Source organism: Porphyromonas gulae DSM 15663 (assembly GCF_000378065.1).
Lineage (GTDB): Bacteria > Bacteroidota > Bacteroidia > Bacteroidales > Porphyromonadaceae > Porphyromonas > Porphyromonas gulae.
This window is the reverse complement of the sequence record NZ_KB899156.1, coordinates 1-57,671: the sequence shown is the minus strand read 5'-3', so window position 1 is coordinate 57,671 and position 57,671 is coordinate 1. Positions and strand designations below refer to the sequence as shown.

The following is a 57,671-nucleotide window of genomic DNA, read 5'->3' as shown; positions in this document are numbered from 1 at the left end:
AGGGATATTTATTGGCCAATGAGTTCAACTCTCCTTTTCATTATGTGGAAGAATACACTTTCGATTTGGCTCAATGGAAGGGGAAAGACATCAAGGTGGCTTTCGTGAAAAACGGTACTTATCAAATGGCTATGGATGACATCAGAATCCTGAACTACCAAGGCCTGCAAGAGATAGAGCAAGCAGGTATTCGGATTTATCCCAATCCGACAACGGATAGGCTGATGCTGGACAATGTAAGTGATGTAACGGCCATTCGTATTATAGATATGTATGGCAGGCCGGTTGTGGTGACCGCCAATTCCGGTAGTTCTAAGTTGAGTATCGATGTTTCCAATTTGGGACGAGGCAATTATGTCGTCGATATGCAGTGTAAAGGCCATAGGAAAATCAGCCGACTGATAACAAAAGAATAAATCGTTATTCTCTCCTGAAGGAGGAGGGGCCATCGATAGGAAGAGAAGGGTGTATCACAACCCCGATTTCGAGCTTGAGTCTCGTGGAATTGGAGTTGTCGATACACCCTTTTTGTCTTATCCTGTACTCAATGGATGGTAGGGCGGTGCTACCGGCTTATCTGGTAAGCTTATACGAGAGGATACTATGGTCTCACATGAGAGGATACTATGGTCTCATGTGAGAGGATACTATAGTCTCATATGAGAAGATACTATAGTCTCATATGAGAGGATACTATGGTCTATTGATAGAGGATACTATCTACTCTGTATCGGATGGCAAGTTCGGGGGGTGGAATGTTCGGTGCGAGGTGTGTTTCGTTGCGGTTGGGATGGCTTGGGACAGGGGCCGTCAGGGTGCAAGCAGATGCAAGACAGGCCGCAGGTGAACACCGTATGATGGTGTGCCTGCGGCCTGTCTTGTAATTCGTGTCGTCAGAATAATAGAGGGAGACCTCTCAGAGAGAAAGCCGTATCGGCGTTGTGATACGGCTTGCCGGAAGTGGGAGAAGGATCAATAGCGATCTTCGTGACGGAAAGTACGGCGAGGAGCACGTTCGGGACGTTCCAGTGCTTCTTTGACGATCAGCTTACGACCTTGAAATTCCTGATCGAACAGCTCTTCGATGGCACGGCGTGCATCGTTCTCGTCTTCCATTTCGACGAAGCCGAATCCGCGTGAGCGGCCGGTCTCTCTGTCTGTGATTACTCTTGCGCTCGTTACGACGCCATACTGTTGCAACAGACCTGTGAGGTCTTCTTCGCGAACCCGATAGTTCAGATTCCCTACGTAGATGTTCATACTCATCTTTGGTTTTTTAATGAAACAAGGTAAAAGAGAAATTGCCGAATTCGGTTAACGATCTGTGTGTCATATCTTCATATCCGTACCAAAGAAATAAAGAAATCTACCGGTTCCTGCTAAACCATTCACTCTGCATTACTGCTTTCACTGAACGCAAAGGAAATCAAATAAACTGATTGGACAAGCGGACAGCATGCCTGAAATGACGAAAAAACAGCTATAAGGTACCGGCAGACGGCAGGTGCAGCGAAATCAGTCGAATCGTTTGCGGCGGAGTTCGAAGTCGCGTCCTAGATACTTTTCCCTCACCACTTCGTTCGCAGCCAACTCTTCGGCCGTGCCCTGATACAGCACTTTGCCCTCGAAGAGGAGATAGGCGCGATCCGTGATGCTGAGCGTTTCGTGGACGTTGTGGTCGGTGATGAGGATGCCGATGTTTTTGTCCTTGAGTTTGGCCACGATGGCCTGAATGTCCTGCACGGCGATAGGATCGACACCGGCAAAGGGTTCGTCCAGCATGATGAACCGAGGCGATATGGCCAGACAGCGGGCTATCTCGGCACGACGCCGCTCGCCGCCGGAGAGGCGGTCGCCAAGATTCTTGCGTACTTTCTCAAGGTGAAATTCGGCTATCAGGCTCTCCAGCTTTTCGTGCTGATAGGTCTTGGGCAATCCGGCCATTTCGAGGACGGAGAGGATGTTGTCCTCCACGGACATTTTGCGGAATATGGATGCCTCCTGTGCCAGATAGCCGATGCCGGCGCGTGCTCGTTTGTAGACGGGGTATTGGGTGATGTCCTGATCATTGAGGAATATCCGTCCTTCGTTGGGGACGACCAGCCCGGTGGTCATGTAGAAAGTCGTCGTCTTGCCGGCTCCGTTTGGCCCGAGCAGCCCTACGATCTCTCCTTGCCGAACCTCTATCGACACGTGATTCACGACCGTGCGGTTTCGGTAGCGTTTGACCAGATCTTCGGTGCGCAGCACCATGGTTGTATTTTCTTCCATTATGGGAGTAGTCTATGGTAAGTGTCTGTTGGCTCGTGTCCGCTGTCCTCAGTGTCTTTATCTTACGGCTGCTCCCCACATGAGCTTGCGCCTCAGGGTCTCGGCGAAGGAGTGCGGACGCAGACGGATCATTCGCAGCGTGTGAGGAGCACGTTTGAGTAGGATGGATGTGTCACAAGGGAGCGTTCTGGTTCGTCCGTCCAGCACCAAGAGGTAATTCCGACTGCGCGAGTCTACTTCGAGGCGGATCGCCGTATCGTCCGGAACGACCAGCGGACGCATATTCAACGAGTGGGGAGCGATGGGCGTAAGGACGAAGTTCCGGCAGGCAGGCATGATGATAGGGCCATTTCCGCTCAGAGAATAGGCCGTGGAGCCGGAGGGCGTGGCCACCACGAGACCATCGGCATCGTAAGCCGCCAGATAGTCGTCGTTGAGGTAGGCATTTACCCGAATCATCGAGCCGGTTTCGCGTTTCAGTATGGCTGCTTCGTTCAGGGCGTAGGAGGGAGAGGAGCCGTTGCCTTCGGTCACTTCCAGCAGGGAACGGGTCTCGATGGTGAAGTCGCCATCCAGCAGGCGTGTGATCAGCTCCGAGGCTTCGTGGCAATCGACATCGGTGAGGAAGCCCAGTCGGCCGGTATTCACGCCCAAAACAGGGATCTGCGAAACGCCGATCTGATGTGCCGTGCGCAGGAATGTACCATCGCCGCCCATACAGATCACGTAGTCGATATGCTCGGGCAGGGTGTCTATCACTCCGCAAATGGCCGGATGGAAGTCCAGATCCTGCTCAAGAAAGGAGAGGAATTTGCGCTCTATGTAAAGAGGTGTACCGGCTTCTTCCAGCTTCAGGATCAAAGCCTTGATGGAAGCTCCCTGTTCGCTTTTGTGATGGCTGCCGAATATGGCTATTTTCTTCATGAGTCTCTTTCTCTTCTCGTAGGGATCAGCAAATAAACGTTACATTTGCATGGTTCGCAAAATTAGTAATAATCAGAATGACAAGGCTAAGCGTAAATGTAAATAAGATAGCTACCCTCCGCAATGCACGCGGAGGCAATGTCCCCGATGTCCTCCAAGTGGCTCTCGACTGTGAGCGGTTCGGCGCACAGGGGATTACCGTCCATCCGCGTCCCGACGAACGCCATATCCGTCGGTCGGATGTGTACGACCTGAAAAAGGCACTGACCACAGAGTTCAACATAGAGGGCAATCCCGACGAGCGTTTCATCCGGCTGATCGAGGAAATCCGTCCCGAGCAGGTGACCATGGTACCCGATGCCCCCGATGTCCTGACCTCCAATGCCGGATGGGATGTAGCCCGGAACTACGACCATCTCTGTCGTCTGGTGGAGCAGTTCCATACCTGGGGTATCAGGACTTCCATATTCATCGATACCGACTTGGACAATATCTCGTGGGCTGCCAAGACAGGCACAGACCGGATAGAGCTATACACCGAGCCGTATGCAGCCACCTATCATAAGGACATGGCTGCTGCCGTACAGCCCTATGTCAAGGCTTCGGCACACGCTCATTCGCTCGGTCTCGGTATCAATGCCGGACACGACTTGAATCTGGACAACCTCCGTTACTTTGCCGAGCGACTGCCCCATTTGGACGAAGTTTCCATCGGCCATGCACTGATTGCCGATGCTCTCTATTTGGGACTGGAGGAGACCATCAGACAATATCGAGACCAACTCGCGTTATAAATAAAAATCGAAACAGTAACAATCACATTGATAATCCAATGAATATCCCTAGCATTCCTTTTCTGCAAATCCCCGTTCAGTCGGCAGGGACTCCTATCGACTCCCTCGCTACTGTCAATACTCCCGTTGCCGCACCGGCAGAAGCTACCCTGTCCATTATGGATCTGGCTCTCAAAGGCGGTTGGATCATGGTCGTACTGGCAGTCCTTTCGCTCTTGGCCATCTACATATTCGTTCGCAAGGTGATGGAGATCAGGGCTGCCGGCAGGGAGGACAATTCGTTCATGGATCGGATCAAGGACTATATCCACGAGGGTAAGATAGAATCGGCCATGCGTCTTTGTCAGGACAGGGCTACCCCTTCTGCCCGTATGATAGCCAAGGGGATCACCCGACTGGGACGACCGATGAACGACATACTGGTAGCCGTAGAGAATACCGGAAACATCGAAATCGGTAAGCTGGAAAAAGGACTGCCCATTATTGCCACCATTGCAGCCGGAGCACCCATGATCGGGTTCTTGGGTACTGTAACGGGTATGGTGCGTGCTTTCTTCGATATGGCCAATGCCGGCAATGGCGGAGTGGATGTAGCGCTCCTCTCGGGAGGTATATACGAAGCCTTGGTAACGACTGTAGGCGGTCTTGTGGTCGGTATCGTAACGCTCTTCGCCTACAACTATCTCGTAGCTCAGGTGGATAAGGTGGTCAATAAGATGGAAACCAAGACTCTTGAGTTTATGGATCTCCTTAACGAACCCATCAAAAAATGAGTCTGAAACGTAAAACTAAGGTCACGGAGGTCTTTAGCATGGCTTCTATGACCGACGTGATTTTTCTGCTGCTCATCTTCTTCATGGTGACCAGTACGCTCATCGTACCCAATGCGTTGCGCGTATCTCTTCCCTCTGCCAATAAACAACCTGCCCCCGAAGCTCCTTTGGCGCGGATCACTATTTCAGAAGATATGCGCTATTTCGCCGCTTTCGGTCAGGACAAAGGGCATGAGGTCGCTTTCGAGGAGATACTTCCCCTCTTGCTTCAGGAGCAGAGTCGCAATCCCGAGATGTACGTAGCCATATATGCCGATGAGAATGTCCCGTATCGCGAGATCGTGAAGGTGCTGAGTATGGCCGGGGAGAATAAGATGAAGGTGGTGCTGGCCACCAAAGCCCAAAGTAAAAAGTAAGTTCATGCAACAAGAGAAAGTCAAACGCAATGCCGTTGCCATAGCCGTATCGGTGGGGGCACATGTCGCACTGATCGCCCTCTTGTTCGTGCTGCATCTTCGTGCCGCTCCGCGCGAAGAACCGGAAGAGCTGATACTCGTCAATTTCGGAATCACGGAGCTTTCGTCCGGAGCTTTCGAGCCGGCACCACAGGAAACGGCATCCAATCCCGATGTACAGACGGAACAAACTCCAACGCAGAAACAGCCCGCAGTCAAAAAGCCACAGGCACCGGCCGAGTCCGACCTCCATCAGGACGTAGAGCCGGCTCCTCACTTGGCCAAAGCCGAAAAGGCTCGTCAAGAAGCTGAAATGAAACGCAAGCGTGAAGCTGAAGAGGCTCGCAAACGGGCAGAGGCAGCTGCGGAAGCCGAGCGTAAGCGCAAGGCCGAAGCAGGCAAGGCCATCAATAATAATGTGGCCGGAGCATTCGGACGAGGTGCCGAGCAAGGCAATACACAAGGTACGGGCACGCAGGCCAATGGCAATCAGGGCAATCCCGGAGGTAGCGGTTCTTCGTACTCGCTCACCGGCCGTACTATCGTGGGCAATGGTGGCTATCCGGAAAAGCCTCGCTACAGCAAACCTATTCGTGGCACGGTACGGGTAAACATCGTCGTAAACAATGCCGGACGTGTGACCGATGCTTCCATCCGTCTGCGCGGTACCAATATCACGGATGCTGCCGCTCAGCGAGCAGCTATAGAAGCAGCCAAGACTACTCGTTTCAATGCCATAGCAGGGGGCGGAGATCAGGAGGGAGTGATCACCTATCATTTCGACATCAAGTAAAAAACATAAGGAATATGAAAAAGACAGCATTAGTATTTCTGGCTCCCGGTTTCGAAGAGACCGAAGCCGTAGGCACGCTCGACATTCTTCGTCGGGGAGGCGTAGCCGCCGAATTTGTTTCCATTACGGATTCGCTCTATGTAGAGGGAGCCAATGGGATCACCGTTAAGGCCGATCGTCTGATGACCGATTTGCCGGCAGTGGATGCTTTGGTTTTGCCGGGAGGACTCCCCGGAGCCGATAATCTGAATAGCTGCGAACCTCTTCGCCGACTTCTAAGCGAACATTATGCCGCCCAAAAGCTTGTGGCAGCTATCTGTGCGGCTCCTTTGGTATTCGGTGGTTTGGGTTTTGTCCGTGGCAGAAAAGCTACTTGCTATCCGGGTTTTGAATCCAAACTCGAAGGTGCCGATTATACGGGTGAGGCTGCCACACGTGACGGACATGTTATTACGGGCAAAGGCCCTGCCTGTGTCTTTGCATTTGCCATAGAAGTGGTTCGTTACCTATGCGGTGATCAGGTAGCCGATGAGATCGCCGCCGGCACACTCTTCAGATAACTCGAATATCCTATACCTCACAAAAAGAAAGTGTCCCGTACTGCAAGGTGCGGGACACTTTCTTTTTAGTTTCCTGTGCTTCCCGAAGCTCTCGCCCCTTTTTATCTTTTAGGAGCCGGCGGTAAACCGCAGTGCAGCCCAGTTGTTACGTGAGCGCGTTTTCGAATGAGTCAGACCCAGCGTTCCGGCGCATTCAGTAAGGATCGGTATATCCTCCGTATAGAAACCGCTTAACAGCAGGGTGCCACCATTACCGAGTCGGGATCTGTATGCGGACATATCGTTCAGCAGAATATTACGATTGATGTTTGCGATAATCAGATCGAACATCGGACAATCGGCAAGAAGAGATGCGTCGCCTATACGAACATCAATATCCCGAATTCCATTGAGAGCTGCATTCTCGCCCGTGTTGCGTATGCACCAGTCGTCTATGTCGATAGCTGTGACAGAAGAGGCTCCGAGCTTGCGAGCTAAGATGGCAAGGATCCCCGTACCGCAACCCATGTCCAGAACTCTCAATCCACGCAAATCCATATCGAGAAGATAGCTCATCATCAGCGAAGTAGTCTCATGGTGCCCTGTCCCAAAGGCCATTTGAGGAGAAATAATCAGCTCGAGCGGTATATCCGGATCGGTCGGATGGAAAGGTGCTCGTACGAGGCATTTGTCTTCGATCCGAATGGGGCGGAAGAAGTTCTTTTCCCACTGTTCGTTCCAGTTGATGTCGGGCTGGATCTCGGATGAGTATTGCCACAGAAGATCCGGCAGCAGAAACCGCTCCAATAGTGCAGGAATGTCGGATGCTATATCGGTGGAGGCAGGGATATAGGCACGAAGACAAGTCTCATTTTGCTCGAAACTCTCGAATCCTATTTCGGCAAGTTCGGCACTAAGCAGGTCGTATGCCGTCTCCAAAGTCAGTTCGTCCGGTCGGCATGTGAGTTCGAATGTATATGCGATGTATTTCATTGCGAAGCGGGTAGGGGTTGGCTATGTCGTTTGATACGTCTGTTGAGATAGGGTAGTCCACACACGATGGCTACACCTTTGAGCATGGATGAGAGGCTGATCGCCCACCATACCGATTCCAGTCCGAAGCCCATACCGATAAGCAGCAGAGCCAGTGGAATCCGCAGGAGGTTCCCTCCGATACTGATAACGGCAGGGAAAACCGTCCGTGCCGTCCCGTAGAACAGGCCTTGAGTGGCTATTTCCAACATCATCAGTAGCTGGGAATAGCCGCTGATGCGCAGATAAATACCTCCCGACAGATAGGCTTCTTTTTCCGGTACCACAAGTCGGAATACTTCATTACCGAAGAAAACGAAAAGCACTGTGCCGAGAATGCCGAAAACGGAGCAGTAGAGTAGGGTATAACGATAGGCAGAAAATATACGTTTGCCCTGACGGGCAGCGTAATTATGAGCCACGAAAGTAGCTAGTGCCGTGCTGAATCCTTGCGAAGTATTCCAAGTGATGGCTTCCAGCTGTCCGCCCGTAGTCAGCGTTGCCACTCCGATATGTCCTCCTTGCTGCGAAGCCAGACGGCCAAGCATCATATTGATGATGGCGAAGAGAGAGTTGAGAGCAGCTACAGGCAGACCGATACGCAAGATGCGACCGCTATGTATATTGTCCGGTCGGACGAAGAACGGGAAGCAATCCAACAGCTTGTCCTGCCATCTGAGCCTGTAAACGAACAGAACGAATACGAATATCTGAGCGATCAGCGTGGCTATGGCCGCTCCGATCGTCCCCCATCCCAGTCCGAATATCAGCAACGGATCCAGAATCATATTGAGTACCAGCCCCGTGCTACTGACCTTGAAGGGTATAGAGCTGAGGCCGGCTCCGTTGTAGATGCCACTGAATGCGGTGGCTGCAAAGGTGAAAGGCAGGCCGCATGCCACTATGCGCAGGTAGGTAAGAGCCAAAGCGTGTACATCGTCCTCCAAATGATATATGCCGAGGAAAAAGTGTGGGAAAAGGAAAAACAGAAGAGCGATGACGGAGGAGATCAGCAGGGACATCGAAACGTTGTGCGAAGCGTATCGTCGTGCTTCCTCGATGGAACCCTTGCCGAGACTGTGGCCTATCGTCACTTCACTGCCGGTCTTATTGACAGCCGATATGGAACTGGAGAGCCACGTCAGTACCGCCACAATACCTACGGCTGCTACGGACTTGCTACCCAACCGGCCTAACCAGGCCATATCGGTAAAGCTATAAGCCATCTGCACGAAGGAAGTACCCATGATGGGCAGAGCCAGTCGGAGCAGACGTCCTTTTATTTCCCCTTCTGTGAGGTTTTGCAGTCGGATACTACCCATTCAGAGCCTTTGCTGCATTCCATCCTTGTGCCACCAAGGTAATCTCCGTTCCGTCTCGTGCCACGAGAACGTGACCGTCGGCCTCTTCCGTAATATGGCCGATCAGGCGGATGCCCTCTATTCGCTGAATATCATCGAGACGGGCGAGAGGTACGGTAAACAACAATTCGTAGTCCTCACCCCCGTTCAGAGCGGCTGTGGAGAGATTCATGTTGAACTCTTCCGCCATGGCTGCCGTCTGGTAGTCGATGGGCAATTTGTCGTCATATATACGGATGCCGACCTTTCCGGCATGCGCTATATGGAGGAGTTCGGACGATAGCCCGTCCGATATGTCCATCATGGCTGTCGGTTTGATGCCGGCCGAGCGTAGCTTCTCCACGATGTCTTTGCGTGCTTCCGGCTTCAGTTGTCTTTCGAGTATGTACTCATGACCGGCGAAATCCGGTGCAAAGTCCTTCTCTCCCCGGTAAACCGCTTTCTCACGCTCCAGTAGCTGGAGTCCCATATAGGCTGCGCCGAGGTCTCCGCTCACGCAGATCAGATCGGTCGGTTTGGCTCCGCTGCGATACACTATTTCCTCTTCTCGTGCCTCCCCGATGCAGGTCAGGCTCAGACACAATCCGGTGAGCGACGCCGAGGTATCGCCTCCTACGAGGTCTACGCCGTAGACATCGCAGGCCGTGAGGATACCCTGATAGATCTGTTCTATATCCTCTACCGAGAACCGTGCCGATACGCCGATGGAAACCGTCAGCTGCCGCGGTGTACCGTTCATGGCATATATGTCGGAGAAGTTTACTACCGCACTCTTGTATCCCAAATGTTTGAGAGGGGTATAAGTGAGGTCGAAGTGGATTCCTTCGAGGAGCATATCGGTGGTGACAAGTGCTTTCATGCCTTCATCGAATGAGATGACGGCAGCATCGTCCCCTATGCCTTTGAGGGTGCCGGGGTTTTTCAGTCGGACGCAATCGGTGAGGTGCCGGATGAGTCCGAACTCACCCAGAGAAGATATTTCGGTACGTTTCATTACGCTTATTTTTTGTGTTGGATGACTCCCAGCAGCCTATCGACAAATACTTTTTCCTGATCGAACATCAGCTTTACTTCTACCGGCAGGTAATAAAATCTTTCCTGCATCTCTTGCGGAAAAGAAGATCGCCGTAGGGCCAGTCGCATGGCATCTTTCTCGGTACATACCACTATGGCATCGGCATCTTTCCGGCACAGTTCCTGCCAATCTTCGACGAGCAGACCGATCTCTCTGTCGGTGAACTCATGATGATCCGGATAGATGCGATCCGTTCCGGAGGGGAATCGGGTGCGGATCTCTCGGAAGAACAGTTTCGGACTTGCTATTCCGGCGATAGCCAGCACAGAGTGTACTTCTGCCGAAGGAGGCTGATCGGAAAACAAAGGCTTCAGTCCCTGCCCGTACAGGAATTTGGAGAAAAACAGCTTCTGATGCGGATATAAGGCCAAGTCGCGTTTGGCTGCTCGAAGATCTATGGGAGCAAGATCGTCGGGGCATTTGGTCAGGATTACCATGTCGGCTCGCTGTATAGAGCCGGCAGGCTCTCTCAGACGACCGGCCGGAAGCAGATAGTCCTTGGTCAGAATACGGTTGTAGTCTGTGAGTACTATGTTCAGGTCTGCTTTCACCTTACGGTGTTGGAAACCATCGTCCAGAATGATGAGCTGCGGCCTTTGTTCTTCTGCCAGATCGCATAGATAGCCGATGGCTCTGCTCCGGTCAGCATCTACGATGACGGTCAGGTCCGGATATTTTCGTTTGATCTGACGGGGTTCGTCTCCTATATCCCATGCAGTCGATCCTTCGGTTGCAACGATCATCCCTTTGGTTTTCCGCTTATAGCCGCGGCTAACCACCGCTATACGATAGCGTGGATGCAGGAGCCGAATCAGGTATTCTACGTGGGGAGTCTTACCGGTGCCGCCGATGGTGATATTGCCTACACAGACGATAGGGATGTCGAAAGAGTTCGAAATCAGGACGTTCTTGTCGAAGAGATAGTTGCGCAACCTCACGCCCACCCCGTAGAGGGCGGAAAGCGGTTTGAGCCACTTGTTGATACGAGGCGCATCCATCTCTTCGGCAATTACGGTTGTCTCATTTATCAGTACGGCATGAAGTAATAGGGGAGACGTGCCTGTATGCCCGAAGGACGGGTCGGCATGGAGCGGAGTTCGCGCAGAACTTCTATTTCCGGATCGGAGAGAATGGTACTCAGGATGGCAGACTTCATATCCGCCGCTGATGAGGAGAGCAACTCTTCGAAGAAGTTGCGCTTGGTCTTGCCGTACTCTATGCTGTAGTTGCTACCGAGCTGAGCCAGTGTCGCAGCCCGTTTGATAGCTGTGTCCAAACCTCCAAGCTCATCCACCAAACCGAGTGCAAGAGCTTTGTCGCCGAGCCATACGCGGCCTTGAGCGATGCTGTCGATCTGCGCCTTGGTGCGGTTGCGGCCTTCCGATACGCGAGTGAGGAAGAGGTCGTAGCCCTGCTCTATGTAGCGTTGGATGAGGGCACGATCTTCGACCGTCATCGGTGCGAGAGTGTTGCCCAAGTCTGCATACTTGGATGTCTGTACGACGTCCATATTCACTCCTATCTTCTTGGCTACGCCTGCAAAGTTCGGGAACATGCCGAATATGCCGATGGAGCCGGTCAGAGTCGTATGCTCTGCCACGATGCTGTTGGCTGCGCAGGCTATGTAGTATCCGCCCGAGGCTGCCACGTCGCCCATGGAGACCACGATAGGCTTTTTGGCCTTGAGATCCACTACCTGCTTCCATATCTGTTCGGAAGTGAAAGCACTACCTCCCGGAGAATTGACACGAAGTACTACGGCTTTGATGTCATCGTCATCGGCTGCTGCCTTGATTTCTTCGGCGAGTTCTTGTGTGATGGAGCTACCATCGGTGTCGAACGGCTTCTTTATTATTTCTTCCGTTATTTCACCTTCGGCAAAGAGAACGGCGATCCGGCTGCCTTTCGTTTTGTTCATCGGGCCATTGGCCAGAACCTGAGAAAGCGATACGAACCGAAGCTCATCTTTCTCTCCGCGCTGGGACATCTTTTTGAGTTCTTTCTCCACATCGGTACGGTAAGCCAGCTCGTCTACGAGCTTCATTTCCACCGCTTTCTCCGCAAGGCCGAACATTTCGCCTTTGTCGGCAAACATTTTCACGGAGTCCATTGCCGTCTTGCGCGACTCTGCAATATCGGATGTGATCTTGTCCCAAAGCCCGTTTATGTATGTGGTGATTTGTTCGCGGTTGGCATCGCTCATCCCGTTGAGCATGAATGGCTCTACGGCTGCCTTGTAGGTACCAACCTTGAAGATCTCCATTTTCACGCCGAATTTGTCGAGGGCATCTTTGTAGAACATCGTTTGGGTAGCAATCCCGATAAGCCCCAGCATTCCTTTCGGATTGAGGTAGAGTTTGTCTGCAATACTGGAGAGGTAGTAACCCTTTTGGGAGTATCTGTCGGCATAGGATACGACGAACTTGCCGGACATCTTGAAATCCTGCAACGCGCGACGCAATTCCTCTGCCGATGCCATGCCGACGGAAAGGTCGTCCAGATCGAGGAAAATACCGGTTATGTTAGGATTATTTTTGGCTTGGCCGATGGCTTCGACTGCCTGTGAGAGCGATACGGCTTCGTCCTTGCCTGTGAGTATGCTCCAAGGATTGGCCGATACGATCTCAGGGAAAGAGGAATTGTCTATATGTAGGATGGAGTTTGCTTCGATTTTCGGAATAGCTCCTCCCGTTGCCTTGGAGGCAATACCGGCTACGATGCCGAAAAAGATAAATAGAGAGATACAAAACAGGATGATTCCTGCCGTTATAACCCCGAGGACCGAGGCGAAAAACATTTTGAAAAATTCTTTCATTTCAGATTTGTTATTTGATTTTGTCTTTTTGTCGTTTTAATGTCACTATTGCAAAGGTAAGTATTTAATTTACAGTGTCGCACGGGTTTTCCCTGCCAATTTCTGTCATTTTCGACGTGAAAGAGTAACGCAAAAGATAGTGATCAAAATATTCAGACTCCCCATAAAGCAGCTTTTTCCGAATGATTTATCACTCATCGTTATAGCAAGGAGAAGATGAATAATTTAGCATAGACAGCGGCCAAATTTTGATCTTTCCTTTTCGATAGAGAAGACCGTTAAGACCTGATTCCTACAAGGCCTTAAATGTATATTTCGCCGGGCTTTTTGTTTGATGGAGAGAGGAGGAAAATGATTTTAGGAACCAAAATCCGCTGATTTTACGAACGTGTTTCTTGAAAAAAGCGCGCGACTTTTTTTTCGTTTTGGTTCGGGAATTTTTTGCTTCTCGCGCCAAAATCGAATTTTTCTCGCGCCACGTTTTTCAGTGTGTGAAACAGCGATTTTCACAGGCGTAAAGGGCCATGTCGAGAGAGGTTCGGAAGGAGGTATAAATCAGAAAGCGGATACCCACTCTCGGTATGAGAGGAATATCCGCTTTGCTCTGTGAGGATTGTACAGGGAGACTGGCTCCCTTTTATATCTGCATCTCAGGAAGAGAATTAGAAGTTGACCATAACCTTACCCATGATGTTACGTCCCGGCATGTGGTAGCCGTCTTTCTCCGTATAGAGTTCGTCCAGGATGTTGTTCAGATTCACACCGAAGGTGAGGTATTTGTTCATGTGGTAGTAAGCGGAGGCATTGAACACCATTGCTTGCGGATGGCGGAGCAGTCCCTGAGCAGCCAGTTCAGGCTCTTCTGCTGCGAGTAGTTGCTGAAGTTTGGGACGAACCTGAGGATAGTAAGCGTACCAGTTTTGCTCGATCCGGCGTCCCATGAAACGACCGTTGACCATCAGTTCAAGTCCTTCTTTACCACGGTATTCGATACCGAATGTGATGTTCTGTTTGCGAACGTAGTACATTTCGCTCCAGGGGCCATCGGTCTCGCTTTTCTTCATCTCGGAATTGAGCATGAATGTGGCGTTTGCAAATGCACGCAGAGAGAACTTATTGGCAAAGAGACTTCCGAAGTCATAAGACAAAAGGGCCTCGATACCGCTCATACGACCTTTGTCCGCGTTCATGAATGTGGTTATATTGGTGGTGTAGTCGGTGTTGGTCAGGATTATGTCTTTGTGGTCCGTGTGGAAGTAGGTTACATCGGCTTGAATACCACAGCGAGCATTACTGTATCCGATACCGAAGTCCCAAGTCATGGACTTTTCTGGTTTCAAATCTGGATTGCCGAAGGTTGTACCTAACGGCCCTACGTACTGGCCTGCTTTTTGGAAAGCATCGGGAGCCGTGAATGCACTACCGAATGTGCCATGAGCTGTAAGGCCTTTCACGAATTCATATTTGATTCCTACATTCGGATTGATCACATTGTGAGTTTCCTGTTTGGCTTCATTGTTGAGATACTTGTTCTCTTTCAGATTGAAGAACATAAAGTCGGCACGTGCACCGGCAGAGATCGATAGAGCATCGTTCAGCAGATAGAAATTGGCTTGTCCGAACAAACCGATATTGTTAGTGGCGTATCCGGGGTTGTATGGCATTGTATTTACATCCGGCTGATCGAATCTTTCCGACTCCATCGTCATATTTCGGCTGTCTACTCCGAGTACGATATTTTGTCCACCAAATGAGATCTTGTCCTGAAGCAGGGCACCATAGGTGTAGTAGTCGCTCTTGTAGTTGATGAAGCCGGTAGGATCCGCATTGTTATAGTTCTCCGATTTCTCTATGTTGAAGTAGGGGGAGAACTGAAGCGTGTGGCAGCCTTGTTTGCCGACCAGCTCGAAAGATGTCGAAGAGCGATTCAGATTTTTCTTGGATTCTCCGTAAACACCCCATATAGATCCTCCTGTAGGAATAGCATCTCCGAGGAATACGTTCTGATACAGATTCAGCGACCATTCGGGTGTGAAGTCGATGCCGAAACGCAGACGTCCCGTTGCTACAGTATAGTCACTGGCCTTCATTTTCCAACTTTTGATGCTATCTCCATCCAAGATCGTTTCTTCCAGTTTGCTTAGTGAGAGTAAGCTGTTTGATCCGGTCTTATAGTCCTTGTTCTGCTTGTCCAAGCCCAGACTAAGATCGAATGAGAAAATATCCTCAAAGCGGCCACCCAAGTTGAATGATCCGGCCATGGTTTGGTAGCTACCGCCGAATAGAGAAACGTTGCCATGGATCTTGTCCTTGGATTTGTGGGTGATGATGTTCACCACACCGCCCATGGCATTGGTGCCGTAGATGGAAGAGAACGGGCCTTTGAGGATCTCGATTTGCTCGATGTTGCTTGTGTTGAGCGTAGAGATATTGTCCGTTCCCGCAGGGATGCCGTTTACCAATACAGTTACATACTTGCCGGAAGGCTTGAAACCGCGCATACCGATGTTCGAACTAAAGCCCGGGTATTGTATGACATCGAGCGAACTTTGCGTTTTGAGGATGTCGGTCATGTTGTTGAAGCCGGACTGCTTGATGTTGCGCGATGGGATGAGTTCCATCTTGGCCGGAATCTTTTTTAGAGGTACAGCCGTGCGTGTAGAATAGACCGTGACGGTCTGAAGATTGTGTACTTGTAGCGAATCTGTCGGGACATTGTCCGTCTTGGCAAAAGCCTGCGCTGAAATACCAATCGATAATAGCGCGAAGAAAAACTTTTTCATAATTATTGATATGTTAAAGTGATGAATGAATAATTCTGTTGTGGAGTACTCTTGCAAGGGTATGGAGGCAGAGAGACAACACTTGACGATATGCCGGCGCACTCTGTTCGGATACAATGTCCGTGCTGTTTGTTCCCTCGGATATGCCTTCTTCCGAGAGTATCGTATGCAATATGTTTTCGGCTGTGCCTGTCATGCTCTTGTCCGAGATGATTTGCCAGCGGTTTTGGTCGCATAAATGAGCTATGGCAGCCACTGCGGCTAACAGACGATTGTCTCTGTCTATAGTGCCGATTTCTGTTTCTACAAGCTCTTTTTTCAGCTGTGGATACAGCCGGAGACATTCGGAGACGATCGCATTTTTCGTTATTCCGTAGCGTTTGGTTTGCCATTCTATCGAAGCTTGGCGTGTGGGGGTCATCTTCGTCTGTCGGGATAAGGCTTCGGTAATAGCCTCTTTCACGCTTTGGCCTATCATTTCGCCCAGAAGTACGTGTTTGCCACTATTTTGAAGCACTATCTCCGACTCCTTATTGCAGATGGCTATCAGCGAATCCGTTCCGGAGCCGGTGGCTAAATCTTCTGAATACATGCTGTTTGCCATCAGTTCCTGTAGGGCTGCCGTTTTGGCTTCGGTAGCGGTGACGAGAGCGCGTGTCAGTGTCCCTGCATCCAATGAGGCGTCGATGAACAGGAATACGTTGATGGTGCCCGGCTTGATCAGGTCGGTTTGGGTAAATTCGTTGTATGCTGCGGGTTCTCCTGCCCGTCCACCGTTTACGTCTATGCCTGCCGTGGCAACCGCCATGACCGTTACTCCGTGGTATTGGCGGGAGGAGGTTGCCGTATTTTCGATCAGGGCAGCAGTACCCATGCCCGTGGTTCTGTCAAGGGGGAGTCCCAATTCTTCCGCTAAGGTGGCGTAGTGTTCGGTCATAGTCTTTCCTCGCATCCCGACAGAGCGTTTGGCTATTACGTCGGGATCCCTCCCGCAACTGTTGTTGAAGGCATATCGGAGGTCTTCTCGGTAGCCGCCATTGAGATTGCAGGTGCTCACGACTCCTCTGCGTCCTGCGAAGCCAACGATCATACTTTCCTTCAGGTGGTAAAGAGGATCGCCCATAGGACTGTAAAACAGAGGCGTTTCTTTGTCGAAATCTATTGTAGGGTTTTGCATAGGATGGTTTGTTTCACAAGCATTCATTCGTGGTGAGCGTGCAGCGTTTGCAGCAAGGAACCGATGGAGTCGAAGCTTTTCGAAGAATCGCCCTCCTGTAGAATCCAGCAGCCCTCTCCCACGGTGATTTTGCGGCCGGAGGCATTTGCGGATTCCACATAACCATTCCGGTGCAAAGCACTCAGTGTCCATTTGTAGGCTGCACCCTGTCCTTTTACAGAAACAGGTGTAGCCGTTTTATGTTTGACCGAGAAGGCTCCGCTGTCTATATTGAAAGAAAGAGTGTCGTTGCCGAATACTTTCTCAAAACAGTGGTTCAGTACCAAATCCTCCGGTGCCCCACGACAAATCTCCCCTTGGCTGTTCATCAGCCATACCGTGTCCGCCCATTGCAGGGCCAGATCCATTTCGTGGGTAGAAACGAGGATACTCTTGTTCGTCTTGCGTGCCAATTCGCGCAGCATGATGATCACCTCCAGACGGCTTGGCAGGTCGAGGTGTGCCGTAGGTTCGTCGAGAAGCATCACGGGGGTCTGTTGGGCTAAAGCGCGGGCTATCATCACACGTTGTTTTTCTCCATCGCTTAGCTCTCCGTATTGGCGCGACTCGAATCCCGTCAGTCGGCATGCTACGAGCGATTCGTTCACAATCTCCTTGTCCTTTGCAGTCAGGCTGCCGCGATAATTGACGTAGGGATAGCGTCCGATGACGACAATATCCCGAACAGTCAGGTTTGTGGCCGCTATCTTGTCGGTCAGTACCAGACTAAGCATCTTGGCTTTTTTTCTCATACGGAGGCCGTGTATATCACGTCCGGCAATGGTGATCTTGCCTGCAATAGGCGGCAGTAATCCTGCGATGGTGTGCATAAGCGTGGATTTGCCACAGCCGTTCGGACCCATCAGCATCACCAGTTCGCCACTGAGCATGGAGAGATCGATTTGCTTCGATACGATGCGCTCCGTTTTCTTGCTTCGGTATCCGGTAGATAGTCCCGTCAGGGTCACGTTGTCGGTATGGATCATTGCCTGTTCAGTTGAAGATTAAACGCTTTTTACGGTTGCGAGCGATCGTCATGATTACTACAGGAGCACCGATCATCGAGGTGATGGCGTTGATCGGCAGTACAAAGCCTTTGCCCGGTACCTGCGTGATCATGTCGCACACGAGCATCAGCAGAGCACCGCACAGCATCGTGCCCGGGAGCAGTATGCGGTAGTCCGAGCTTTTGAACAGGATGCGCGTGAAGTGGGGGACGGCTATTCCTAAAAAGGCAATGGGACCGGTGAAAGCCGTAATTGTGCCGGTAATAATACTCGTGATGCCGATCAGGACGATTCGCTGCCGCTCCACATGGATACCTACGCTGCGAGCATAGTTCTCTCCTATGTTGAGCGCATTCATATACTTAGGCATCAGCATAGAGAGCAAAAGGCCCCCCGAAACGATGGGGATCATCAGCGATAACTGTCGCCATGTAGTGCCGGCCACGCTCCCGAAAGACCAGATCAGATAACCTTTGAGCATTTCGTTGTCGGAGAAGAACTGGAGAATGGAAATGAACGAACTGGCCAAAAAGCCGACCATTACTCCGACAATCAGCACCGAGACCATATCTCTGAGCCACGCTGCTACAGCCGAGATGAGCAGAAGTACCAGCATGGAACCTATGCAGGCTGCCGTGGCTACGCCCCATGTGTCAGCCGAGCCGGAGTACAGACTGAGGCCCGGAATGATAGCGAACGACATGATATACAGAGCCACGCCAAGGCCTGCTCCGCTGTTGATCCCCAGAATGGAGGTGTCGGCCAGGGGATTGCGGAAGAGACTCTGCATTTGCAGACCTGCGATGGATATGCCGGCACCGGCAAAGAGAGCGGTCAGAGCCTTCGGCAGACGGAAATTGCGAATGACATAGTCATTGGTCGTTTGCATATCCGATCCGTTGGTCAGAGCTTGCAGCACGTCGGCCGGCGATATATCCAGACTGCCCCATATGAGGTCGGCCACGAAAGCCACGGCAGTCAGTAGAAAGAGTGTGCCGAATATCAATGAGGACCGCGTCATGGCCTTTTCAGTTCTATCCAGTATGAAGTCTCGTACTCGGGCAGAAGCTCCGGCCGAGTGATTTTGATGATGTCTTTGAGCAAAAGATCGGGACGATACAGTCCACTCTCCCAGTAGTCATTGCCCCCATTCTCGTTCACGCGCTTGCGGTCGATGTAGACCTTGCCGGTTTGGGTGGCATCGAAATGTCGGTAGCGTTCGTTCAGAGCGAGAAATTCATCTATTGTCTTGATGTTTCCCATCATCGTACATATCCAGATTCCGGCGTGACGATGGCGACTGAAAATATACTCGAAACTGCACGGCTGGCTACTGACTTTGCCGGCTGCATAGTCGAAAGATACTCGTGCATCTCTGAACATGGCTGTACTGTAGCTGTACTCTCCGGGCAGATACCAAGTCCCACTATAATCCTGCCCGTACATGATGGCAATGGTGTCGGTCTTATCTGCTACCAATTTGCGAGCATCCGCATACTCCGATTCTATCTGTTCGAAAACCTCATGAGCACGACGGTTGCAGCCGAGGAGCATCGCCGTCAGCTTCATCCATTCGGCACGGCCGAGCAGATCCCGCTCTTTCCATTCGTTGTATAATACGGTGTTGATGCCCGATGCGATCAGCTCTTCGTCCTTGTCTGAGATGTGGAATAAATCCTGCAGGAGGATCTCCGGGCGGAGTCCGGCTATCTGCTCTATATTTTTGGTCATACCGGTGCCGATCTCCTGTACATAGCCTTTCTTTACGCGGCTGCGGATGTCGGCGTTGCAAATGTTTTTCAGGTTGATGCAACCCACCAGTTTGTCTATCTGATCGAGTAGGGGAAGCGAGCCTATTTGTGTCGTGGACAGACACGCTATACTGCGTGCCGGTATGGGGATGTACTGCGTTTTCGGGTGTGTCGTCTCAGGACGCTTGCCATCGCGGGGATAAAGGACATAGACGGCCATCGTATCCGGCTTGTCCGGATGGAATATATAGATGGTCTTGTAGCCGGTATGATTGACGGCCTGTATGCCTTTGGCATATTCGAATCTGACAGGGAAATTAAAATCGGCCGTATCTATCGACACCGTTTCCACTCGGGTATCTCTCCCGCGTGAAGAGCCATTACAGGAGTATAAGGCAAAGGCGATAAACGTATAGATAAGCCATCCGAACCTCTTGGGCATAGCTGAATCGTTAGTATGATCCGAGACGAACAAAACGGATTCGCAGACTATGCCATACCCTCGCGGAGGCAGGTGCCCGATGTGAATCAATCCTCTTCGACCCGAAAGAATTAATACTGTATGATACCGGCCCCAAAAAATGGCAGCATCCTTTCGCCATGTACGGCAGGTCTTCCGACTCGGCCTAAATCGCTACGCCTTCCCGCGCCGGCGCGCAGTGGCATCGTTCTGTAGCGACAGGTACGACCATACGGCTACGGGGATAGTTTTGGCTTTGCACCAAATTCCCTTTTAATCATTCGGCAGACTTCCCGACAGACGGGAAAGTCCGCTTTGTGAACCGTACATATGCGGATCGGCTTTCAATGATAAGTCATGCCGGGAGGCATCGGCTTACCGTCTTCTATGAATCCAATCTGACACAAAGATACTGACAGACTGTGACATTACCAATAGTGTCGCCCGGGACGCTCCGGGGGCATGCGCAGGCTGCTATGATCGCCGGCCAACTCTCTTTTGAAAAAACTCCCACGTTCGGCGAGGCATAGCCGCGGAGATTGCTCAACCTTTTTGCACACCAAAATTTTCTTTTCCCACGTTCCGAAAAACGTGGTTCGTAAACTTTTTCACTTTGGTTCGGGAAGTGAAAATTTTACGCGTGGGATCGAAATTTTTTTGGCGCGACTTTTCCGGAATTTGCGCACCACGATTTGCGCTTTTCTCGTTCGGCAATTTTGTCGGCATCCCCATGCGGACGAATCCTCTCGAACGACTCTAAAGGGGATATGCAGCTGACAACTCTGCATACAAACATAATTGCGACAGATGATATACCTTTGGCCGATCGAAGAATAGAAGCCCGTACAGCAATGAACAAGACTATCGGTGTGGTAGTAGCCATGGAGAAAGAGTTTCGCCTGCTACCGGACATCCTCGAAAATAAGGAAGAAATACGGGATCCGGTTTTCCGTGCCGTCGTCGGAATTGTCGGAGGACACCGCGTTATATACGCCCTGAGCGGAATAGGGAAGGTGGCTGCTGCTGTCTGTGCCGGAGAACTGATCCACCGCTATCGTCCCGACTACCTCATCAATATAGGCGTGAGCGGAGGATTGGGGCAGAATGTGGCTGTCCATGATACGGTAGTGTCCACGGCTGTGTGCTATCACGATGTTTCGTGCGGAGCCGATGTCGCTTGGGGGCAGGTGCAGGGTTTTCCCCTGTATTATCCCGTTTCGGAGGACCTTCTCACCCTTTTTCGTTCGCTTCCGGTACCTGTCCGAGAGGGCGTGGTCTGCTGTGGCGATCGTTTCCTTTCGTCAGCCGAGGAGCAGGACTTTGTGTGCCGTACTTTTCCCGATGCCGTTGCCGTGGATATGGAGTCCGCTGCGGTGGCCCAGACGGCGTATATATATGGAGTCCCCTTCATCGCTGTGCGTATTATCAGCGATATTGCCGGCGAAGGTCGGGATAACTTCGCGGAGTATATGGACTTCTGGAGCAAGGCCTCTTCGGCTACCTTTTCTATTCTCGAAAGAGTATTCAGTGCAATGTAGAAATCAGACAATCCCGATATGGAGATGGAAAAAATACCCAGTTTTCAGTTAGATCATATTCGTCTCAAACGAGGCATATATGTCTCTCGCAAGGACTATGTGGGAGGAGAGGTGGTTACGACTTTCGATATTCGAATGAAAGAGCCCAATCGCGAACCGGTGCTTGGAGCACCCGAACTGCATACGATCGAGCATTTGGCCGCAACTTATCTGCGCAATCATCCGCTCTATAAGGACCGGATCGTTTTCTGGGGGCCGATGGGTTGCCTTACGGGCAATTACTTTCTGATGCGAGGCGATTATGTGTCGAAGGATATACTGCCCCTTATGCAAGAGACTTTCCGCTTCATCAGAGACTTCGAGGGAGAAGTGCCGGGTACGGAGCCACGCGACTGTGGCAACTGCCTGCTGCACAACCTGCCAATGGCCAAATATGAGGCCGAGAAATACCTGCGTGAGGTGCTCGATGTGGCAACGGAGGAGAACCTGAACTATCCCGACTGACGATTGCCGGACTGTGCATGGGGCTTACAGTCCGCTCTGCTTCCTACACCTGCTCTCCCCCGCGCTGCTCCTCTTGCTTCCTGCGATGGCATGGGCTCGGGGAAAAAGACTATTTTTGTTTTCCGTAATCAGAGGAATAGCCCATGACATTCGATCTCCAATATACATGTGCCGACTGCGAAGCGCGTGCCGGTCTGTTGACTACAGACCATGGCGCTATAGAGACTCCCATCTTCATGCCGGTAGGCACGGTCGGGAGCGTGAAGGCCGTGCACATGCACGAGTTGGAAGAGGATATTCGGGCTCAGATCATACTCGGCAATACTTATCACCTCTATCTCCGTCCCGGACTGGATGTGCTCAGGCGTGCCGGAGGCTTGCATAAGTTCAATAGCTGGGAGCGGCCTTTGCTCACGGATAGCGGAGGTTTTCAGGTATTCTCTTTGGCGGAGAATCGGAAGATCACAGAGGAGGGTGCTACTTTTCGTTCCCATATAGACGGCTCCAAGCACCTTTTTTCACCCGAAAGGGTCATGGACATCCAGCGCGTTATCGGAGCGGACATCATCATGGCTTTCGATGAATGTTGCCCCGGTGATGCCGACCGCGAATATGCACGTCGCTCGATGCTCCTGACCGGACGCTGGTTGGAACGTTGCCTGCGCAGAATGCGTGAGACAGAGCCTCTCTATGGATATGAGCAGCAGCTATTCCCCATCGTACAGGGATGCGTCTATCCCGATCTGCGCCGCCAATCGGCCGAGATGGTGGCTGCCGTCGGTGCTGCCGGAAATGCCATCGGAGGATTGGCCGTGGGAGAGCCGACGGAAAAGATGTACGAGATGATCGAACTGACCAACGGGATCCTCCCCAAAGATCGTCCGCGCTACCTCATGGGGGTAGGTACTCCGATCAATATACTGGAAGCGATAGACCGCGGTGTGGACATGTTCGACTGCATCATGCCTACGCGCAACGGCCGTAACGGGCAGCTCTTCACTTGGCAGGGTACCATCAATATCCGCAATGCCAAATGGGCGGACGACTACTCGCCGCTCGATCCTGACGGTACATCGTACGTGGACAGCCGCTACAGCAAGGCTTATCTGCACCACTTGATCCATACACAGGAGATTCTCGGTCTGCAAATCGCTTCTATTCACAACCTCGCCTTCTACCTCGAGCTGGTTCGGCAAGCGCGTAAGCATATTCAGATCGGCGACTATCGCACTTGGAAAACGGCTATGGTGCGACAGCTTGACAACAGGCTGTAGCTTATCATCGTGTCTCATGAAGAGGTTGAACAGGTTAGATAAGTATTTGATCAAGCAGTTTTTGGGGACGTTCGTCTTCTCCATCATCTTGATCATATCCGTTTCGGTCGTCTTCGACATCAATGAGAAGATCGACGACTTTATGAAGCCGGAGGTCAGCCTGCACAGTATCATATTCGATTACTACTTCAACTTCGTTCCCTACTACGCCAATCTTTTCAGCCCGCTCTTCGTCTTCATATCGGTGATATTCTTTACGTCGAAGCTGGCGGAGAAATCCGAGATCATCGCGATGCTTTCGGCCGGAGTCAGTTTCAAGCGGCTGATGGTGCCCTATATGTTGTCGGCAACGGTGATTGCCGTACTGACTTTCCTGCTCAATAGTTTCGTTATTCCACCGGGCAATGCTACACGAATTGACTTTCAGAACAAATACATCAAGAACAAGAAGGTACAGTATGCCGAGAGCGTTCAGCTCGAAGTGAAGAAAGGGGTCTTTGCCTTTTTCGGATCGTACAGCGATGCCATGCGAACCGGCTATCAGTTCAGCCTGGAGGAGTTCAAGGACAAGCAGCTCGTTTCCCGTCTGACGGCAGACAGGATCCAGTACGATTCGCTTTACAACTGGCGCATCTTTAACTACAGGATCAGGCACTTCGGCAAGTACAAGGAGACGGTCGAGAGTGGGAGCGAGATGGACACGGTCATTGCTGTACGCCCTGCCGACTTCCTCGTCGCAGAGGACGATGTGGAGACTATGACGACTACCGACCTGCATACCTATATATCGCATCAGAAGCAAAGGGGCGTGGGCAACGTCAAGCTCTTTGAGATAGAGCTGCACAAACGCTATGCAGCCATCTTCTCGGCCTTTATCCTCACCATTATCGGTGCTTCCCTCTCTTCACGCAAAGTAAAAGGGGGGATGGGGATCAATATCGCTATCGGTCTGGGGCTGAGCTTTGCCTATATCCTGTTCATGACCGTTGCCGGCACATTTGCCGTCAGCGGATCTTTGCCTCCGTTTATGGCAGCTTGGCTGCCTAACTTCGTGTTTACGGTCATTGCCGTTTTCCTTTATAAAAAAGCTCCGCGATAGACAGACTTCCGGATCTAATGATACCCACAGCTATGAAAGAGAAAATACAGAAGAATATCCTCATAAAGAACAAACGTGCCACTTTCGACTACGAGATTTTGGACGTTTACACGGCAGGCATTGTATTGGTCGGTACCGAGATCAAATCGATCCGACTAGGCAAAGGTAGTCTGGTCGATACCTATTGCTACTTCCATCGGGGAGAGCTGTGGGTGAAGAATATGTACATAGCCGAATACTTCTATGGCACCTATAACAACCATGTGGCTCGCCGCGATCGCAAGCTCCTACTCAATCGCAAGGAGCTGCGCAAGCTCGAGGAGGCTTCCAAGAGTGTAGGTACGACCATAGTGCCGATCAAGCTCTTCATCAATGAGAGGGGATTGGCCAAGCTGCAGATCGGATTGGCACGAGGGAAAAAACAATATGACAAGCGTGCATCCATCAAAGAGCGCGATGATCGCCGTGAGATGGATCGTGCGATGAAACGCTAAGCAATAAACCATTTAAGAGAAGATATAATACGCTTTCTTATGAAAAGACTGGTAATAATTCTGCTACTTGGCATCGTAACCATGTGTGCCATGGCTCAGACGGGACGCAAACCCGTAGACTTGAAAGAAATAACGAGTGGAATGTTTTATGCTCGCAGTGCAGGGGGCGGGATACGCTCCATGCCGGACGGGGAACACTATACGGAGATGAATCGCGAACGAACGGCTATCGTCCGCTACAATTATGCCTCCGGCAAGGCCGTAGATACGCTTTTCAGTGTCGAACGAGCGCGCGAATGCCCGTTCAAACAAATACAGAACTACGAGGTAAGCAGCACTGGCCACCATATTCTGCTCTTTACGGATATGGAGAGTATCTACCGGTATTCGTATTGTGCTGCCGTCTACGACTATGATGTTCGCCGCAATTTGGTAAAACCTCTGAGCGAGCATGCGGGCAAAGTGATGATCCCTACATTCAGCCCCGATGGTCGGATGGTAGCATTCGTCAGAGGTAACAATATCTTCATCAAGAAATTCGATTTCGACACGGAAGTACAGGTTACTACCGATGGGCAGATCAATTCTATTCTCAACGGGGCAACGGATTGGGTGTACGAAGAAGAGTTCGGTGTGACCAATCTGATGAGCTGGAGTGCAGACAATGCTTTTCTGGCTTTTGTGCGCAGCGATGAGTCCGCCGTACCCGAATATCGAATGCCTATGTATGAGGACAAACTTTATCCCGAAGACTATGCCTATAAGTATCCCAAGGCAGGAGAGAAGAATAGTACCGTGTCCCTGCACCTCTATAATGTGGCGGATAGGAACACCAAGTTGGTAAGCCTGCCGATCGATGCGGATGGATATATTCCCCGAATCGCCTTTACAGACAATGCCGACGAGCTGGCTGTCATGACGCTCAATCGTTTGCAGAACGACTTCAAAATGTACTATGTGCATCCGAAGAGTCTCGTCGCCAAGCTGATACTACAGGATATGAACAAACGATATGTGGACAGCGATTGGATTCAGGCCTTGAAGTTTACGGCGGGAGGTGGATTTGCCTATGTGAGCGAAAAGGACGGGTTTGCCCACATCTATCTCTATGATAACAAAGGGGTGATGCGTCGCCAAATTACTTCGGGAAATTGGGATGTGACCAAACTGTATGGAGTGGATGCTTCGGGAACGGTCTTCTACCAGTCGGCGGAAGAAAGTCCCATCCGTCGGGCTGTCTATGCCTTAGATGCCAAAGGCCGGAAAACGAAGCTTAGTCCGAACGTGGGCACGAATGATGCTCTCTTCAGTAGCAACTATGCATACTATATTAATACGTATAGCAGTGCTGCTACTCCTACAGTAGTTTCTGTATTCAGAAGCAAAGGTGCCAAAGAACTGCGTACACTGGAGGATAACGTTGCTCTCCGTGAACGGCTGAAAGCCTATCGTTACAACCCGAAGGAGTTTACCACTATCAAAACCGAATCGGGACTTGAACTGAATGCCTGGATCGTGAAACCTCTTGATTTCGATCCCTCTCGCCGGTATCCCGTCCTGATGGTACAGTATAGTGGCCCCAACTCCCAGCAGGTATTGGATCGCTATTCATTCGATTGGGAGCACTACCTTGCATCGAAAGGCTATATCGTGGCTTGTGTGGACGGGCGTGGTACCGGTGCTCGCGGCGAAGAATGGCGCAAGTGTACCTACATGCAGCTTGGGGTATTCGAAAGTGATGATCAGATAGCAGCGGCCACTGCTATAGGACAACTGCCCTATGTGGATGCAACTCGCATCGGTATATGGGGATGGAGCTATGGCGGTTATATGACCCTGATGAGTATGTGTAGAGGAAATGGAACGTTCAAGGCGGGCATAGCCGTCGCTCCTGTAGCTGATTGGCGTTTCTACGATTCGGTTTATACCGAACGCTTCATGCGTACGCCCAAGGAGAATGCCTCCGGATACAAAAAGTCTTCTGCTCTTGATGTGGCAAGCCAACTGCAAGGAAACCTCTTGATCGTAAGCGGATCGGCGGACGACAATGTTCATCTTCAGAACACGATGCTTTTTACGGAGGCACTGGTTCAGGCCAATATCCCCTTCGACATGGCGATCTATATGGACAAGAATCATAGTATATACGGAGGGAATACTCGCTATCATCTCTTTACTCGCAAGGCAAAGTTTTTGTTCGACAATCTTTAATAATAGTATCTCAGTAGCTGTAATGGGATGAGTGCCGAATGTGGCGAACGGGATGACCTTGTTGGCTTGTTCCATTCGACATCCATCTCTAATAGCTCTTTGCTGAAAAAACTATGGCCCAACACGTCAAGAAACCCGAATGGTTGAAAATTCGTCTCGCAGGGAATGAGAAGTTTACCGAGACCAAAAGCATTGTCGAGGGACATTGTCTGCACACGATCTGTACGAGCGGCAAATGTCCTAATATGGGAGAGTGCTGGAGTAGGGGTACTGCTACCTTTATGATCGGTGGCGATATTTGTACGCGTGCCTGTCGATTTTGCAACACTTTGACGGGACGTCCCAAACCGCTGAATGAAGCAGAACCTACCCACGTCGCATTGAGTATCAAGCTGATGGGGCTTAACCATGCAGTGGTGACAAGCGTTGACCGCGATGATTTGCCGGATTATGGTGCCGCACACTGGGTTAAGACTATTCAGGAAATCAGGCGGATCAATCCTGGGGTAACGCTCGAAGTCTTGATCCCCGATTTCAAAGGACAAATGGATTTGGTGGATATGATTATCGAGGCCGGTCCGGATGTCATCTCACATAATCTGGAGACGGTACGCCGGCTTACGCCATCGGTACGCAGTGTGGCCACTTACGATACAAGCCTTGCCGTACTTCGTCACATAGCTCAGTCCGGAAAAATGCCTGCAAAAACAGGAATGATGCTCGGCTTGGGCGAGACTGAAGAAGAAATACTGAAATTGATGGATGATGCTCTTGCAGTGGGAGTATCAGTTATTACCATAGGACAGTATCTGCAACCGTCGAGAAAGAATCTTCCTGTGGTGGAATACATCACGCCCGAACAGTTCGAGCATCTTCGGCTCGTGGGTATCGAAAAAGGCTTCCGTACGATAGAGAGTGCCCCGCTCGTTCGCAGTTCTTACCATGCCGAACGGCACTTATAGCGGATTCTGCGAAGTCGAAAATATGCCATTTTGATAGAAAAATGATATAGAGTTTAGCAGATATGAGAGAAATCTATCGAAAAGATATTGTTTCTGACTATTTTTTCTATATTTGCTGCCGACCTTTTCTAATGTAATCTGTTGCGCTTCAATAGCCTTGAAAGCGCGTAAACACAGAGAAGTTCTGTTTCGGTCAAGTATCGGACTGTGATTGATAGCATTAAGTTGTTTCTTTTAAAATAAAACTAACTCAAGCAGATGAAAAAGAATTTTAACAGGATCGTTTCGATCGTAGCGTTCTCCTCTTTGTTGGGAGGTATGGTCTTTGCACAGCCTGCAGAGCGTGGACGGAACCCGCAAGTGCGACTGCTCTCCGCTGAGCGGTCTATGTCCAAGGTTCAATTCCGTATGGACAATCTTCAGTTGACTGACGTTCAGACAGCCCAAGGAGTAGCTCAAGTGCCTACCTTCACTGAAGGCGTCAATATTTCAGAAAAAGGGATGCCCACATTGCCTATCCTTTCTCGTTCTCTCGCTGTTTCTGAAACGCGTGCGATGAAGGTAGAGGTGGTTTCTTCCAAATTCATCGAAAAGAAGAATGTACTGATCGCTCCTTCCAAAGGTGTTATCTCTCGTGCTGAAAATCCTGATCAAATCCCCTACGTTTACGGACAGAGCTATAACGAAGACAAGTTTTTCCCAGGTGAAATCGCTACGCTTAGCGATCCTTTCATCTTGCGCGATGTGCGCGGTCAGGTAGTAAACTTTGCTCCACTCCAATATAACCCTGTGACAAAGACGCTCCGTATCTATACCGAAATCGTTGTGGCGGTGAGCGAAACTGCCGAAGCAGGCCAGAATGCGATTAGCTTGGTTAAGAACAGCACTTTCACAGGTTTCGAAGATATTTATAAGAGTGTCTTCATGAATTATGAAGCTACGCGCTATACTCCCGTTGAAGAAAAGGAGAATGGTCGTATGATCGTAATCGTACCTCAAAAATATAAAGATGACATCGAAGAGTTTGTTAAGTGGAAAGAGCAGCGTGGTTTGGAGACTGATGTAAAAGTCGCAGAAGAAATCGCTACTCCCATTACAGCAGAAGCTATTCAGAAGTTCGTTAAGGAAGAATATCAGAAGGAAGGCAATAATCTGACCTATGTTCTCTTGATTGGTGATCACAAAGATATTCCTGCAAAAATTCTCCCGGGAATCAAATCCGATCAGGTATATGGACAGATTGTAGGTAATGACCACTACAACGAGGTTTTCATCGGTCGTTTCTCTTGTGAGAGCAAAGAAGATCTGAAGACACAAATCGATCGGACTATTCACTACGAGCGCAATATAACAACTGAAGATAAATGGCTCGGTCAGGCTCTTTGTATTGCTTCGGATGAAGGTGCCGGAGGTCAAGGTGACAATGGCGAAAGTGACATACAACATCAAAATGTAATTGCCAATCTGCTTACCAAGTATGGCTATACCAAGATTATCAAATGTTACGATCCGGGGGTGAAGCCCCAAAATATTATTGATGCTTTCAACGGAGGAATCTCATTGGCCAACTATACAGGGCACGGATCTGATACATTTTGGGTAACCTCTCATTTTGGAGTACAGCACATGAAGGATTTGACCAATTACAATCAGCTTCCTTTCATCTTTGATGTAGCATGTGTAAATGGTAACTTCTTGTTTAAGACTTGTTTTGCTGAAGCCCTTATGCGTGCGCAGAAAGATGGTAAACCCAAAGGTACTGTTGCTATTATCGCTTCTACGATCAACCAGTCTTGGGCATCTCCTATGCGTGGTCAGGACGAAATGAATAGTATCTTGTGCGAACAATATCCCTCTAATATCAAGCGTACTTTCGGTGGCGTTACGATGAACGGTATGTTTGCTATGGTTGAGAAGTACAAGAAGGATGGTGAGAATATGCTTGACACTTGGACCGTATTCGGTGACCCCTCACTGCTCGTTCGTACGCTTGTTCCGACCGAAATGCAGGTTACAGCTCCGGCCAACATCTCTCCATCTGCCCAGACATTCGAAGTAGCTTGCGACTATGATGGTGCTATCGCTACGCTCTCTGACGATGGTGATATGGTTGGTACTGCTAAGGTGAAAGATGGTAAGGCTATCATCAAAATAGATGAGGACATCTCTGATGAAACGAAACTGACCCTGACCGTAGTAGGATACAATAAGGTTACTGTGATAAAGGAAGTGAAAGTACAAGGTACATCTGTTGCCAACGTAGCCAATGACAAGCCTTATACTGTAGCTGTATCGGGTAAGACGATAACCGTTGAAAGCCCTGCTGCTGAGCTGACGATCTTCGATATGAACGGTCGTCGTGTGGCTGCTGCCAAGAATGGCATGGTATTCGAAGCACAAAATGGTGTTTATGCCGTTCGCATCGCTGCTGAAGGCAAGAGATATACAGAAAAGGTTATTGTGAAGTAATTCACACAGCAATTCCCTAAAATAAATAGGGCTGTGCTGAAGAAACTATTCGGTACAGCCCTATTTGATTTATAGGTGTACACGCAAGAGGGGGGAGAAAGCAGGCGAGAAAAGAGTATGTTAAAGGAAGTAAATAGCGGCTCAAAACGATGTGGCTCCTTTATCTTATGCCAAGGTGCGTATGAGTCACGGGCCATACGCTTGAGATTATGTGCCATAGCCTCGTTTTAGGTAGAGATGTGGTTCTGTTATCAAGGAAATATATCCTGTTTATTAGAGAAAGATTTTTTCTCGGCCGAGAAGAAATTTTTTGCCGGCCGAGAAAAAATATTTTGCCGGCCGGGGAAATTTTTTTTGCCGGCCGGCAAAATTTATGCTCAAAACAGAAATTCGCAAATCGTTATAATACAGCCATTTGTGTGGAGCCTTGTAGGAAGGTTTTTTCTACTCTGATGGCGGTTCGTGGGCGAGCAGTGGAAAAGAAAAATCGGTACCCATCGGGATACCGATCATTGCCAATCTCCAAACGAAATGGACGTAGCAGCAAGCTATAGGGCAGGGAAGTTTCTATAGTAGGAATGTGTGCAGAGACTGAGCAAGGGGAGGTCGGAAGGGCTATCGCCGTAGCCGTAGGAGATCGCATCCCGCCAGTGGGGCAGGGCGCGATCCAACCTGCGGATTTTCTCCTTTCCCTTGCAGTTCCTGCCTTCGAATCGACCCGTCAGAATGCCGGATCTGATCTCCGGAAGGGTGGCAATGACGGTATGAAAGCCCATCTTTTCGGCCCACGGCTCCACGCAAGGCAGAAGCGATGCTGTCAGCAGCACCAGTCGATGTCCTTCGCTGCGATGCCATTCCAAACGGTGAAGGGCCTCGGGACGAAGAAGGCTTTCGACGACAGGTACGAATCGCTGCGCCATTGCTCGGCATTCCGCCTCCTTTTTCCCTTTCAAGACTGTGGCAAGGATGGCGGCTTTCGTTCGGTCGGCCGAGGCCAGCCGAAGTTTGTAACACATCCACATGGACAGATAGAAAGGCAGTCTGAGCCAAAAGAGAATAGCCGACTGAGCTTGCCGCAGAAAGGGAAGCAAAGAATCGTATCGGGTCAGCGTACCGTCGAAATCGAATATGGCTATGGGCCTATGCGACATAAGGGCTTATCGAATAAAGAATGATCCACACAACTACCGAAAGCTGGAGTCCGTGGTCCTGATAGAGCATATCGGTCGGATTGCAGTGACAGCCTTTCACTATCACGTGTCTCAGATAATGGAATAGTCCGGTGGCAACGGGAAAGACAGATATGTATAGATACCGGCCATTCCTTGATATGACTTCGCCGTCTGTGGCATAGAGGGTATAGAGTATAATGATCGTGGCCGAGAGAATGGCCAAAAGGACATTGAGGAATCCATCGGTATAATGTTTGACGACAGGACGCGATGAAAGAGCTGTCTCCTGCAGCAGACGCAGGTCTTCTTTTCTCTTTCCGAAGGCGAGCAGCAAGGATAGGAAGAGCGTCATCAAAGCCAACCAATGGGAAATGGGTACTCCGCTCACTGCTCCGGCCGCATACAATCTGATCAGAAAGCCGAAAGCTACGAGGAAAGCATCCACGATGGGGATGTGCTTGCCTTTCAATGAATAGAATAGATTCAGCAGAAGATAAAGGGCTATAGAGATCAGGGCATAGACGGCAAAAGGGAAAGCAAGGAACAACAATATCACTCCGCAAGCTAAAGCTACAAGCAGAGCTATCAGTATATAGGCTTTGGAGAGACTCCATGCTCCGCTGGCAATAGGGCGTCGGGATTTGACGGGATGCAGGCGGTCGATCGTTCTATCGCAAATATCATTGAAGAGATAGACTGCACTCGATGCCGAACAAAATGCTATCAGGAGTATGGTCAGCCTTAGCAAGGCCTCCGTATCACAAATCCTGTGTCCGAAAAACAGGGGTAGGAATACGATCAGATTCTTGATCCACTGCTTAGGTCTCATAGAGGGAGAAACGTGATCATGTATGTAATAGGGAAAGCTCCGATCCGATGACTTCTCGCAGTATGACAAGGGCTTCCTCTTCGGCTGCTCGCATTTGGGTCTCGTCCTTTTTGCTCTTGTCTTTCAATCCGCAAAGATGTAGTATGCCGTGGATAATGACACGATGCAGTTCTTCTTCATATCGGAGACCAAGAGCATGGGCATTCGAGCGTACGGTATCGAGGCTGATAAGCAGGTCGCCATTCACCGTATCCGCTTCGCAGGAATCGAAGGTGATGATGTCGGTGTAGTAGTCATGATCGAGAAATTCCTGATTGGCTTTCAGGATATATTCGTCATTACAGAAGAGATAGGAGATTTCTCCCACCATTTTCCCATATCGACTGCATACTTCGGCTATCCACTTGCCGACAATCCGTCTTCTGATCCGAGGAAGGCTGACGCCTTCGGCATAGAAATTGATTTTTGCCATTGTTTTATTGTCGTTTTTGCTCGGTCTCCGTACCTTCAACCAAAGAAAATATAAGTGACAGCAATGGCTGTCAGTGCTCCGGCCAAATCGGCCAAAAGGGAATAGCTCACCGTATAACGTGTATTGCGTATTTTGACGGCTCCGTAGTAGAGGGCTACGACATAGAATGTGGTATCACTGGAACCCTGTACAATGCTGCATAGACGACCGACAAAGCTATCGGCTCCGTGCGTCTGCATGGCATCGACCATAAGCCCTCTGGCTCCACTTCCGCTAAGTGGTTTCATCAGCATGGTCGGGATTCCTTCCACAAACTTCATATCCCCTCCGAAAAAGTCTATCAGCTTGCGCAATCCTTCCGTTATCAGATCCATGGCCCCGGAAGCTCTGAATATACCGATGCCGACCAGCATGGCTAGCAGATAGGGAATGATGGTCACTGCCGTACCGAAACCATCTTTTGCCCCTTCGATAAAGGCATTGTACACATTGATGCGTGCACGCAGTCCGCTGACGACGAATCCGCACATGATTCCAAACAGAAGAATGGACGCAAACGCAGTGCTGATGCTGCTGAATGTTTCCGGAGGAAGAGTACGTCCTGCATAGATTATCCCTCCGATGAAAAGAAGAGAAGAAAGAAGAAAAAGAAGAAGAGGTCTTTGGAGGAAATTGATGCGCTGCCTGATCCCTACGGCAAGGATGGCTACCAATGTGGAAGCAAACGTAGCGATCAGTATCGGGACAAAGATGTCGGCCGGATTTGCCGCTCCGGCCTGTAGGCGATAGGCCATGATGGAAGAGGGTATCAGCGTAAGCCCACTGGCATTGATGGCCAAAAACATAATCATGGCATCGCTGGCTTTATCTTTTTGCTGATTAATCGTTTGCAAACTCTCCATCGAACGGATACCGAGGGGGGTAGCAGCATTGTCGAGGCCCAACAGGTTGGCCGATATATTCATGAAAATATTGCCCAGCGCGGGATGGTTCTTAGGTACGGAAGGGAACAATCGGCTAAGGATCGGGGAGCTGACCTGTGCCAGCTTGCCAATAAGACCGCTTCTTTCTGCTATTTTCATCAGACCGAGCCACAGAGCGAGTACGCCGGTCAGTGCAAGTGCTATCTCAAAGGCATTCTTCGACTGGCTGAAAGAAGCCTGCACCATCTCATCGAATACGGACACATCGCCGAAAACTATGAATCGAACGAGTGCCACAATGAGCGAAACGAGGAAAAAAGCTACGAATATGTAATTAAGAACCATCTTGTAGGAAGAGAAACTATTATTTGGCCAAGAATTGGGCTATAGCCTTCCTGATCTGCTCTACACAGGTCGCCAAATCATCATTTACAAAGCGCAGGTCGAAAAGATGTGCATAACCGATTTCTTTCTCGGCCTTGTCCACGCGCTGCTTAATAGTTTCCACTGAGTCCGTGCCTCGTTTTTGCAAACGAGAACGCAGCTCTTCTATAGAAGGAGGCAGGATAAAGATGGCCAATGCCCTATCTCCATAATACTTCTTGATGTTCTGTGCTCCAACGACATCAACATCGAAAATGACGTTTTTCTCTTCCTTCAGGATACGCTCCACCTCGCTTTTGAGTGTGCCATAGTATTTGTCTCTGTACACTTCTTCGTACTCTACGAATTCATTGGCTTCTATTCTGCGTCTGAATTCTTCCGGAGATAAGAAGTAATACTCTCGTCCATGCTGCTCTTCTCCTCGGGGTGCACGGCTGGTCGCCGAAATAGAGAAATGAAGGTTAAGCTCTCTGTCCGTAAGAAGTTGTTCGATGACGGTGCTCTTGCCTGTTCCGGATGGGGCCGAGATGATGATTAGTTTGGTCATGGGTAATTTTGTCTAAATATGTAGTGGAATGGTTACAATACGTTCAGTACCTGCTCTTTGATCTGTTCTAATTCGTCTTTCATCTGTACGACGATTTGCTGCATCTCCACATGATTGCTTTTGGATCCGAGCGTATTGATTTCTCTACCGATTTCTTGTGCAATGAAGCTGAGCTTTTTCCCTTGTCCGGGTTCGCCTTGCATGGTTTGGATAAAATAGGAAAGATGATTCCGCAAGCGATGCTTCTCTTCGTTTACATCCAATTTCTCGATGTAATAAATCATCTCTTGTTCGAATCGGTTCTTGTCGTAGTCCTTCTCTGATATTTTGGTCAGGTTTTCCTCTATCCGCTCTTTGATTCGTTGGATCCTCTCTGGTTCATACTGCTCGATCTGCAAAAGCAAAGAAGAAATATTAGATATTTTCTCCGTGAACACCTGCTCCAGCATAGCACCCTCTTGTTTGCGGAATTCGATTAGCTGATCAAGAGCTTTCCGACAAGTTTCAATCATGACAGCCCATTCATCTTCTGGGATTTCTTCCTCTTTTTCTTCATCCACCCGAATGACTCCGGGGATCCGAAGCAGCTGTTCGAACCATCCTCCTGCAGGTACTTCCACTCCCATCTTTTCGCCAAATTCCTTGAGTTGGGAGAAATAAGAGGACATCTTTTCTGTATCGAATATCTGAGATACAACATCTGTACTGCCGGATTCTTCGAGAAACAGGCTGAAATCCACTTTTCCCCGCCCTATGTCGGCCGAAACCAAAGCCCTGAGAGGTAGTTCTCTATAACGGTAACGGCTGGAAATCTTCGTTGACAGATCGAGCTGTTTGCTATTGAGCGACTTGATGGTCGCAGTTATTTTTTTATCGGCAAATTGAGTTGTATGCTTGCCGAATCCGGTCATAGATAGAATCATAGTCTTTTTTATATGCGGTTAGGGGAGAAAATAAAAAGAGAATCACAGACTATCATCTATATATAGTCGGTGATTCTCTCATAAATCTATCTTACAGGTTACGCCCGTGGCACTGTTTGAACTTTTTGCCGCTTCCGCAAGGACAAGGATCGTTCCGCCCGATCTTATTTTCGTTTCTTATCGGTGTCTGGGGAGCAGCTGCGCCCTGAGGTCTGCTTGCCGCATCTCTTTGTGCTTTCTGCTGGGCTTCTATATCGTCTTTCTGTGTCCGATACTTGCTCATATCCGTACGCTGTTCGGCCGCGTGTCGGATCTCAATTTGCCGCCTACGCTCCAGCTCTTCCTGAGAAGGAGCATCCGGTACTGGTATCCGAGCACGCATTAGGATCGCTACGGTCTTACGATTCATGGCTTCTACCATTTTGCGGAACAGTTCGTAAGATTCGAGCTTATAGATAAGTAGTGGATCTTTGTTTTCGTAGCTCGCATTCTGCACGGAATTGCGAAGTTCATCCATCTCACGCAGATGCTCTTTCCAAGACTCATCGATAGTATGCAGTACGATAGCTTTCTCAAATTCTTTGATGATGCTTTTCCCTTGAGTTTCGTCTGCTTCACGCAAATTGCATCCAACATTATATACACGCTTACCATCCGTAATGGGGATTAGAATTCGCTCGTACACGGCAGCTTGGGTCTCGAACACCTGATGAACGACAGGATAAGCTACTTCTGCGATCAGGTCCATCTTACGTTGGAAAGACTTGTAAGCTTCATCGAAAAGCATATCGGTCAGCTCTTCTGCTTTCTTGCCTCTGAATGCTTCTTCCGTGATAGGAGACTCTATCGCAAGTGCACGCATCAGATCTTCCTTAAAGCCTTCGAAATCATTGGCGTCTGCATAATTGTCAATCAGAGCCTTACATACATCGTATATGGTATTGAGTACATCCATACCGATTCGCTCTCCCATCAAAGCATGACGGCGACGGGTATAAATGACTTCACGTTGCGAATTCATTACATCATCGTACTCAAGCAGATGTTTACGGATACCGAAGTTGTTCTCTTCCACCTTCTTTTGGGCACGCTCTACGGACTTACTCAACATGTTGTTTTCGAGCACTTCGCCTTCCTTGAAACCTAAGCGATCCATCAATGCTGCGATCTTCTCCGTGGCGAACAAACGCATCAGATGGTCTTCAAGCGAAACATAGAATATGGACGAACCGGGGTCTCCCTGACGACCGGAACGACCACGAAGCTGTCTGTCCACTCGTCTGGATTCGTGTCTTTCTGTACCGATGATGGCCAAACCTCCGGCTTTCTTAACCTCGGCAGAGAGCTTGATGTCGGTACCACGACCGGCCATGTTCGTTGCGATGGTAACAGTTCCTTTTTGACCGGCCTGAGCTACAATTTCGGCTTCCTTCTGATGCAATTTGGCATTGAGCACATTGTGTTGGATACCACGCAAGCGTAGCATTCGGCTCAACAATTCAGATATTTCCACAGAAGTCGTACCGACAAGTACAGGTCTGCCCTCTTCGACAAGGCGTACAATCTCTTCGATGACCGCCGCATATTTTTCACGCGCCGTCTTATAGATACGATCATTCATATCCTTACGGGCGATAGGCTTATTCGTCGGAATAACTACAACGTCCAGCTTGTAGATGTCCCAAAGCTCTCCTGCTTCAGTCTCAGCTGTGCCGGTCATCCCTGCCAGCTTATGATACATGCGGAAGTAGTTCTGGAGAGTAATGGTTGCAAAAGTCTGTGTCGCGGCCTCTACTTTTACACGCTCTTTCGCCTCGATAGCCTGATGAAGACCGTCCGAATAGCGACGTCCGTCCATGATACGTCCGGTCTGCTCGTCTACGATGAGCACTTTATTGTCCATGACCACGTATTGATCATCTTTCTCAAAGAGAGCATAGGCTTTGAGCAACTGATTGACAGTATGTACACGCTCGCTCTTGATCGAATAGTTGGCTATGATCTCATCCTTGGCTTCTCGACGTTTTTCTGCATCGGATTCCATATTGTCCAAAGTAGATAACTCAGCTGCGATATCAGGCAAGACGAAGAACTTCGGGTCATCTGTACGGGATGTCAGAAGGTCGATACCCTTCTCGGTAAGCTCTACGCTATTACGCTTTTCGTCTATGATGAAATACAATTCGTCTGTGACCAAATGCATATTCCTCATGTTTTCGGCCATGTATGCTTCTTCGGTCTTCAGCATAGAGCTCTTGATGCCGGGTTCACTCAGATACTTGATCAACTGTTTATTCTTGGGAAGACCCTTGAACGAGCGATAAAGTAGCAAAGAACCCTCTTCCTGTTCTTTCTTGTCTTCAGATGCCATCTTATTTTTGGCATCAATAAGCAATTGTGAACAAAGTTTGCGCTGTGCCTCGACAACTTTCTCCACATTGGGCAAAAACTCCTCGAACAACTGATCTTCACCTTTGGGAGTAGGACCAGAAATGATCAACGGCGTTCGGGCATCATCGATCAATACGGAATCGACCTCATCGACAATGGCGTAGTTGTGCTTACGCTGTACCAAATCCTTAGGACTCGTGGCCATATTGTCGCGCAAGTAGTCGAAGCCGAATTCGTTATTGGTGCCAAATGTAATATCTGCATTATAGGCCTTGCGGCGGGCATCCGAATTGGGCTGGTGCTTATCTATACAATCCACGGTCAAACCATGGAACATATACAATGGCCCCATCCATTCCGAGTCACGTTTGGAAAGGTAGTCATTGACCGTCACCACATGCACCCCATTACCGGTGAGAGCATTGAGAAATACAGGTAGGGTAGCTACCAGTGTCTTTCCTTCACCGGTAGCCATTTCGGCGATTTTCCCTTTGTGCAATACTGTACCACCGATGAGCTGAACATCATAGTGAATCATGTCCCACAAGATTTCATTGCCTCCTGCTACCCAGTGGTTTTGGTAGATTGCGGTATCTCCCTCGATCGAGACGAAGTCATGATTGATGGCAAGGTCACGATCAAGATCAGTGGCTTTAACTCGAATAGTTTCGTTTTGGGCGAATCTGCGAGCAGTATCTTTGATAATAGCAAATGCTTCTGGGAGAATTTCATCCAAAACGACTTCCATTTTGTCCAAAATCTCTTTTTCCAGTTTATCCACCTTCGTCCAGATTTCTTCTCTTTCGTCCAGATCCTTGCCTTCTACTTCAGCTTTCAATCTGTCGATTTCAGCTCTCTCGTCTTTGACGTAATCTTGTATCTTTTGGCGCAAGACAATCGTACGCTCGCGAAGGTCATCGTCCGACAGTCGTTCGATCTCACCATATGCAGCTTTGATCTTGTCCACAAAAGGTTTTACCTCTTTGAGGTCGCGCTGTGATTTGTTGCCGAAAATCTTCGACATGAATTCGTTGAATCCCATTTATCTTATTATATTTTTTGTAGCTGTTATGATATATAAAGTCCGGCTTAAAGGCAGACCCTATTCTTCTCTTCCCGAAGAATATATTTTCAGAGAGCCACTTCGGGCAATGGCAAGGCGCGAGCCTCTGTCGGAGGACGTATCCGGAGGATATACGCCAAGGTGGGAGCTATCTCTGTCGAAGAGATAGTTCGCTGCACTCTTTGTCCTTTTATGTCGGGTATCACCAAGATAAAAGGAGCTGCTACGGCATTATAACGTATTTGTTTTTGACCTGAATTCGGGGATGCCTCCTCTTCTCCTTCTATCCATCCTCCTTGCAATTGCAAACATACATCCGCGGATTGCCCCAATCGGAACGAACGGACAAAACGATTCGCTTCTTCGTTAATTGCTCCCGAACCTATTTCATGTGCCGGCAATGCAAGTCGTACACCACTCATCTGTCGGGCAAATTCTGCCACTTCTGATTGAAGCCGGCGCATATCGACTTGCTTCTTTTCTGCCAGTTTTTTATCCAGAATCAATCGGCCATCTGCATAATCCAACACCCATTGTCCCTGTCCGTGCAGAGCCATCAAATACATATTGATCAAAGCTTTGCATCGCTTGGGACTGAAGTAGCGACGGCGCTTATGGAGGAATATGCTTTCCTCCGGGATCGAACTATCGAAGTAGCCTGTTCCACTCAGGGCTATTATGCAGTTTGTCAAGCCAATCTTCTTATCCAAAGCCGTGAACAGGCGAGCAAGTTGGGCATCCAAGCGACGGTACGTATCCACCATTTCGGCCTGATGCTCACTCTGATGTTTGGCAGGGTATCTTCCTGCATAATAAGTGAGCGATAGCAGATTGGGCTGTTTGGCCAGTTCCAATCCTCCATACTCGATCAGTCGGAGAGCCAAAGTCGTGACTTCTTCATTGATCGGGGCAGATTGTTTGAAAAGACTGATATTGGAATGGCTGAATCTGTGAGAGAAAGCAACGGGATCTCCACCCACAGGCAAAGATTGGGGCGAGGACATAGGAGTCCATACGACATTGCTCAATTTAGAAGAGGGAGAGTCCGCCGAGGAGTTGAACTTATCGATGTACCAAGGGAAATCTTTGTAGTAGGTAGTCGTAGCCCACATCCCTTTACGGTTTTCGAGCCAAAAAGCACCATTTCCGGACTGGCCGGCAGCTATAATTGCTGCAACGGCATTCGGAGCTATCGCATATACTTTGCTTCTGCCATCGGTTGCAGCTCGTAGCTCATCACCGATAGTGCCGGATGTAAGCCTGAGTGGAGATAGATGTTCGGAGGTATAATTGCCTAAAAAGTTTTTGTCTTCTAAAATGGATACCCGCCTATTCTTTTCTCTTTCAAATACAGTACTACCTGTAATACTGTGACGATTGGGATAGGTGCCGGTATATATGCCTGCAATAGCCGATGCTTCGTCTACGCCATCGAATCCGAAGTCTACATTGCTAAAAACAAGTCCATTCTGCAGCAGATGATTGAATCCACCTGTGCCATATTGCGAGCGACAAAACGAGAGGAGATCACCCCTCAATTGGTCAATGGTAATTACCACCACCAGCTTGGGATGAACCGATTGCCCCTGTACCGTAACACTCCCTATAGCCAATACGGCCAAAAGGGTCGTTACCAGTCGTTTCACCGAACGTTCTTTTTCCATCTATTTACCAATATCCAGCGAGCGGAAAGCAACCATAGAGCAATGCCGAACACATAGAGAGGAAGCACTACTTGTTGGGGCAGAAACCATATTGCCAAACCGATCAAACTTAGCTCCGCAAAGTTAATAAAATGATAGACAAAGCCTGCTCGGTGAAAGCGTGGTACCGCAGTCAGAGGCACCCCGATAAGCAGATGAAGGGGATGAAGCAGGAAAAGATTGTAATTCGGGTTGGTATGCGGATGTTCTGAGAAAAATGACAGAATGAAAATAACACATCCTGATAGTCCCATAATGGTTAATAAAACAGAGTCATATAGATAGCATATATCCTTGCGGCGGACATCCCAAGTGGCTACTGCAATAGAAACTATCAGCAAAGCTATAGAAGCCAATAAAGGCGTAGGCCAACCCTCCTCTGCAGGCTCCATACTGGCCGGCTTAGCCGGGAACCATTCCTTGGTATCCCTGATGAGTGGCGTTGATCGACCATTGGAGTAGAGTAGAGCGGTACGTGGTAGCAGATCCAACATTCTATTCGGCAGGAATAGCTGCTCCTCCGGATTGGCATAAGTATCTGTTTTCGCTCCGAGAGCCAGATCGATGCCGAACTTGACCCAAGGGGCATCGGTGCAGCATTCGTCGATCAGCTGTCTCCACTTTCTCTCCTCACCCTCATGAGGGATTTGCAAGGTAGCTCCTGTGGTTTCTTTTATGATCTCGATGAGGCGAGTAGCACAGTTGTCATAAAAGATATTATAGCGGTATCGTTTATTCTCGGGGCGAATATTCCATGTCAAATACTGCTCGGCTTTCTCGATCTCTTCCTGTGTGAGATTCAATACTAATTCCACAATTCCTCTTCCGCTCCGAAGGTATTCTTCTGCATAATAGGATGTATAAAGAGCTTCAACGTAGTAATTCGTTTCCCCTTGCACAAATCGAAGCATGAAATTAGGTTCGTTATAGTCGAACATGCCATAATTGTAAGCAATATCCGTTCCTTGTACAGGATTGAGAATCCTGAATGCGACATGACCGTAGCGAGTATATACCGCTTCTGTGGAAGGAGAAGAGATCAAGAGGCTCATCTGCAGGCCTTGATCTTTCACCTCTGTGCTATCTGTCTGTGCATTGGCTGGAAGTCCGCTGCCCAATAAGATAGTCAAGATGACGGAGAATAGTCCGGCCGAAACCTTCAGTGTGCTTAGATATTTTTTTACCATCGTGAATTGCCAATTATGAGAGTACTTCGTATTATTTTCCGCATAAGCTTGCGAACGGGCAATAGCTGCAAGTCCGTATGTCCTCAGTTCCTGTAAAAGGAATATCGGGATCGAACAATTCGTCCAAACAAGTTCGCAACCTCTCTTCGAACATTTCGCAAATTTGATCAAAATCCGTAATCTGCTCAACTGCTTTCCCTACTTCCTTGAGAACGACCACGCCCGTGTAATCCTCTTTCTGCTTGTACAGCTCCTTAAAGCCATATATCGTCGGACACAGGGGGAGTTCGGCACCCTCTCCCTCGTTCTCCATTTGCATCTTGGCCATGAGGGCATATAAGAGTGTTTGAGCTATGGCTGTTGGATGTTTTTTATTTTTTCCTGCCATCGGGTGTTCGAACATAAGGTCCCATGAGCCAAGCTCTGTGGTAGTATCTCCACTTTTGTAGTCCACTATACGACGATATTCCTCATTCAACTCGTCAATGCGATCTATGATTCCGTGTAGCCGCACTCGGCTACCATTGCTAAGAGAGAAGCTGCCTTTGACTTTGCGCTCTGAGTCTATGTAGCGAAAGGGAGCCAATGATTTGTCATGCTCCAAGATCCGTCGCACATACTTCTCTATCATGATGCAATAAAGATGATTCAATCCCGACAAAGCTCTCTGAGTATCGGCCGATCGGAGATATTCTTCTGTGTATGCTTGCCTTACTATCCTCGCGATAGTAGCATTCTTCGGATCCAACCACCGAGATAAAATATCCGAAGAAACTATCCCATCACCACAACAAGGCTTGTAGATCAACTCCATGGCACGATGCACCACGGTGCCGAAATCATTGGCAGCCATCAGTTCATCGGAAGCATTCTCCTCTCGTATCCCTCTGACGTTTTCAAAATAAAAACGAAGAGGACAAGCCACATATGTATTGATGCTGCTGGCCGAAAGAGCAGACAGACGTTCTTCCGGATCGAATGATTCTTCGTCCTCGCATTCGAGGAATCGGTGCAGTCTCGTCAGTACATCTCCCTCTTTCTTGACACATATAGCAGGAGTATGTGGAAGCGAACCTGTCAGGTGCAATTCCTGTACCTTTAGAGACATATCGAAAAGGAAACGCATCTGTCGGATATAACGGCTCTCCTCTCCTCCTCCAAGCTGGTCCGAACGAGCATCGTACAGCATCGTTACACTTTCGGCTCGCTGAATGAGACGGAAAAAATCATAAGATTGGGTGGCTTCGTTTACCTCATTGACCGGAAGTCCATATCCTCTTCGCAATGTGTAAGGTATCATTGTCGTTTCATAGACACGCGATGGAAGTTTACCCTCGTTGGCAGAGAGAATGATCAGATGTTTGAAATCCAAAGTTCGCGTTTGATCTATTCCCATGATTTGCAGGCCTACCAGAGGTTCTCCCTCGAACGGGATGCTCACTCCGAATACCAATCCTTGCAACAGAAGAGCCGCAGAACGAACTGACATATCCATGGCATAGGATTCGACCAGTCCTCTGAGCCTGTTGAGCATATTGCGATAGTGATAGATCTGCTCCAGCTCCATATTATTGGTCTGTTCCGATTGGTCATACTCCGAATCGGTTAGTCGGAAGAGCATGTTTTCGGCAATTTTTTCAAGGAGCAGGAACAACCGGTCGAGTAGCTGCTGTCCACTATCCGGTCGGCTAAAAAGCAGATCGGTCAGTTCATCGCCCCAAAGTCTCTCCTCCGGTACGTAGTACTGCTTGCTTACTTCCCGATCCGAGAGAAGAGCACGCGAATGATCTGTCAATAAGGGAGCGAGAAGAACACTATTGAGCAAGTCAAGAACAGCATCCGTCCGAAAATGAGGAACTTTTTGAATAAGACGGATTTCTGCCTGTACTTTGATCCACTTCTCGACAAGAATGGAAATGGCACTCTGAGAGAGAGGATAGCCCATAGTCACATTGATACGTCCTACAGTCTCGGCCAGACTGCTCAATACGGGCATCAACATTCGTGTATCGGGAAGAATGATAGCTGTTTCTATTCTTTCCTTGTCAGAATAACCTTCAGGGTATAACTCCTCGATCAGCTGCGGCAAAAGTTTGGCCTGAACAATCTCGGAGGCGGTACGTATGATCCTGATATCAGGAGCCGGTTTGTCTTCCGATGAGCCTGTTCGACCGTTCTCGGAAGACTCTCGCCACGGAGTCTGTTGCCCGAAAATCTCTTTGTTATGATCCAGAATAGTGCGGGAAAGATTACCTGCCGAATGCAATAGAGAGAGGTCATCATCAAAGCAAAAATCACATATCCCTTCCGCTTTCATACGAACGAGAATATATTCCTCGACAGGAGAAAGGGCGAACAAACCGACAAAGACATATTTATCAGGATGCATATTCCCCCTTCTGTCTGCGGATGAGAGCAGCTCTCGTACCGATGTTTCTCTTTGCCGGAGGCGATCAGCGGTATGACGAAGGATCATCCCATGGTATCCGTTGCTTTGGTCTGCAAGGCGTTGGTTGAACCGAGTATAAAGTGGAGATAATAGCTTCCAGAAGTCCAGAAAGCTCTGCTGACATCCATTCTCCATTTTGCCGTTTGCCGGGGAAAAGGATTCCCAAAAACTGCGAATGGCTGCTACCTGTCTTTCGCTCAAAAAGGAGAAATCGTTCTCCATCTCCCGAAAGTCTTTCAGATTGCTGTACAAGGCTTTGGCCGATACGAGGTGTTTGTCTATCTCATTGAAGTCTTTCAGGATAATATCGCCCCAAAAAATAAACTGATCGAAAGGTTCCGCCTCAGGCCATATCTCTTTGTAAGTATTGTATAGCTCGAATAGCAAGGCCGTTCTGTCAAGCTCTTTGTAGGGAGACAGCCCCAGCAGCAAATCCTTCAGATTCGTGGTCCGAGGTGCAAACAAAGGCTTTGGGCTAATCTCCGACAGATGGTGCTTGAAAAAAAGACCGGCTCGTCTTTCAGGAAAGACGAAGCAAAGCTGGTGGATGTCCTCCCCGAACTCTTTGTAGTAGTGGGTTGCTATCTGTCTAAGGAAAGGGAGCATAAGGCAATAGCGTTATTCAAGATGTGTAGAGCCATGGGGGCATATATACTGCGCGTATGATAATAGACATAACCCAAATAAGCACCCAAGACGATTCGGGGAAAAAATCCCATCAGATCGAGATGCGCAACGCTGAAAACTATAGCTGTCAGCCAGATGGCAGCATGCCATCTATTGCGAGTAACACGACGCATCCATCTTAATACGGCTCCTCTAAAAAACAATTCTTCCGTAATGCCCGGTATTATTGCGATAGCAAGCAAAGCCCAACCTTTGCCTCCCTGCAGCATCTCCTTTATCAGACTTGTATAATGGGCACCGCTACGGTTGATTTCTTCTTGCCAAGCCGGAGGGAGAAAGGGTAGAAGGAGCTTTACGCCTTTGGTCGTTAATACTACGGTCAAAAGACATCCGGCATAAGAGAGTAACAGCAGTACTACTTTGTGCCAATCGGTCTGATACGGTTGTAAGCCCAAAAAAGATGCAGGCCTGTCTGAAAATAAAAAGGCTTGCCATACAGCCCCTCCCCCGAATACCACAACGCTGAATAAGCTTGTCGCCAATAGCAACGGCAAGCCTTCCTGTCCGTACCCGAACAGAGTAGGGGCTAAGTGAAGCACAGAGATCAGGAGATAGCCAATAATGAGTATCAGAGCGAGATGACTGAGTATAGCCCAATCCTTAAAAAGAGCCTTTTTCATTGCTTACAAAAATACGATGGAAACTCAACAAAGCCAAAGCCTCGGAAAAAGCATTTCTCGGTAAGAATACGACCAATGGCTATAGATCGATGCCGATAGCAGAGAAATAAGGGACATTATTAGTGCTTCGCTTGACGGAAAACACAAGGAAAAGGCAGATTAAAAAAAGAGAAAAGGCCGATAAAAACCGACCTTTTCTCTCTCTAATGCGGAAGCGACGAGATTCGAACTCGTGGTACAGTTACCCGTACGACAGTTTAGCAAACTGTTGGTTTCAGCCACTCACCCACACTTCCGTAGTACAAGGGGTTGCCCGAATACGATCGCAAAGATACTACATCTTTTGATTTACACAACCCTTGCAGGCGTGTAATTTCTCTTGAATTTTTAGTTAAAGAGCTTGAAAGGAGCAGATTCTGAGCGATAGCCCAAGAGATTGCACAGTCTTTTATCTCTATCTGTATCCATGTATGCTCGGATGGGAGCCTCCTCTCTCGGAGCAGCTGTGCCGGATTTGTTCGTTGCAATGTCTTGAGAAGACCGTGCGTTAAGTGTGCAAAAATGAAGGCTGTGTAGTGAGGGAGAACCCTCTGCACAGCCTTCGGCTTGTAATGTGATACGAATATTCTACAGGATGTTTTTTCGAAAGGAATCAAAAAAGCATCCTTCTTGGACTCATGCTTACATCATGCCGCCCATTCCTCCCATACCTCCGGGCATGGCCGGTGCGGCAGGATTATCTTCTTTCTTGTCAGCGATAACGCACTCCGTAGTCAGGAACATACCTGCGATAGACGCTGCATTTTCCAATGCTACACGCGTTACTTTGGCCGGGTCGATAACACCGGTGGTGTAGAGGTTTTCGAAAACATCCGTACGGGCATTGTAGCCGAAGTCGTCCTTGCCTTCTTTCACCTTCTGTACCACAACGGCACCCTCTTTACCGGCGTTCGCTACGATCTGACGAAGCGGCTCCTCGATGGCGCGTTTCACGATCTCGATACCTGTGGTTTCGTCTTCGTTCTCACCCTTGAGACCTTCCAAAGCAGCTATGGCACGAATGTATGCCGTACCGCCACCGGGTACTGTACCCTCTTCGATTGCAGCACGCGTTGCACTCAAGGCATCTTCTACGCGATCCTTCTTTTCCTTCATTTCCACTTCGCTGGCAGCACCCACGTAAAGAACAGCTACACCGCCGGCGAGCTTGGCCAAACGTTCTTGCAGCTTTTCGCGGTCGTAGTCGCTGGTCGTATTCTCGATCTGAGCTTTGATCTGCGTGATACGTGAAGCGATGCCTTCTTTGTTTCCGGCTCCGTTAACGATAGTAGTATTGTCCTTATCAACCGTTACCTTCTCAGCTGTACCGAGCATATCCATCGTAGCATTTTCGAGCTTCAGACCGGTCTCTTCGCTGATAACCGTTCCGCCCGTCAGGATAGCAATGTCTTCGAGCATAGCCTTGCGACGATCGCCGAATCCGGGAGCCTTCACTGCACAGATCTTGAGGCTGCCGCGCAGACGGTTTACAACCAAGGTAGCGAGTGCTTCGCTGTCGATGTCTTCTGCAATGATGAGGAGGGGCTTGCCCGTCTGAACCGTTTGTTCGAGGATCGGGAGCATCTCTTTCAGCACGGATATTTTCTTGTCGTAGATGAGGATGAAAGGATTTTCCATTTGCACCTCCATCTTATCCATATTCGTCACGAAGTAGGGAGAGATGTAGCCGCGGTCGAACTGCATACCTTCCACCACTTCTACCGTAGTGTCGGTTCCCTTGGCTTCTTCTACCGTGATAACGCCTTCTTTCTTCACCTTGCGCATGGCTTCGGCAATGAGGCTACCGATGTTTTCGTCTCCGTTGGCAGAGATCTTGGCTACGTGCTCGATCTTCTGGAAGTCGTCGCCCACTTCCTTAGCCATACCTGCGATGTGAGTTACCACAGCCTTTACAGCCTTGTCGATACCACGCTTCAAATCCATCGGATTGGCTCCTGCCGTAACGTTCTTCAGACCCACGCCGATAATGCTCTGGGCGAGGATCGTAGCCGTAGTCGTACCGTCACCGGCATCGTCATTGGTCTTGGAGGCTACTTCTTTCACCAACTGGGCACCCATGTTCTCGAACGGGCACTCCAATTCTATCTCTTTCGCTACGCTCACACCGTCCTTGGTAATGTGCGGAGCTCCGTACGTCTTGCTAAGGATAACGTTACGACCTTTCGGCCCGAGGGTAACTTTAACGGCATTTGCCAGTGCATCTACGCCCTTCTTCAGAAGGTCGCGAGATTCCATATCGAATTTGATTTCTTTTGCCATAGTCTTTATTATTTATTATTTATTGTTTTTCTTTTTTGGAGGATTATTGTCTCTTCCTTTACCACTGGGGTTTCCTGTTTTTGAAGGCCAACCTGCAGTGTTACCTTGTTCTGATTTTTTTGTTTTGCCCATTAGATGATTGCCAAGACATCGTTTTGGCGCATGATGATATATTTTTCGCCCTCCAGCTCTATTTCAGTGCCGGCATATTTGCCGTAGAGTACGGTGTCTCCTGCTTTGAGCACCATCTCTTCATCTTTCGTGCCGTTCCCGACAGCGATTACTTCACCCTTGAGAGGTTTCTCTTTGGCCGAATCCGGAATAATGATACCGCTCATTGTCTTTTCTTCTGCGGCAGCCGGCTTTACAAGTACGCGGTCTGCCAATGGTTTGATGTTCATTGTAGCTTAGTTTGTTATTGTTAGTTGATTGTTTGCTTGTACAATAGGAAGCCTCTTATGTAGCTCCGCAATTTTTTACGTCAATAGGCATACCAATGCCGATTTCCTGACGGATTCCTGTCGGAATATGCCGGTTTCGCTGTCAGAATGGCAGGATTGTGCAAACTGTCATTTGCACGTGGCAGAAAAAAGAGGAGCTTGTCAGAAAAAGCCGTTACTCTCCGGCTTCGTAGAGTTTCATGACGGCTTCGCACTGTTCGTCCGCAGGAAGCAGGGCATCTATCCAATGAATGACGAATCCGCGACGTTCCATGCCACGAAACCATGTCATCTGGCGTTTGGCGAATTGGTGAATGGCCGTTTCGAGTCCGGTAAACATGGATTCGTAGTCTGTCTGCCCTGTCAGATACAGGGTGACGAATTTGTATTCAAGCCCGTAATAAATCAGATCTTCGGCCGGAATACCACTGTCGAGAAGACCCCTGACTTCTTCTATCATACCCTCGCGCATACGGGCATGGAGCCTGTCCGTTATCCTTTTGCGTCGGGTGTCACGATCCAGATCGAGACCGATGATCAGGCTGTCGATAGGAGGAAACTCGGTGCTTTCGACCGGATTGTTCTTGATGAATTCGGCTATTTCGATAGCCCTGATAGCCCGCTGCGCCGAGTCCACATCCGTCTTATTGTGCAGAGGGCCGTATGCAGCCAGTATATGAGTCAGCTCTGCCAAAGTCTTCCCCTGCAAGCGGTCACGAAGCGAGGGGTTGGGCGGAACATCGGGGAGGTGGTAGCCTTTGAGCACGGCTTCGATATACATACCCGTACCTCCGCAGAGGATCGGATCCATGCCGCGAGCGAGGATCGATGCGTAGGCTTGGTGAAAGTCGTGCTGGTAAGCGAAGAGATTGTATTTGTCCCCTGCCGGTCTTATATCGATCAGGTGGCAAGGGATCGTAATCCCTCCCACCTGATAGTCGGCCAAGTCTTTGCCTGTGCCGATGTCCATGCCGCGGTATATCTGTCGCGAGTCGGCACTGATGATCTCGGTTCCCAACCGATATGCGAGGCTTACGGCCAGACGTGTCTTGCCGCATGCCGTAGGCCCCAGGATCGTTATCATCCGCGGTCTTTGAGTATGACGTCGTGAGCACCGCCTTCGACGATACTGGTGCTGCTCACGAGGGTAATCTTGGCTTTCTCTTGCAGCTCCGGAATGGTAATGACACCGCAGCTACACATCGTAGCCTTGATCTTGCCGAGTGTGATGAGCAGGTTGTCCTTCATCTTACCGGCATAAGGGACATAGCTGTCCACCCCTTCTTCGAACTTGAGCGTCTCGGTGCCGCCGCTGTCGTAGCGTTGCCAGTTCTGAGCGCGGTTCGAGCCTTCGCCCCAGTATTCTTTGACGATATTGCTGCCTATCTTCATCTTCTTGGTCGGCGACTCGTCGAATCGAGCGAAATAGCGTCCCATCATCAGGAAATCGGCACCCATGGCCAATGCCAGTACCATGTGGTAGTCATGTACGAGTCCTCCATCGCTACAGATGGGAACGTAAGTACCGGTGCGTTGGTAGTAGTCGTCACGAGCCTTGGCTACGTCTATTACAGCCGTTGCCTGACCGCGACCGATCCCTTTCTGCTCACGTGTGATACAGATGGAGCCTCCTCCGATCCCTACTTTGATGAAGTCCGCACCGGCCTCGGCCAGGAAGTTGAAACCATCGCGATCGACCACATTCCCTGCACCTACGGGCAGGCTGTCTCCGTATTTCTCCTTGATCCAACGGATCGTATTGCTCTGCCAGTCGGAATAGCCGTCCGAAGAGTCGATGCACACCACATCCACACCGGCCTCCACCAGTGCAGTCACGCGCTCCTTATAGTCGCGCGTATTGATACCGGCACCTACGAGGAGGGTCTTGTCCGTGTAGTTGGAGAGTTCGAGCGGATTGTTCTTGTGGCTGTCGTAGTCTTTACGGAAAACGAAATACTGCAGATTCTGATTTTCGTCGATGATCGGTAGCGTATTGAGCTTGTTTTCCCAAATAATATCGTTGGCTTCGCTCAGCGTAATGCCGAGCTTGCCCACCGTAAGTCTCTCGAACGGCGTCATAAAATCTTTGACCGGCTTCGAGGGCGAGTCCGTGCTGACGCGATAGTCTCTGCTCGTGACGATACCCATCAGGCGGCCGTTGGGCGAACCGTCGTGAGTGATACCTATATTATTATGTCCTGTCCTTTTGACCAGATCCAATACATCGGCCAGCGTATTGTCCGGCCTGAGGTTGGAGTCGCTGGTGACAAATCCGGCCTTGAACTTCTTCACACGACGAACCATTTCGGCCTGACTCTCTATGCTCTGCGATCCGAAGATGAACGAAAGTCCCCCGTTGCGTGCCAATTCGATAGCCAGTGTATCATTGGAGACCGACTGCATGATGGCCGAAACGAATGGGATATTCAACTTGATACGGGGACTCTCATCGCGATCGAACTTAATGAGAGGAGTCTGAAGAGAGATGTTTTGGGGAGTGCACTGTTCTGTAGTGAGGCCGGGAATAAGAAGATATTCGCCGAACGTCCTGGAAACTTCATTGATGAAGACAGCCATGTTCTGATGTGGTGTTAGGTGTGAAACTCTGAAATTTCCTGCCAAATTTATATGCTTTTTCCCAAACAGCCAATCTTTGATCGCAGGTGCAGATTAGAACAACGTGCCGGCGGCATTACGATCGGGCTTGCCCTCATCATGCGACACCTCGTTGCCGGAATGAAAACCATGCTTTCTGCCACGAATCGGGCAGTGTCGCTTCCTTCGTATTCGGCTAAGGAAATATCCTATCCTGCGAGAGGAAAAAACGACTCGTGAGTCATGCTGCTCACATTGCCGTCTCGGTTCCAAAATCGGCTCTATTGTCGTTCGTAAAAACGTGGCGCGAGAATTTTTTTGTTTCCATGCGGAACGAAAATTTTCTCGCGCCACGTTTTTCAGAACGAAGTCCCGGAAAAATTTTGGTGCGTAAATATCCTAAAGCGAGATTATAGAACATTGCCTCTTGCATCCTTTGTCAAATAAGCTTGTTATACGTATTGAAAGAATTCGTCTGCCATCCATCGCCCTCTTCTTTCGATACTCCGTTCGGCTATGGGTATTGTCGGTTCATTTGTGGCTCGCAGTGCGACTATCACCTTTTATTTGTAATAAAAAGGTCTCGATCGGGGATTTTGCGCCTATTTTGCAAAGTCTGTTTTGCAAAATAGAAAAACTATACTACCTTTGTTACCTAAACATTGCGATACCCAATCATGAATAACTTTTTCAAAATACACGACAACTTGCTACGCAACCTATCACCTTCGCTGCGTAGGGGATTGATGGATGAGATCGATTGGAACGACAGACTGATCGGTATCAAGGGTGCACGAGGCATGGGGAAGACCACATTCCTCCTCGACTATGCACGCGAAAACTTCGGTATAGGCAATAGAAAATGCCTGTATATCAATCTGAATCAACTCTATTTCACCACAGAATCTTTGGTGAAGTTCGCCGGTGAGTTTGTCAAGCAGGGTGGAGAGACACTGCTACTCGACCAAGTATTCAAATATCCCAACTGGTCTGTAGAGCTGCGTCAGTGTATGGAGCTATATCCGGACTTGCGCATTGTCTTTACAGGATCTACGGTGATGCGTCTGAAAGAAGAAAATCCCGAGCTGAACGGACTGGTTACATCGTACGTTCTGAACGGTTTTTCATTCCGCGAATTTCTCAATCTCAAAACAGGGCTGTCGCTCCAGCCTTACAGCTTCGATGAGATCGTGTCCAACCACGAACAGATAGCCCCACGAATCCTCGAGCAGGTGAATCCTCTTGACTGGTTTCAGGACTATCTTCACCATGGATACTATCCCATATTCCTGGAGGATAAGAACTATTCGGAGAATCTGCTGAAAACGCTCAATATGACGCTTGAAGTAGATGTGCTTTTCATCCGACAGATCGAACAGCGATTCCTGCACAAACTGCGCAAGCTGCTCTACCTGCTGGGACAACGTGCTCCCGGATCGCTCAACATATCGAACATTGCGAAGGAAGTAGACACTTCTCGCACGACGATAACCAACTATCTGAAGTATCTGTCCGAAGCCAGACTGATCAAGGAGCTTCACCGCGAAGAGGAGACGGGTGCCAAGAAGCCGGCTATGATCTATCTGGACAATACCAATGTGGGATACGTAATCCAGCCGGAACCTCTCAACTATATAGACGTACTCAAAACATTCTTCCTCAATCAGGTCAAGAGTCGCAACGAAGTATGTTTGGGTTCTCGATCTCAAATCGCATTCTGCGTGAATCGCCAATATCAGTTCTGCATAGATGAGAAGATGAGCCGTCGCTACAGACCCGACCGCTACTATGCCATCCAGAACATGCGCAGCGGTACGCGCAACATGATCCCCCTCTGGCTCTTCGGATTCCTGTACTAAAAGCAGGGCAACGGGCTATGAAGGTCGATCGGGGCATCCGCTTGTCCTCACTTTGCTCTGATTCCTTAGTGTGCAGACGAAGAATATGGACAGAGCCGATGCATCCGCAACAACCGACTCTGTTTCAGAGTTGCTAATTAGAATACAAGACCGAATTATTACTTTTTATAACTAAAAACCAAAATGGCTAAAGAAAAAAAATTCCTAACTTGTGACGGGAACCAAGCCGCTGCACATATAGCTTATATGTTCAGCGAAGTGGCTGCCATTTATCCGATTACACCTTCGTCTACGATGGCTGAGTACCTGGACGATTGGGCTGCTGCCGGCCGTAAAAACATTTTCGGCGAAACGGTAAGAGTCCAGGAGATGCAAAGCGAAGCCGGTGCAGCCGGTGCAGTTCACGGCTCGTTGCAGGGAGGAGCACTAACCACAACCTTTACGGCATCACAGGGCCTATTGCTCATGATTCCGAATATGTACAAAATTGCGGGAGAGTTGCTACCCTGTGTTTTCCACGTTTCGGCACGTACTATCGCCTCCCATGCCCTCTCCATCTTCGGAGACCATCAGGATGTCATGGCTGCACGTCAGACCGGCTTTGCTCAGCTCTGTACCGGATCCGTGCAGGAGGTCATGGATCTGGCCGGCGTAGCACACTTGGCAACGCTGCGTACTCGCATCCCCTTCATTCACTTCTTCGACGGTTTCCGAACCTCTCATGAGATTCAGAAAATCGAAGCCCTCGACAATGAGGACTTAGCCCAGTTCATCGATTGGAACGATGTAAAGCGTTTCCGCAAGCAAGCTCTCAATCCGGAGTCGCCCGTGACTCGTGGCACAGCACAGAACGGTGACATCTATTTCCAGAACCGTGAAGCATGTAACCGTTTCTACGATGCAGTGCCCGAAGCTGTTCAGTATTACATGGATCAGCTGGCTACGGTCACTGGACGCCACTACCATCTGTTCGACTATTACGGAGATCCTGAAGCCGAGCATGTGATTATTGCCATGGGTTCGGTGACAGAAGCTATTCGCGAAGTGATAGACTTCCTCCGTGCCAAAGGCGAGAAAGTCGGACTGCTCAGCGTGCACCTGTACCGTCCTTTCAGTGCCAAGCACTTCCTTGCTGCTATGCCGAAGACAGTGAAGCGCATAGCCGTACTCGACAGAACAAAAGAACCCGGAGCAACGGGCGAACCGCTCTACCTCGATGTAAGGGATTGCTATTATGGCATGGAAGACGCTCCGTTGATTGTGGGTGGTCGCTACGGTCTTTCTTCCAAGGATACTACTCCGGCGCAGATGAAAGCCGTATTCGACAATCTGAAGCTGAATGTCCCGAAGGATCATTTCACCGTAGGCATCGTCGATGACGTTACTTTCACCTCTCTGCCTCTCGGAGAAGATCTGATCTTCGACAATCCGTCACTGGTGGAAGCCAAATTCTATGGACTCGGTGCTGATGGTACTGTCGGAGCCAACAAGAACTCGGTAAAAATCATCGGTGACAATACGAATAAATACTGTCAGGCTTACTTCGCTTACGACTCGAAGAAATCGGGCGGATTCACCTGCTCGCACCTTCGTTTCGGCGATACACCCATACGCTCTACCTACCTTGTGGTGACACCGGACTTCGTGGCCTGCCACGTGCCTGCCTACCTGCGTATGTACGACGTGCTGAAAGGTCTGAAGAAAAAAGGAACTTTCCTACTCAATTCGATTTGGGCTCCGGAGGATATAGAACAACATCTGCCCAACAAGGTAAAGCGTTATTTGGCGAAGAACAACATCCGATTCTACACGATCAACGCTACCGCCATAGCACAACAGATCGGACTGGGCAACAGGACGAATACCATCCTTCAGTCGGCATTCTTCAAGATTGCAAACGTGATCCCGTACGATCTGGCTGTAGAGCAGATGAAGAAATTCATCATCAAGAGCTATGGCAAGAAGGGTGAAGATGTAGTCAATAAGAACTTCGCCGCAGTGGATCGAGGTGGCGATGTGGTGGAGATAACGGTGAAACCCGAATGGGCTGACCTGCCCGACGATCCCGTGGTACGCCACGAAGGTGACACGGACTTTGTGCACAATGTGGTACGCCCGATCAATGCGCAGGCCGGTGACGACCTCCCCGTATCTGCATTCCTCGGGCGCGAAGACGGTACATGGGATGCCGGCACAGCTGCTTCAGAGAAGCGTGGTGTGGCTGCATTCGTTCCGGTGTGGGAAGCTGACAACTGCGTACAGTGCAACCAGTGTGCCTACGTATGTCCTCACGCTACGATCCGTCCGTTTGTCCTCACCAAAGAAGAAGAGGAGAAAACCGGCGTCAAGGTGCTCAAGGCCGTAGGGAAGCAGTTCCCCGACATGGGCTTCCGCATCCAGGTGAACGTAATGGACTGTCTCGGCTGTAGCAACTGTGTGGATGTATGTCCGGGCAATAAGAATGGCAAGGCTCTGACCATGCAGCCTATCGAGGAGCAGTACGAAGAACAAAAGAATTGGGATAAGATGATCTCCGGCGTGACCAGCAAGGCTCACTTGGTAGACATCGCGGCCAATGTGAAAAACTCGCAGTTTGCTACCCCGCTCTTTGAGTTCTCAGGTGCATGTGCCGGTTGTGGTGAGACTCCCTATGTGAAGCTGATCACCCAGCTCTATGGAGACCGCCAGACGGTGGCTAACGCTACAGGCTGTTCTTCCATCTACTCTGCTTCGGCTCCTTCTACTCCTTACACGAAGAACGAGCGCGGCGAAGGCCCGGCATGGGCCAATTCATTGTTCGAGGACAATGCAGAGTTTGGTCTCGGTATGCACTTGGCATATAAGAAGATGCGTCGTCGCCTTGTGAATCTTGCAGAAGAAGCTCAGCAGTCTCCCTGCTGCTCGGACGAGCTGAAAGCTCTCTTGAGAGAATGGGTAGAAAAGCGTCAGGATGCTGCCGCCAGCAAAGTTCTTGCCGATAAGATCAAACCTCTTGTCGCTGCTTGTGATTGTGATATCTGCAAGAGAATCGGCCGTGTCGATTCATTCTTCATCAAGCGTGCACAGTGGATCATAGGTGGAGACGGTTGGGCATACGATATTGGTTTCGGTGGTTTGGATCACGTGATTGCCACCGGCATGAATGTGAATATCCTCGTTCTCGATACAGAGGTTTATTCCAATACGGGAGGACAGTCGTCCAAGAGTACTCCGATTGGAGCTATAGCCAAGTTTGCCGCAGCCGGTAAGCGTATCAGGAAGAAAGACCTCGGTATGATTGCTGCTACGTACGGCTATGTCTATGTGGCACAAGTGTCTATCGGAGCCAATCCGGCACAGACTCTCAAAGCTATCCGCGAAGCGGAAGCCTACGACGGGCCTTCTATCGTTATCGCCTACTCGCCCTGTATCTCACACGGTATCAAGAGCGGTATGGGCAAGACTCAGGCCGAAGGTAAGAGAGCCGTTGAGTGTGGCTACTGGCACCTCTGGCGCTACAATCCCGAACTCGAGAAAGAGGGCAAGAATCCATTCCAGATGGATAGCAAAGAACCGAATTGGAGCGAATTCAAGAACTTCCTCAAAGGCGAAGTCCGCTATGCTTCGCTGTACAAGGAATTCCCCGAGGATGCCGAACAGCTTTTCGACGCTGCGTTCGAAAATGCCCAATGGCGCTATCGTAACTACATGCGTATGAGTGCGGCAGACTGGTCATTGCCTCTCGGTGTTCAGGACATCAAGGAAGAGAAAGATCGCGAGAACTAAGCGTATAAAATACGTCCTCATAACAAAATCGAGGCTGTGCGGCAAGGATTCCATCCTTAGCGACACAGCCTCTACTGTTTCTACACGTATTCATTTGTTTCTGTTCAAACTGCAGCCTCAGTTCACTTCTCTTGTTTTTTCTCCTCTTACCGATTTCAGGAAAGATATTGGGAGTGCCTCGCGAAAAGTGTGTATTGGCAGAGTGCCGTGTGCTGCAATATGAAAAGATAGCCCTGTAAAGCGATTTGTACAGCTCTGTAATCAAGCCCATTCAGAAGGTGGGGGCAATAGATTCTTGCTTTAAGTCGTACAATCGTATAACCCAGTCTATTGCTTCAAACAAAGAAATGAAGGGGCTGTGTCAAAATTCATTTTTGGCGCAGCCCCATTTATTTTGGTTTGGGGTTGGTTAAGCCACCAGTTTTAGCCTTTGAGGGATATTTTTGTGTCTTTCGAGGAGGTAGAAGCGTATGAGGCCGAGATTGAGGGTTGATATAGGTCTTTTCGGGGTGTTTTTCGCCTTTCGAGCAAGCTTAGCCCATAGTTTCTTCAGATTAAAGGCCATAGCTAGAAAGGCGAAGTCCATCTTCACCTGCTCTAAGCCCATATGTCTGAAACGCCGATACCCCATATTGGCCTTGAATTGCCCAAAGACTGCCTCCGGCTCAATACATCGTCGCTTGCGGTGCTCTAACCCTTGCTCAGAAGTAAGCCGATCTCTAGCCTGAGCTTTGTATGCATTG

Annotated in this window: 47 protein-coding genes, 1 tRNA gene and 1 riboswitch (1 of these 49 running past the window's edge); of the genes, 17 read left to right on the top strand and 31 right to left on the bottom strand. The window is 49.4% G+C overall.

What is annotated here, in order from left to right; translation table 11 throughout:
* A protein-coding gene (locus tag F452_RS0104495; protein ID WP_018965047.1) for a T9SS-dependent choice-of-anchor J family protein crosses the window boundary here: on the top strand, nt 1-416 show its 3' portion. The gene continues 427 nt to the left of window position 1, outside the view; 416 of the gene's 843 nt are visible here — the last part of the coding sequence; its start codon lies off the left edge, out of view; its stop codon occupies nt 414-416.
* 556 nt (nt 417-972) lie between these two features.
* Here F452_RS0104495 and F452_RS0104490 read toward each other — a convergent pair.
* From F452_RS0104490 to F452_RS0104480, 3 genes are all read right to left on the bottom strand, one after another.
* The gene (locus tag F452_RS0104490; protein ID WP_018965046.1) at nt 973-1,266 is read right to left on the bottom strand and encodes an RNA recognition motif domain-containing protein; all 294 of its coding nucleotides are present in this window, start codon (nt 1,264-1,266) and stop codon (nt 973-975) included.
* Nucleotides 1,267-1,515: 249 nt separating this feature from the next.
* Nucleotides 1,516-2,271, bottom strand: a complete 756-nt coding sequence (gene lptB, locus F452_RS0104485; RefSeq protein WP_010956092.1) for an LPS export ABC transporter ATP-binding protein — start codon at nt 2,269-2,271, stop codon at nt 1,516-1,518.
* A gap of 57 nt (nt 2,272-2,328) precedes the next feature.
* Nucleotides 2,329-3,195, bottom strand: a complete 867-nt coding sequence (locus F452_RS0104480) for an NAD kinase (RefSeq protein WP_018965045.1) — start codon at nt 3,193-3,195, stop codon at nt 2,329-2,331.
* Between the two features lie 77 nt (nt 3,196-3,272).
* Here F452_RS0104480 and pdxJ point away from each other — a divergent pair, with 77 nt between their 5' ends.
* The 5 genes from pdxJ to F452_RS0104455 are packed head-to-tail and all read left to right on the top strand — an operon-like array spanning nt 3,273 to nt 6,570.
* Nucleotides 3,273-3,989, top strand: coding sequence for a pyridoxine 5'-phosphate synthase (gene pdxJ, locus F452_RS0104475; RefSeq protein WP_018965044.1), 717 nt, complete (start codon nt 3,273-3,275; stop codon nt 3,987-3,989).
* Between the two features lie 38 nt (nt 3,990-4,027).
* Nucleotides 4,028-4,762 (top strand): MotA/TolQ/ExbB proton channel family protein, encoded by a 735-nt coding sequence (locus F452_RS0104470; RefSeq protein WP_018965043.1) that lies wholly within the window; start codon nt 4,028-4,030, stop codon nt 4,760-4,762.
* Nucleotides 4,759-5,178, top strand: coding sequence for an ExbD/TolR family protein (locus F452_RS0104465; RefSeq protein WP_010956094.1), 420 nt, complete (start codon nt 4,759-4,761; stop codon nt 5,176-5,178). Before F452_RS0104470 ends, F452_RS0104465 begins: the two co-directional genes overlap by 4 nt.
* Nucleotides 5,179-5,182: 4 nt before the next feature.
* Complete coding sequence (locus F452_RS0104460; protein ID WP_018965042.1) at nt 5,183-6,010, top strand: energy transducer TonB family protein; 828 nt, start codon at nt 5,183-5,185, stop codon at nt 6,008-6,010.
* A gap of 14 nt (nt 6,011-6,024) precedes the next feature.
* Nucleotides 6,025-6,570, top strand: a complete 546-nt coding sequence (locus F452_RS0104455; protein WP_018965041.1) for a DJ-1 family glyoxalase III — start codon at nt 6,025-6,027, stop codon at nt 6,568-6,570.
* 108 nt (nt 6,571-6,678) lie between these two features.
* Here the strand turns inward: F452_RS0104455 and prmA are convergent, their stop codons facing one another.
* From prmA to F452_RS11945, 6 genes are all read right to left on the bottom strand, one after another.
* On the bottom strand, nt 6,679-7,542 hold the full coding sequence (prmA, locus tag F452_RS0104450) for a 50S ribosomal protein L11 methyltransferase (protein WP_018965040.1): 864 nt from the start codon (nt 7,540-7,542) through the stop codon (nt 6,679-6,681).
* Entirely contained in the window at nt 7,539-8,903 is a 1,365-nt protein-coding gene (locus F452_RS0104445) for an MATE family efflux transporter (protein ID WP_018965039.1), read from the bottom strand. Before F452_RS0104445 ends, prmA begins: the two co-directional genes overlap by 4 nt.
* A complete protein-coding gene (thiL, locus tag F452_RS0104440; protein WP_018965038.1) occupies nt 8,896-9,936 on the bottom strand; it encodes a thiamine-phosphate kinase in 1,041 nt (346 codons plus the stop codon). Before thiL ends, F452_RS0104445 begins: the two co-directional genes overlap by 8 nt.
* A gap of 5 nt (nt 9,937-9,941) precedes the next feature.
* The gene (gene lpxK / locus F452_RS0104435) at nt 9,942-11,015 is read right to left on the bottom strand and encodes a tetraacyldisaccharide 4'-kinase (protein ID WP_018965037.1); all 1,074 of its coding nucleotides are present in this window, start codon (nt 11,013-11,015) and stop codon (nt 9,942-9,944) included.
* A 29-nt stretch (nt 11,016-11,044) separates the two neighbouring features.
* Nucleotides 11,045-12,832: a signal peptide peptidase SppA gene (sppA, locus tag F452_RS0104430; protein ID WP_026292179.1), complete on the bottom strand. Its 1,788-nt coding sequence runs from the start codon at nt 12,830-12,832 to the stop codon at nt 11,045-11,047.
* A gap of 292 nt (nt 12,833-13,124) precedes the next feature.
* Nucleotides 13,125-13,289, bottom strand: coding sequence for a DUF1661 domain-containing protein (locus F452_RS11945; protein ID WP_152567048.1), 165 nt, complete (start codon nt 13,287-13,289; stop codon nt 13,125-13,127).
* Between F452_RS11945 and F452_RS13275 the strand changes: the two genes are divergently transcribed.
* Nucleotides 13,258-13,350 (top strand): DUF1661 domain-containing protein, encoded by a 93-nt coding sequence (locus F452_RS13275; RefSeq protein WP_160216972.1) that lies wholly within the window; start codon nt 13,258-13,260, stop codon nt 13,348-13,350. The two genes, F452_RS11945 and F452_RS13275, sit on opposite strands and share 32 nt — an antisense overlap.
* Nucleotides 13,351-13,494: 144 nt before the next feature.
* Here F452_RS13275 and F452_RS0104425 read toward each other — a convergent pair whose 3' ends face one another.
* From F452_RS0104425 to F452_RS0104405, 5 genes are read right to left on the bottom strand one after another with little or no spacing between them, the layout of a single operon-like run.
* Complete coding sequence (locus tag F452_RS0104425; RefSeq protein ID WP_018965035.1) at nt 13,495-15,615, bottom strand: TonB-dependent hemoglobin/transferrin/lactoferrin family receptor; 2,121 nt, start codon at nt 15,613-15,615, stop codon at nt 13,495-13,497.
* 13 nt (nt 15,616-15,628) lie between these two features.
* A complete protein-coding gene (locus F452_RS0104420; protein ID WP_026292178.1) occupies nt 15,629-16,792 on the bottom strand; it encodes an adenosylcobinamide amidohydrolase in 1,164 nt (387 codons plus the stop codon).
* Nucleotides 16,793-16,815: 23 nt separating this feature from the next.
* Nucleotides 16,816-17,817, bottom strand: a complete 1,002-nt coding sequence (locus tag F452_RS0104415) for an ABC transporter ATP-binding protein (protein ID WP_018965033.1) — start codon at nt 17,815-17,817, stop codon at nt 16,816-16,818.
* 7 nt (nt 17,818-17,824) lie between these two features.
* Nucleotides 17,825-18,859, bottom strand: a complete 1,035-nt coding sequence (locus F452_RS0104410) for a FecCD family ABC transporter permease (RefSeq protein WP_018965032.1) — start codon at nt 18,857-18,859, stop codon at nt 17,825-17,827.
* Nucleotides 18,856-20,031, bottom strand: coding sequence for an ABC transporter substrate-binding protein (locus tag F452_RS0104405; RefSeq protein ID WP_018965031.1), 1,176 nt, complete (start codon nt 20,029-20,031; stop codon nt 18,856-18,858). The genes F452_RS0104410 and F452_RS0104405 overlap by 4 nt, the downstream gene beginning before the upstream one ends.
* Nucleotides 20,032-20,189: 158 nt before the next feature.
* A riboswitch (cobalamin riboswitch) is annotated at nt 20,190-20,378 on the bottom strand.
* A gap of 522 nt (nt 20,379-20,900) precedes the next feature.
* Between F452_RS0104405 and F452_RS0104395 the strand changes: the two genes are divergently transcribed.
* The 8 genes from F452_RS0104395 to F452_RS0104360 all read left to right on the top strand — a co-directional run bounded on the left by F452_RS0104395 (nt 20,901) and on the right by F452_RS0104360 (nt 30,600).
* Nucleotides 20,901-21,587, top strand: coding sequence for a 5'-methylthioadenosine/adenosylhomocysteine nucleosidase (locus tag F452_RS0104395; protein ID WP_018965029.1), 687 nt, complete (start codon nt 20,901-20,903; stop codon nt 21,585-21,587).
* A 24-nt stretch (nt 21,588-21,611) separates the two neighbouring features.
* Entirely contained in the window at nt 21,612-22,091 is a 480-nt protein-coding gene (locus tag F452_RS0104390) for an S-ribosylhomocysteine lyase (RefSeq protein ID WP_026292177.1), read from the top strand.
* A 143-nt stretch (nt 22,092-22,234) separates the two neighbouring features.
* Nucleotides 22,235-23,365 carry a tRNA guanosine(34) transglycosylase Tgt gene (gene tgt, locus F452_RS0104385; protein WP_018965027.1) on the top strand — a complete coding sequence of 377 codons (1,131 nt, stop codon included), beginning with the start codon at nt 22,235-22,237 and terminating at the stop codon, nt 23,363-23,365.
* 16 nt (nt 23,366-23,381) lie between these two features.
* A complete protein-coding gene (locus tag F452_RS0104380; RefSeq protein ID WP_018965026.1) occupies nt 23,382-24,464 on the top strand; it encodes an LptF/LptG family permease in 1,083 nt (360 codons plus the stop codon).
* A gap of 32 nt (nt 24,465-24,496) precedes the next feature.
* A complete protein-coding gene (gene smpB, locus F452_RS0104375) occupies nt 24,497-24,958 on the top strand; it encodes an SsrA-binding protein SmpB (RefSeq protein WP_018965025.1) in 462 nt (153 codons plus the stop codon).
* A gap of 39 nt (nt 24,959-24,997) precedes the next feature.
* A complete protein-coding gene (locus F452_RS0104370; RefSeq protein WP_026292176.1) occupies nt 24,998-27,169 on the top strand; it encodes a S9 family peptidase in 2,172 nt (723 codons plus the stop codon).
* 113 nt (nt 27,170-27,282) lie between these two features.
* A complete protein-coding gene (gene lipA, locus F452_RS0104365; protein ID WP_018965023.1) occupies nt 27,283-28,131 on the top strand; it encodes a lipoyl synthase in 849 nt (282 codons plus the stop codon).
* A gap of 258 nt (nt 28,132-28,389) precedes the next feature.
* Nucleotides 28,390-30,600 (top strand): C25 family peptidase propeptide domain-containing protein, encoded by a 2,211-nt coding sequence (locus tag F452_RS0104360; RefSeq protein WP_018965022.1) that lies wholly within the window; start codon nt 28,390-28,392, stop codon nt 30,598-30,600.
* A 548-nt stretch (nt 30,601-31,148) separates the two neighbouring features.
* Here F452_RS0104360 and F452_RS0104350 read toward each other — a convergent pair.
* The 16 genes from F452_RS0104350 to F452_RS0104270 all read right to left on the bottom strand — a co-directional run bounded on the left by F452_RS0104350 (nt 31,149) and on the right by F452_RS0104270 (nt 51,286).
* Complete coding sequence (locus F452_RS0104350; protein ID WP_018965020.1) at nt 31,149-31,751, bottom strand: HAD-IB family hydrolase; 603 nt, start codon at nt 31,749-31,751, stop codon at nt 31,149-31,151.
* A complete protein-coding gene (locus F452_RS0104345; protein ID WP_018965019.1) occupies nt 31,741-32,601 on the bottom strand; it encodes a decaprenyl-phosphate phosphoribosyltransferase in 861 nt (286 codons plus the stop codon). The genes F452_RS0104350 and F452_RS0104345 overlap by 11 nt, the downstream gene beginning before the upstream one ends.
* Before the next feature lie 16 nt (nt 32,602-32,617).
* Nucleotides 32,618-33,073: an rRNA maturation RNase YbeY gene (gene ybeY / locus F452_RS0104340; RefSeq protein ID WP_026292175.1), complete on the bottom strand. Its 456-nt coding sequence runs from the start codon at nt 33,071-33,073 to the stop codon at nt 32,618-32,620.
* 35 nt (nt 33,074-33,108) lie between these two features.
* Nucleotides 33,109-34,341: a nucleoside recognition domain-containing protein gene (locus F452_RS0104335; protein WP_018965017.1), complete on the bottom strand. Its 1,233-nt coding sequence runs from the start codon at nt 34,339-34,341 to the stop codon at nt 33,109-33,111.
* Nucleotides 34,342-34,360: 19 nt separating this feature from the next.
* Complete coding sequence (gmk, locus tag F452_RS0104330) at nt 34,361-34,927, bottom strand: guanylate kinase (RefSeq protein ID WP_018965016.1); 567 nt, start codon at nt 34,925-34,927, stop codon at nt 34,361-34,363.
* A gap of 32 nt (nt 34,928-34,959) precedes the next feature.
* The gene (locus tag F452_RS0104325; RefSeq protein ID WP_018965015.1) at nt 34,960-35,850 is read right to left on the bottom strand and encodes a YicC/YloC family endoribonuclease; all 891 of its coding nucleotides are present in this window, start codon (nt 35,848-35,850) and stop codon (nt 34,960-34,962) included.
* 91 nt (nt 35,851-35,941) lie between these two features.
* Nucleotides 35,942-39,283: a preprotein translocase subunit SecA gene (gene secA, locus F452_RS0104320; RefSeq protein WP_018965014.1), complete on the bottom strand. Its 3,342-nt coding sequence runs from the start codon at nt 39,281-39,283 to the stop codon at nt 35,942-35,944.
* Nucleotides 39,284-39,372: 89 nt separating this feature from the next.
* On the bottom strand, nt 39,373-40,968 hold the full coding sequence (locus F452_RS0104315) for an alkaline phosphatase family protein (RefSeq protein ID WP_018965013.1): 1,596 nt from the start codon (nt 40,966-40,968) through the stop codon (nt 39,373-39,375).
* The gene (locus F452_RS0104310; protein WP_018965012.1) at nt 40,947-42,194 is read right to left on the bottom strand and encodes a lipoprotein N-acyltransferase Lnb domain-containing protein; all 1,248 of its coding nucleotides are present in this window, start codon (nt 42,192-42,194) and stop codon (nt 40,947-40,949) included. The genes F452_RS0104315 and F452_RS0104310 overlap by 22 nt, the downstream gene beginning before the upstream one ends.
* Nucleotides 42,195-42,225: 31 nt before the next feature.
* Entirely contained in the window at nt 42,226-45,249 is a 3,024-nt protein-coding gene (locus tag F452_RS0104305; protein WP_018965011.1) for a PD-(D/E)XK nuclease family protein, read from the bottom strand.
* On the bottom strand, nt 45,225-45,950 hold the full coding sequence (locus F452_RS0104300; RefSeq protein WP_018965010.1) for a CPBP family intramembrane glutamic endopeptidase: 726 nt from the start codon (nt 45,948-45,950) through the stop codon (nt 45,225-45,227). The genes F452_RS0104305 and F452_RS0104300 overlap by 25 nt, the downstream gene beginning before the upstream one ends.
* A 209-nt stretch (nt 45,951-46,159) precedes the next feature.
* A tRNA-Ser gene (locus F452_RS0104290) sits at nt 46,160-46,246 on the bottom strand.
* A 385-nt stretch (nt 46,247-46,631) separates the two neighbouring features.
* Nucleotides 46,632-48,269: a chaperonin GroEL gene (groL, locus tag F452_RS0104285; RefSeq protein ID WP_018965008.1), complete on the bottom strand. Its 1,638-nt coding sequence runs from the start codon at nt 48,267-48,269 to the stop codon at nt 46,632-46,634.
* A 131-nt stretch (nt 48,270-48,400) separates the two neighbouring features.
* The gene (locus tag F452_RS0104280; RefSeq protein ID WP_018965007.1) at nt 48,401-48,670 is read right to left on the bottom strand and encodes a co-chaperone GroES; all 270 of its coding nucleotides are present in this window, start codon (nt 48,668-48,670) and stop codon (nt 48,401-48,403) included.
* Nucleotides 48,671-48,884: 214 nt separating this feature from the next.
* Nucleotides 48,885-49,793 (bottom strand): tRNA (adenosine(37)-N6)-dimethylallyltransferase MiaA, encoded by a 909-nt coding sequence (gene miaA, locus F452_RS0104275; protein WP_018965006.1) that lies wholly within the window; start codon nt 49,791-49,793, stop codon nt 48,885-48,887.
* Nucleotides 49,790-51,286, bottom strand: a complete 1,497-nt coding sequence (locus F452_RS0104270) for an IMP dehydrogenase (protein ID WP_018965005.1) — start codon at nt 51,284-51,286, stop codon at nt 49,790-49,792. Before F452_RS0104270 ends, miaA begins: the two co-directional genes overlap by 4 nt.
* A 695-nt stretch (nt 51,287-51,981) precedes the next feature.
* Between F452_RS0104270 and F452_RS0104260 the strand changes: the two genes are divergently transcribed.
* Both F452_RS0104260 and nifJ read left to right on the top strand, forming a co-directional pair.
* On the top strand, nt 51,982-53,163 hold the full coding sequence (locus F452_RS0104260) for an AAA family ATPase (protein ID WP_018965003.1): 1,182 nt from the start codon (nt 51,982-51,984) through the stop codon (nt 53,161-53,163).
* A gap of 183 nt (nt 53,164-53,346) precedes the next feature.
* Nucleotides 53,347-56,928: a pyruvate:ferredoxin (flavodoxin) oxidoreductase gene (gene nifJ, locus F452_RS0104255; protein ID WP_018965002.1), complete on the top strand. Its 3,582-nt coding sequence runs from the start codon at nt 53,347-53,349 to the stop codon at nt 56,926-56,928.
* 409 nt (nt 56,929-57,337) lie between these two features.
* Here the strand turns inward: nifJ and F452_RS11935 are convergent.
* A partial coding sequence (locus F452_RS11935) for a transposase (RefSeq protein WP_018965001.1) occupies nt 57,338-57,671 on the bottom strand: 334 nt, incomplete at its 5' end.

Bases quoted from the DNA above. Each gene is read 5' to 3' on its own strand.
- F452_RS0104315 (WP_018965013.1), bottom strand. From the start codon at position 40,968: ATGGAAAAAGAACGTTCGGTGAAACGACTGGTAACGACCCTTTTGGCC.
- F452_RS0104490 (WP_018965046.1), bottom strand. From the start codon at position 1,266: ATGAGTATGAACATCTACGTAGGGAATCTGAACTATCGGGTTCGCGAA.
- F452_RS0104390 (WP_026292177.1), top strand. From the start codon at position 21,612: ATGGAAAAAATACCCAGTTTTCAGTTAGATCATATTCGTCTCAAACGA.
- F452_RS0104280 (WP_018965007.1), bottom strand. From the start codon at position 48,670: ATGAACATCAAACCATTGGCAGACCGCGTACTTGTAAAGCCGGCTGCC.
- prmA (WP_018965040.1), bottom strand. From the start codon at position 7,542: ATGAAATACATCGCATATACATTCGAACTCACATGCCGACCGGACGAA.
- F452_RS0104360 (WP_018965022.1), top strand. From the start codon at position 28,390: ATGAAAAAGAATTTTAACAGGATCGTTTCGATCGTAGCGTTCTCCTCT.
- F452_RS0104445 (WP_018965039.1), bottom strand. From the start codon at position 8,903: ATGGGTAGTATCCGACTGCAAAACCTCACAGAAGGGGAAATAAAAGGA.
- lpxK (WP_018965037.1), bottom strand. From the start codon at position 11,015: ATGGATGCGCCTCGTATCAACAAGTGGCTCAAACCGCTTTCCGCCCTC.
- F452_RS0104415 (WP_018965033.1), bottom strand. From the start codon at position 17,817: ATGATCCATACCGACAACGTGACCCTGACGGGACTATCTACCGGATAC.
- F452_RS0104300 (WP_018965010.1), bottom strand. From the start codon at position 45,950: ATGAAAAAGGCTCTTTTTAAGGATTGGGCTATACTCAGTCATCTCGCT.
- nifJ (WP_018965002.1), top strand. From the start codon at position 53,347: ATGGCTAAAGAAAAAAAATTCCTAACTTGTGACGGGAACCAAGCCGCT.
- F452_RS0104270 (WP_018965005.1), bottom strand. From the start codon at position 51,286: ATGGCTGTCTTCATCAATGAAGTTTCCAGGACGTTCGGCGAATATCTT.
- F452_RS0104310 (WP_018965012.1), bottom strand. From the start codon at position 42,194: ATGGTAAAAAAATATCTAAGCACACTGAAGGTTTCGGCCGGACTATTC.
- pdxJ (WP_018965044.1), top strand. From the start codon at position 3,273: ATGACAAGGCTAAGCGTAAATGTAAATAAGATAGCTACCCTCCGCAAT.
- F452_RS0104420 (WP_026292178.1), bottom strand. From the start codon at position 16,792: ATGCAAAACCCTACAATAGATTTCGACAAAGAAACGCCTCTGTTTTAC.
- F452_RS0104455 (WP_018965041.1), top strand. From the start codon at position 6,025: ATGAAAAAGACAGCATTAGTATTTCTGGCTCCCGGTTTCGAAGAGACC.
- groL (WP_018965008.1), bottom strand. From the start codon at position 48,269: ATGGCAAAAGAAATCAAATTCGATATGGAATCTCGCGACCTTCTGAAG.
- lipA (WP_018965023.1), top strand. From the start codon at position 27,283: ATGGCCCAACACGTCAAGAAACCCGAATGGTTGAAAATTCGTCTCGCA.
- F452_RS0104335 (WP_018965017.1), bottom strand. From the start codon at position 34,341: ATGGTTCTTAATTACATATTCGTAGCTTTTTTCCTCGTTTCGCTCATT.
- F452_RS0104460 (WP_018965042.1), top strand. From the start codon at position 5,183: ATGCAACAAGAGAAAGTCAAACGCAATGCCGTTGCCATAGCCGTATCG.
- miaA (WP_018965006.1), bottom strand. From the start codon at position 49,793: ATGATAACGATCCTGGGGCCTACGGCATGCGGCAAGACACGTCTGGCC.
- F452_RS0104465 (WP_010956094.1), top strand. From the start codon at position 4,759: ATGAGTCTGAAACGTAAAACTAAGGTCACGGAGGTCTTTAGCATGGCT.
- tgt (WP_018965027.1), top strand. From the start codon at position 22,235: ATGACATTCGATCTCCAATATACATGTGCCGACTGCGAAGCGCGTGCC.
- F452_RS0104405 (WP_018965031.1), bottom strand. From the start codon at position 20,031: ATGCCCAAGAGGTTCGGATGGCTTATCTATACGTTTATCGCCTTTGCC.
- gmk (WP_018965016.1), bottom strand. From the start codon at position 34,927: ATGACCAAACTAATCATCATCTCGGCCCCATCCGGAACAGGCAAGAGC.
- smpB (WP_018965025.1), top strand. From the start codon at position 24,497: ATGAAAGAGAAAATACAGAAGAATATCCTCATAAAGAACAAACGTGCC.
- secA (WP_018965014.1), bottom strand. From the start codon at position 39,283: ATGGGATTCAACGAATTCATGTCGAAGATTTTCGGCAACAAATCACAG.
- F452_RS0104370 (WP_026292176.1), top strand. From the start codon at position 24,998: ATGAAAAGACTGGTAATAATTCTGCTACTTGGCATCGTAACCATGTGT.
- F452_RS0104425 (WP_018965035.1), bottom strand. From the start codon at position 15,615: ATGAAAAAGTTTTTCTTCGCGCTATTATCGATTGGTATTTCAGCGCAG.
- F452_RS0104345 (WP_018965019.1), bottom strand. From the start codon at position 32,601: ATGAGACCTAAGCAGTGGATCAAGAATCTGATCGTATTCCTACCCCTG.
- sppA (WP_026292179.1), bottom strand. From the start codon at position 12,832: ATGAAAGAATTTTTCAAAATGTTTTTCGCCTCGGTCCTCGGGGTTATA.
- F452_RS0104410 (WP_018965032.1), bottom strand. From the start codon at position 18,859: ATGACGCGGTCCTCATTGATATTCGGCACACTCTTTCTACTGACTGCC.
- lptB (WP_010956092.1), bottom strand. From the start codon at position 2,271: ATGGAAGAAAATACAACCATGGTGCTGCGCACCGAAGATCTGGTCAAA.
- thiL (WP_018965038.1), bottom strand. From the start codon at position 9,936: ATGAAACGTACCGAAATATCTTCTCTGGGTGAGTTCGGACTCATCCGG.
- F452_RS0104350 (WP_018965020.1), bottom strand. From the start codon at position 31,751: ATGTCGCATAGGCCCATAGCCATATTCGATTTCGACGGTACGCTGACC.
- F452_RS0104380 (WP_018965026.1), top strand. From the start codon at position 23,382: ATGAAGAGGTTGAACAGGTTAGATAAGTATTTGATCAAGCAGTTTTTG.
- F452_RS0104260 (WP_018965003.1), top strand. From the start codon at position 51,982: ATGAATAACTTTTTCAAAATACACGACAACTTGCTACGCAACCTATCA.
- F452_RS0104480 (WP_018965045.1), bottom strand. From the start codon at position 3,195: ATGAAGAAAATAGCCATATTCGGCAGCCATCACAAAAGCGAACAGGGA.
- F452_RS0104305 (WP_018965011.1), bottom strand. From the start codon at position 45,249: ATGCTCCCTTTCCTTAGACAGATAGCAACCCACTACTACAAAGAGTTC.
- F452_RS0104325 (WP_018965015.1), bottom strand. From the start codon at position 35,850: ATGATTCTATCTATGACCGGATTCGGCAAGCATACAACTCAATTTGCC.
- F452_RS0104395 (WP_018965029.1), top strand. From the start codon at position 20,901: ATGAACAAGACTATCGGTGTGGTAGTAGCCATGGAGAAAGAGTTTCGC.
- F452_RS0104470 (WP_018965043.1), top strand. From the start codon at position 4,028: ATGAATATCCCTAGCATTCCTTTTCTGCAAATCCCCGTTCAGTCGGCA.
- ybeY (WP_026292175.1), bottom strand. From the start codon at position 33,073: ATGGCAAAAATCAATTTCTATGCCGAAGGCGTCAGCCTTCCTCGGATC.